General features: G+C 68.3%; 53 protein-coding genes. 26 read left to right on the top strand and 27 right to left on the bottom strand.

What is annotated here, in order from left to right; all coding sequences use genetic code 11:
- The 3 genes from AX708_RS09325 to AX708_RS09315 all read right to left on the bottom strand — a co-directional run.
- Positions 1-931, bottom strand: a 931-nt coding sequence (locus AX708_RS09325) for a hypothetical protein (RefSeq protein ID WP_156454560.1), incomplete at its 3' end; no start/stop codon positions are given.
- Positions 928-2,484 (bottom strand): 2-polyprenylphenol 6-hydroxylase, encoded by a 1,557-nt coding sequence (gene ubiB / locus AX708_RS09320; protein WP_066531549.1) that lies wholly within the window; start codon positions 2,482-2,484, stop codon positions 928-930. The genes ubiB and AX708_RS09325, both read right to left, overlap by 4 nt.
- Positions 2,485-2,488: 4 nt before the next feature.
- A complete protein-coding gene (locus tag AX708_RS09315) occupies positions 2,489-3,244 on the bottom strand; it encodes a class I SAM-dependent methyltransferase (protein WP_066531550.1) in 756 nt (251 codons plus the stop codon).
- Positions 3,245-3,315: 71 nt separating this feature from the next.
- On the opposite strand from AX708_RS09315, the gene mutM reads away from it, so the two are divergent.
- The 6 genes from mutM (at position 3,316) to AX708_RS09285 (ending at position 8,211) form a co-directional block, all read left to right on the top strand.
- On the top strand, positions 3,316-4,131 hold the full coding sequence (gene mutM / locus AX708_RS09310; protein WP_066531551.1) for a bifunctional DNA-formamidopyrimidine glycosylase/DNA-(apurinic or apyrimidinic site) lyase: 816 nt from the start codon (positions 3,316-3,318) through the stop codon (positions 4,129-4,131).
- A 152-nt stretch (positions 4,132-4,283) separates the two neighbouring features.
- Entirely contained in the window at positions 4,284-4,544 is a 261-nt protein-coding gene (gene rpsT, locus AX708_RS09305) for a 30S ribosomal protein S20 (protein ID WP_017665476.1), read from the top strand.
- A gap of 522 nt (positions 4,545-5,066) precedes the next feature.
- Complete coding sequence (gene dnaA, locus AX708_RS09300) at positions 5,067-6,470, top strand: chromosomal replication initiator protein DnaA (protein WP_066531552.1); 1,404 nt, start codon at positions 5,067-5,069, stop codon at positions 6,468-6,470.
- A gap of 110 nt (positions 6,471-6,580) precedes the next feature.
- On the top strand, positions 6,581-7,000 hold the full coding sequence (locus AX708_RS09295; protein ID WP_066531554.1) for a DUF983 domain-containing protein: 420 nt from the start codon (positions 6,581-6,583) through the stop codon (positions 6,998-7,000).
- Positions 6,997-7,761 carry a HesA/MoeB/ThiF family protein gene (locus AX708_RS09290; protein ID WP_066531555.1) on the top strand — a complete coding sequence of 255 codons (765 nt, stop codon included), beginning with the start codon at positions 6,997-6,999 and terminating at the stop codon, positions 7,759-7,761. The genes AX708_RS09295 and AX708_RS09290 overlap by 4 nt, the downstream gene beginning before the upstream one ends.
- A gap of 111 nt (positions 7,762-7,872) precedes the next feature.
- Positions 7,873-8,211: a hypothetical protein gene (locus AX708_RS09285; protein ID WP_066531557.1), complete on the top strand. Its 339-nt coding sequence runs from the start codon at positions 7,873-7,875 to the stop codon at positions 8,209-8,211.
- 9 nt (positions 8,212-8,220) lie between these two features.
- Here AX708_RS09285 and AX708_RS09280 read toward each other — a convergent pair whose 3' ends face one another.
- Positions 8,221-8,709 (bottom strand): hypothetical protein, encoded by a 489-nt coding sequence (locus AX708_RS09280; protein ID WP_066531559.1) that lies wholly within the window; start codon positions 8,707-8,709, stop codon positions 8,221-8,223.
- Complete coding sequence (locus AX708_RS09275) at positions 8,702-9,403, bottom strand: NAD-dependent deacylase (protein ID WP_066531602.1); 702 nt, start codon at positions 9,401-9,403, stop codon at positions 8,702-8,704. Before AX708_RS09275 ends, AX708_RS09280 begins: the two co-directional genes overlap by 8 nt.
- A 33-nt stretch (positions 9,404-9,436) precedes the next feature.
- Here AX708_RS09275 and dapB point away from each other — a divergent pair, with 33 nt between their 5' ends.
- Genes dapB through AX708_RS09255 form a run of 4 tightly spaced genes read left to right on the top strand, consistent with a single transcriptional unit; the run spans position 9,437 to position 11,877 of the window.
- A complete protein-coding gene (gene dapB, locus AX708_RS09270) occupies positions 9,437-10,171 on the top strand; it encodes a 4-hydroxy-tetrahydrodipicolinate reductase (protein WP_066531561.1) in 735 nt (244 codons plus the stop codon).
- The gene (locus AX708_RS09265; protein WP_066531563.1) at positions 10,168-10,683 is read left to right on the top strand and encodes a hypothetical protein; all 516 of its coding nucleotides are present in this window, start codon (positions 10,168-10,170) and stop codon (positions 10,681-10,683) included. Before dapB ends, AX708_RS09265 begins: the two co-directional genes overlap by 4 nt.
- A 26-nt stretch (positions 10,684-10,709) precedes the next feature.
- Entirely contained in the window at positions 10,710-11,381 is a 672-nt protein-coding gene (gene nth / locus AX708_RS09260; protein WP_066531566.1) for an endonuclease III, read from the top strand.
- Between the two features lie 58 nt (positions 11,382-11,439).
- A complete protein-coding gene (locus tag AX708_RS09255) occupies positions 11,440-11,877 on the top strand; it encodes a hypothetical protein (RefSeq protein ID WP_066531567.1) in 438 nt (145 codons plus the stop codon).
- Between the two features lie 27 nt (positions 11,878-11,904).
- Here the strand turns inward: AX708_RS09255 and AX708_RS09250 are convergent, their stop codons facing one another.
- The 3 genes from AX708_RS09250 to dapE all read right to left on the bottom strand — a co-directional run bounded on the left by AX708_RS09250 (position 11,905) and on the right by dapE (position 14,951).
- On the bottom strand, positions 11,905-12,387 hold the full coding sequence (locus AX708_RS09250; protein WP_156443470.1) for a hypothetical protein: 483 nt from the start codon (positions 12,385-12,387) through the stop codon (positions 11,905-11,907).
- Positions 12,388-12,455: 68 nt separating this feature from the next.
- Entirely contained in the window at positions 12,456-13,790 is a 1,335-nt protein-coding gene (locus AX708_RS09245; RefSeq protein ID WP_066531572.1) for a dicarboxylate/amino acid:cation symporter, read from the bottom strand.
- Positions 13,791-13,799: 9 nt separating this feature from the next.
- Positions 13,800-14,951, bottom strand: a complete 1,152-nt coding sequence (gene dapE, locus AX708_RS09240) for a succinyl-diaminopimelate desuccinylase (protein ID WP_066531573.1) — start codon at positions 14,949-14,951, stop codon at positions 13,800-13,802.
- Positions 14,952-14,981: 30 nt separating this feature from the next.
- Here dapE and AX708_RS09235 point away from each other — a divergent pair, with 30 nt between their 5' ends.
- Both AX708_RS09235 and AX708_RS09230 read left to right on the top strand, forming a co-directional pair.
- Complete coding sequence (locus AX708_RS09235) at positions 14,982-15,449, top strand: cupin domain-containing protein (RefSeq protein WP_066531606.1); 468 nt, start codon at positions 14,982-14,984, stop codon at positions 15,447-15,449.
- Positions 15,446-16,069, top strand: a complete 624-nt coding sequence (locus AX708_RS09230) for a LysE family translocator (RefSeq protein ID WP_066531574.1) — start codon at positions 15,446-15,448, stop codon at positions 16,067-16,069. Before AX708_RS09235 ends, AX708_RS09230 begins: the two co-directional genes overlap by 4 nt.
- Before the next feature lie 15 nt (positions 16,070-16,084).
- On the opposite strand, the gene AX708_RS09225 is transcribed toward AX708_RS09230, so the two are convergent.
- Positions 16,085-17,008 (bottom strand): S1/P1 nuclease, encoded by a 924-nt coding sequence (locus AX708_RS09225; protein ID WP_197426373.1) that lies wholly within the window; start codon positions 17,006-17,008, stop codon positions 16,085-16,087.
- The gene (locus AX708_RS09220) at positions 16,975-17,637 is read right to left on the bottom strand and encodes a glutathione S-transferase family protein (protein WP_066531578.1); all 663 of its coding nucleotides are present in this window, start codon (positions 17,635-17,637) and stop codon (positions 16,975-16,977) included. The genes AX708_RS09225 and AX708_RS09220 overlap by 34 nt, the downstream gene beginning before the upstream one ends.
- 300 nt (positions 17,638-17,937) lie before the next feature.
- On the opposite strand from AX708_RS09220, the gene AX708_RS09215 reads away from it, so the two are divergent.
- The 8 genes from AX708_RS09215 to AX708_RS09185 all read left to right on the top strand — a co-directional run bounded on the left by AX708_RS09215 (position 17,938) and on the right by AX708_RS09185 (position 29,019).
- Complete coding sequence (locus AX708_RS09215; protein ID WP_066531579.1) at positions 17,938-18,357, top strand: VOC family protein; 420 nt, start codon at positions 17,938-17,940, stop codon at positions 18,355-18,357.
- Between the two features lie 99 nt (positions 18,358-18,456).
- Positions 18,457-19,446 (top strand): DUF11 domain-containing protein, encoded by a 990-nt coding sequence (locus tag AX708_RS09210; RefSeq protein WP_066531580.1) that lies wholly within the window; start codon positions 18,457-18,459, stop codon positions 19,444-19,446.
- Positions 19,447-19,520: 74 nt separating this feature from the next.
- Positions 19,521-20,012, top strand: a complete 492-nt coding sequence (locus tag AX708_RS09205; RefSeq protein WP_066531581.1) for a hypothetical protein — start codon at positions 19,521-19,523, stop codon at positions 20,010-20,012.
- Positions 20,013-20,083: 71 nt separating this feature from the next.
- Positions 20,084-21,130, top strand: coding sequence for a DUF11 domain-containing protein (locus AX708_RS09200; protein WP_066531582.1), 1,047 nt, complete (start codon positions 20,084-20,086; stop codon positions 21,128-21,130).
- A 21-nt stretch (positions 21,131-21,151) separates the two neighbouring features.
- Complete coding sequence (locus AX708_RS21115; RefSeq protein WP_197426202.1) at positions 21,152-21,997, top strand: hypothetical protein; 846 nt, start codon at positions 21,152-21,154, stop codon at positions 21,995-21,997.
- A gap of 57 nt (positions 21,998-22,054) precedes the next feature.
- Entirely contained in the window at positions 22,055-26,329 is a 4,275-nt protein-coding gene (locus AX708_RS09195; RefSeq protein ID WP_197426203.1) for a DUF11 domain-containing protein, read from the top strand.
- Between the two features lie 47 nt (positions 26,330-26,376).
- Complete coding sequence (locus tag AX708_RS09190) at positions 26,377-28,263, top strand: CshA/CshB family fibrillar adhesin-related protein (RefSeq protein ID WP_066531583.1); 1,887 nt, start codon at positions 26,377-26,379, stop codon at positions 28,261-28,263.
- An 87-nt stretch (positions 28,264-28,350) separates the two neighbouring features.
- The gene (locus tag AX708_RS09185) at positions 28,351-29,019 is read left to right on the top strand and encodes a thermonuclease family protein (RefSeq protein ID WP_197426204.1); all 669 of its coding nucleotides are present in this window, start codon (positions 28,351-28,353) and stop codon (positions 29,017-29,019) included.
- Positions 29,020-29,023: 4 nt separating this feature from the next.
- Here AX708_RS09185 and AX708_RS09180 read toward each other — a convergent pair whose 3' ends face one another.
- From AX708_RS09180 to AX708_RS21360, 7 genes are all read right to left on the bottom strand, one after another.
- Positions 29,024-29,275, bottom strand: a complete 252-nt coding sequence (locus AX708_RS09180; protein WP_066531586.1) for a hypothetical protein — start codon at positions 29,273-29,275, stop codon at positions 29,024-29,026.
- Positions 29,276-29,285: 10 nt separating this feature from the next.
- Positions 29,286-29,966 (bottom strand): ribosome biogenesis GTP-binding protein YihA/YsxC, encoded by a 681-nt coding sequence (gene yihA, locus AX708_RS09175; protein ID WP_066531587.1) that lies wholly within the window; start codon positions 29,964-29,966, stop codon positions 29,286-29,288.
- A gap of 8 nt (positions 29,967-29,974) precedes the next feature.
- On the bottom strand, positions 29,975-31,750 hold the full coding sequence (gene yidC, locus AX708_RS09170; RefSeq protein WP_066531589.1) for a membrane protein insertase YidC: 1,776 nt from the start codon (positions 31,748-31,750) through the stop codon (positions 29,975-29,977).
- An 82-nt stretch (positions 31,751-31,832) separates the two neighbouring features.
- Positions 31,833-32,042 carry a membrane protein insertion efficiency factor YidD gene (gene yidD / locus AX708_RS09165; protein WP_066531591.1) on the bottom strand — a complete coding sequence of 70 codons (210 nt, stop codon included), beginning with the start codon at positions 32,040-32,042 and terminating at the stop codon, positions 31,833-31,835.
- Positions 32,039-32,440: a ribonuclease P protein component gene (gene rnpA, locus AX708_RS09160; protein WP_066531592.1), complete on the bottom strand. Its 402-nt coding sequence runs from the start codon at positions 32,438-32,440 to the stop codon at positions 32,039-32,041. Before rnpA ends, yidD begins: the two co-directional genes overlap by 4 nt.
- Positions 32,441-32,681: 241 nt before the next feature.
- The gene (rpmH, locus tag AX708_RS09155) at positions 32,682-32,816 is read right to left on the bottom strand and encodes a 50S ribosomal protein L34 (protein ID WP_026092078.1); all 135 of its coding nucleotides are present in this window, start codon (positions 32,814-32,816) and stop codon (positions 32,682-32,684) included.
- Positions 32,817-32,889: 73 nt separating this feature from the next.
- Positions 32,890-33,891: a hypothetical protein gene (locus tag AX708_RS21360; protein WP_067490015.1), complete on the bottom strand. Its 1,002-nt coding sequence runs from the start codon at positions 33,889-33,891 to the stop codon at positions 32,890-32,892.
- A 237-nt stretch (positions 33,892-34,128) separates the two neighbouring features.
- Here AX708_RS21360 and AX708_RS09145 point away from each other — a divergent pair, with 237 nt between their 5' ends.
- Complete coding sequence (locus AX708_RS09145; RefSeq protein ID WP_066525169.1) at positions 34,129-35,619, top strand: YifB family Mg chelatase-like AAA ATPase; 1,491 nt, start codon at positions 34,129-34,131, stop codon at positions 35,617-35,619.
- 128 nt (positions 35,620-35,747) lie between these two features.
- Complete coding sequence (locus tag AX708_RS09140; protein WP_156443248.1) at positions 35,748-36,515, top strand: hypothetical protein; 768 nt, start codon at positions 35,748-35,750, stop codon at positions 36,513-36,515.
- Here the strand turns inward: AX708_RS09140 and recQ are convergent.
- Positions 36,512-38,311, bottom strand: a complete 1,800-nt coding sequence (gene recQ / locus AX708_RS09135; RefSeq protein WP_066525166.1) for a DNA helicase RecQ — start codon at positions 38,309-38,311, stop codon at positions 36,512-36,514. The two genes, AX708_RS09140 and recQ, sit on opposite strands and share 4 nt — an antisense overlap.
- A gap of 62 nt (positions 38,312-38,373) precedes the next feature.
- On the bottom strand, positions 38,374-38,925 hold the full coding sequence (locus AX708_RS09130) for a helix-turn-helix domain-containing protein (RefSeq protein ID WP_066525163.1): 552 nt from the start codon (positions 38,923-38,925) through the stop codon (positions 38,374-38,376).
- A 206-nt stretch (positions 38,926-39,131) separates the two neighbouring features.
- On the opposite strand from AX708_RS09130, the gene AX708_RS09125 reads away from it, so the two are divergent.
- Positions 39,132-39,476 carry a hypothetical protein gene (locus AX708_RS09125; RefSeq protein WP_066525160.1) on the top strand — a complete coding sequence of 115 codons (345 nt, stop codon included), beginning with the start codon at positions 39,132-39,134 and terminating at the stop codon, positions 39,474-39,476.
- Between the two features lie 259 nt (positions 39,477-39,735).
- Here the strand turns inward: AX708_RS09125 and AX708_RS09120 are convergent, their stop codons facing one another.
- From AX708_RS09120 to galE, 3 genes are all read right to left on the bottom strand, one after another.
- Positions 39,736-40,338: an HAD family hydrolase gene (locus AX708_RS09120; RefSeq protein ID WP_066525157.1), complete on the bottom strand. Its 603-nt coding sequence runs from the start codon at positions 40,336-40,338 to the stop codon at positions 39,736-39,738.
- Positions 40,339-40,428: 90 nt separating this feature from the next.
- Complete coding sequence (gene ykgO, locus AX708_RS09115) at positions 40,429-40,554, bottom strand: type B 50S ribosomal protein L36 (protein WP_017666014.1); 126 nt, start codon at positions 40,552-40,554, stop codon at positions 40,429-40,431.
- Between the two features lie 105 nt (positions 40,555-40,659).
- Positions 40,660-41,664 (bottom strand): UDP-glucose 4-epimerase GalE, encoded by a 1,005-nt coding sequence (gene galE / locus AX708_RS09110; RefSeq protein WP_066525150.1) that lies wholly within the window; start codon positions 41,662-41,664, stop codon positions 40,660-40,662.
- A gap of 120 nt (positions 41,665-41,784) precedes the next feature.
- Between galE and AX708_RS09105 the strand changes: the two genes are divergently transcribed.
- Both AX708_RS09105 and AX708_RS09100 read left to right on the top strand, forming a co-directional pair.
- Positions 41,785-42,417 carry a hypothetical protein gene (locus AX708_RS09105; RefSeq protein ID WP_066525146.1) on the top strand — a complete coding sequence of 211 codons (633 nt, stop codon included), beginning with the start codon at positions 41,785-41,787 and terminating at the stop codon, positions 42,415-42,417.
- Positions 42,414-43,553 carry a M14-type cytosolic carboxypeptidase gene (locus AX708_RS09100; RefSeq protein WP_066525143.1) on the top strand — a complete coding sequence of 380 codons (1,140 nt, stop codon included), beginning with the start codon at positions 42,414-42,416 and terminating at the stop codon, positions 43,551-43,553. The genes AX708_RS09105 and AX708_RS09100 overlap by 4 nt, the downstream gene beginning before the upstream one ends.
- A gap of 230 nt (positions 43,554-43,783) precedes the next feature.
- On the opposite strand, the gene AX708_RS09095 is transcribed toward AX708_RS09100, so the two are convergent.
- The 3 genes from AX708_RS09095 to AX708_RS09085 are packed head-to-tail and all read right to left on the bottom strand — an operon-like array spanning position 43,784 to position 45,462.
- Complete coding sequence (locus tag AX708_RS09095; RefSeq protein WP_066525140.1) at positions 43,784-44,227, bottom strand: cytidine deaminase; 444 nt, start codon at positions 44,225-44,227, stop codon at positions 43,784-43,786.
- A complete protein-coding gene (locus AX708_RS09090; protein ID WP_066525135.1) occupies positions 44,206-44,922 on the bottom strand; it encodes a glycoside hydrolase family 25 protein in 717 nt (238 codons plus the stop codon). Before AX708_RS09090 ends, AX708_RS09095 begins: the two co-directional genes overlap by 22 nt.
- Before the next feature lie 6 nt (positions 44,923-44,928).
- Positions 44,929-45,462 carry a UPF0262 family protein gene (locus AX708_RS09085; protein ID WP_197425833.1) on the bottom strand — a complete coding sequence of 178 codons (534 nt, stop codon included), beginning with the start codon at positions 45,460-45,462 and terminating at the stop codon, positions 44,929-44,931.
- Between the two features lie 137 nt (positions 45,463-45,599).
- Here AX708_RS09085 and AX708_RS09080 point away from each other — a divergent pair, with 137 nt between their 5' ends.
- On the top strand, positions 45,600-47,120 hold the full coding sequence (locus AX708_RS09080) for a replicative DNA helicase (protein ID WP_066525132.1): 1,521 nt from the start codon (positions 45,600-45,602) through the stop codon (positions 47,118-47,120).
- 25 nt (positions 47,121-47,145) lie between these two features.
- Here the strand turns inward: AX708_RS09080 and AX708_RS09075 are convergent, their stop codons facing one another.
- Together AX708_RS09075 and AX708_RS20885 are read right to left on the bottom strand one after the other, a co-directional pair.
- Positions 47,146-48,021, bottom strand: a complete 876-nt coding sequence (locus AX708_RS09075; protein WP_082745384.1) for a serine protease — start codon at positions 48,019-48,021, stop codon at positions 47,146-47,148.
- The coding region (locus tag AX708_RS20885) for a hypothetical protein (RefSeq protein WP_197426372.1) at positions 48,021-48,204 on the bottom strand (184 nt) is incomplete at its 5' end. The genes AX708_RS20885 and AX708_RS09075, both read right to left, overlap by 1 nt.

Genomic DNA, 48,204 nt, shown 5'->3' with positions numbered 1-48,204 from the left:
CGCCCAGCCCCGCCCAGCCGACGAGCGGCAGAATCGCGAGGGGCGCGGCGAGCGCCGGCGGGAGGTGGCGCAGACCGGTCAGCTGGCCAAGGCCCGCGAGCGGGAGCCCGTATCCGCCCCGCGCGCTCCACCCTTGCGAGGCAAGGTCGCCCGGCAGTCGCGCGGCATCGACCGCCGCGGCGTGGAACACCAAGCCGAGCGCGAAGAGGGCAAGCACCGCCGCAACCGCCGCAGCCTCGCGCCAGCGCCGCTCGCCGAGCGCGAAGGCCAGCCACAGCAGCACGAAGGGCGCTGCGAGCTCGCGCACCGCCAGCGCGGCGGCGGCGGCGAGCAGCGCGCCGCCCCAGCGATCCGGGCGGTAGGCGAGCAGCGCCAAAGTGAGCAGCATGCCGGCGATGAAGTCATGGTCATAACCGGCTACGGGGACAAGCGCCGCACCCCCGCCCGCCGCCAGCAGCGCGCTGGCGATGATCCCCTCCCCGCGGGGGGCGAGCGGCTCCGCCCGCAGCCACAGCGCCGCGATTCCCCCTCCCGCCAGCGCCAGCGCCAGCCAGCGCACGCCGTCCGCTCCCAGCATCGCCTGTGCCCATGCGAGGGTCGGCAGGCGGACCGCGACAAAGGGCCATGTCGGATAGCCGCGCGCCCGCTGCTCGGCGAGGGCGGCGGCGTAGTAGCCCTCGCCTGCCGCCATGCGGGTATGGATGCGGGCATAGAGCGCCATGTCGCCCTTTCCGGGCGCAGGCCTCGCGGGCGCGGCGACGGGCTTGGTCGCAGCCTCGGCCGCAAGAGAGTCGTCAGCGGGCAGGTTGGCGGCGGCGCTCCAGATCATCGCCGCAGCGAGCAGCGCCAGCACCAGCGCCGCGGCCCAGCGGGGGAACCGCGCGAAGGGACGGTGCGGCAGCGCCAGGCGGCCGCCCTCCGCCAGCCTCATCCGATCCAGCCGGCCGCGAGCGCGCCCCATACCGCGCCCGCGCCTGCCAAGGCAGCGACCAGATAGCCGAAGCGGCTCGGCCCCTCACGGCGGTCGGTGATGAGCGGGATGACCGGCAGCGGCGGCGGCTCGGGCGCGCCGCCCTTGGGCGGGAACATCTCCTCAACGCGCCGGATCAGGCCGGGCAGGCGCAGCAGCGTTTCGGTATCCTGCTTGAGCCGGTCGGCGAGCGCGGCTTCAGGGCCCAGCTCGTCGCGGATCCACTCGCGCACATAGGGCGCGGCAGTGTCCCACATGTTGATGTCGGGGTTCAATTGGGTGGCAATGCCTTCGACCATCACCATGGTCTTCTGCAGCAGCAGCAGATGCGGCTGGGTCTGCATGTCGAAATCGCGGGTGATCGCGAAGAGCCCGTCGAGCATCTGGCCGACACTGAGCTCCTTCACCGGCTTGCCCCGCATCGGCTCGCCCACCGCCCGCAGCGCGGTCGCGAATTCGCCGACCGAGTGGTAGCTCGGCACATATTGCGCCTCGAAGTGGATCTCGGCGACGCGCTGGTAATTGCCGGTGGTCAGCCCGTAGAGAATCTCCGCCAGCCACTGCCGCGCGCGTCGGTCGATGCGGCCCATGATCCCGAAATCGATCGCGACGATGGTGCCGTCATCCTCCACGAACAGGTTGCCCTGGTGCATGTCGGCATGGAAGAAGCCCGCGCTGATCGCCTGGGTGAGGAAGCTGATGACGAGGCGCTCGGAAATCTCGGCAAGATCGTGCCCGCGCGCGCGCAATTCGTCGACGCGGCTGATCTTGATCCCGTCGATCCATTCGACCGTCATCACCCGCCCGTTGGTGCGATCCCAGTCGATGGCCGGGATGCGGTAGCCGGGTACGCCCGCCATCTGTTCGGCGAGTTCGGAGGCAGAGGCGGCCTCGCGCCGCAGGTCGAGCTCGGAATTGGTCCAGCGCTTGAAGTTGGCGATGGTGAGGCGTGGGCGCAGGCGGCTCGCCTCGCCGCCCATAGCCTCGACATGAGCGGCGGCCCATTCGTAGGTGGTGATGTCCTGCGCGAACTTCTCGCGGATGCCGGGCCGCAGCACCTTGATCGCGACCTTGCGGCCATCGGTGGTCAGCCCCTTGTGGACCTGCGCGATGCTCGCCGCGCCGACCGGCTCGGGCTCGATCTCCGCGAACAGGTTCCCGATCGGCTGGCCGAAGCTCGATTCGATCGCCGCCCTGATCTGCGCGAAGGGCACCGGAGGGAGCGAATCCTGCAAGGACAAGAGGTTGTTCGCAGCCTCCTCGCCGACAAGGTCGGGGCGCGTCGCGAGCGATTGCCCGAGCTTAATCGCGGCCGGGCCGATGGCGCGGAAGGCCCCCGCATAGTCGGGCTTGCCGCGCTTGCCGGTCAGCGTCGCCAGCCGCGCGAGCCGCACGAGGCGGCGCAGGGCAGCAGGCGCGTTGGGATCATTCTCGATCCCCACCAGCGCGCGCCTGCGGGCGAGCGTCACGCCCCAGCGCGCAAGGCGGGAAAGGTGGACGACGGAGGAGGTCACTGGCCTAGATCTTCCACCCCGAGTGGATCGCCACCAGCCCGCCCATGATCGGCTCGACCTTGGTGTTGGCGAAGCCGGCCTTGCGGATCATCTGCTCGAAGGCGGGCATGGGCGGAAACTTGCGGATCGATTCGGCAAGGTAGCGGTAGGAATCCGCGTCCCCGGCAATCGCCTGCCCCATGCGCGGCAGGAGGTGTTCGGAATAGAGATCGTAAGCCTCCTTCAGCCCCGACCATTCAACGGTCGAGAACTCGAGGCAGAAGAACCGCCCGCCCGGGCGCAGGACCCGCAGGGCTTCGGCGAGCGCCTTGTCGATGTGGGTCACGTTCCGGATACCGAAGGCGATGGTGTAGGCGTCGAAGGTGTTGCTGGCGAAGCTGACCTGCTCGGCGTTCTGGCAGGTGAAGACGAGCGCCCCGTCCTCCGCGTCAAACCCGCGCTCGAGCGCGCGTTCGGCGCCGACATCCAGCATGTCCTGATTGATGTCGGCGACCGTGATATGCGCGCCGCGCTCGGCCATGCGGAAGGCGATGTCGCCGGTGCCGCCTGCCATGTCGAGGATCTGCTCGCCCGGCTGCGGCTTCACGCGGCGCACGAACTTGTCCTTCCAGAGCCGGTGCATCCCGCCCGACATCGCATCGTTCATGATGTCGTACTTGCGTGCGACGCTGGAGAAGACCTCGCCGACCTTGCGGGTCTTTTCCTGGGGGGTGACCTGCTGGTAGCCGAAGGAGACGGTTTCGTCGGTGTTGTCGCTCATGCCCGGTTCCCTAGAGGGAATTGCCCCATAGGCAAAGGGTGATAGAGGGCAGCCTATGTGCGAAGTTTGCAATGCCTGAGTTACCCGAGGTCGAGACGACAGTCCGCGGCCTCGCCGCCTTCCTCGAAGGCGAGCGGATCACGCGCGTCCAGTTGAACCGCGCCGACCTGCGCCGCCCCTTCCCTGCCGATCTGGTGCAGGTGATGACCGGCGCGACCGTGAGCGCGCTCGGGCGGCGGGCGAAGTATGGCCTCATGCATCTCGATCGCGGCGCGACGATGATCTTCCACTTGGGCATGAGCGGGCGCTGGCGGATCGATCCCGAGACGCCCGACACCCACGATCACCTGCTGCTGGAAACGCAGAGCCACCGCTTCGCGCTGTGCGATCCCCGGCGGTTCGGCTCGGTCGATCTGGTGGGAACCGATACGCTCGACGCGTGGCCGCAATTCGCCGCGCTCGGGCCGGAACCGCTTGGCCCCGGTCTGACGGCTGCGCACCTCAAGGCGGCGTTCAGGGGCAAGACGCAGTCGGTGAAGCTGTGCCTGCTCGATCAGCGGATTGTCGCGGGCCTCGGCAACATCTACGTGTGCGAGGCGCTGTGGCGCGCGGGCATCCGGCCCACGAAACAGGCGGGCAAGGTGACGGGCCCGCAGCTTGCGCGGCTGGTGCCCGCGATCGTCGATGTGCTCGAAGCCTCGATCCGCGATGGCGGCTCCACCTTGCGCGACTATGCCCGGCCCGACGGCGAATTGGGCTATTTCGCGAGCTCCTTCGATGTCTACGGACGCGAGGGGGAAGCGTGCCGTCGCGATGACGGCGGCATCATCCAGCGGATTGCCCAAGGCGGGCGCAGCACATGGTTCTGCCCCGTCTGCCAGAGGTAAGGCGAGAATCGTTGACCTTTGGCGGCTTCGCGACTATGCGCGCTGCTTTCCGGCGGTTGGGCCCTGCGTCCGCTCGCCCCTTTTCGAGCAACCGCCAACCAATTTCCCGGTCGCGCCGAGCGGCCTGAAGCAAACGCGAGACAGACACGAATATGGCCAATACGCCGCAAGCCAAGAAGCGCATCATCCGCAATGCCAACCGTGCCGCCATCAACGGCGCGCGGGTGAGCCGCATCCGCAGCTTCATCAAGAAGGTCGAAGCGGCCTGCGAAGCGGGCGACAAGGAAGCCGCTGCTGCCGCATTGAAGGCCGCCCAGCCGGAAATGGCCCGCGGCGTCGCGCGCGGCGTGCTCCACAAGAACACCGTCGCGCGCAAGATGTCGCGCCTGACCAAGCGAGTCGCCACTCTCTGATTCGAATCGCCTGCCATTCCGTCTTCCGCGATCTACGCGGGACTACGGAATGGAGTGGTCGCTACAAACCGACGGGCCGCGCTCCATGAGCGCGGCCCGTTTCTTTTGCGACAATTGCGACAAGCTGATCCCCCGTAAACGTCAGGATTCGCCGCGATTCGCGTGTTTGCCAAGCAATTTTTCTCGATAATTCAGACACTTCAACGCAAGTCTGCGGGGTAGAGGCGAGTCAACAGGATTATTTCACTTTTTTTAAAAGTCCGCGCTTGCGCATCGGGCCGATGCGTTCTTTACATGAACTCCACCCGGCGCGGGACAGTCCGGGTGCTTTTACAAACTGGCCGACAGGGGGGTTCTGCGGAATTGCGATTCCGCGGATGGGAAAGGCAGTGCCTGTCGCAATGGGATGAAATTTGTCGGCGAGCCCGCGAGGGATTCGCAGGCCGTGTGTGAATTGGGGATGAGCTTGTGCACAGGACTGACAAGGCGCGGACGAATGGCCGCCAGGCCGATGAACATTTGATGGAAGATGCCGAAGCCGTAAATCTCGCTGCCGACTGGGCCGATATCAGTCAGGGTCTGCGCAAGGATCTGGGGCATCAGCTCCACAGCCAGTGGATCAAGCCGATTCAGCTCGGCATGCTCAACCGCGACTGCGGCACGCTTGATCTCTACCTGCCCACCGAATTCTCCGCCAACTGGGTGCGCGACCGCTTCCATGACCGGCTGCAGCTCGCCTGGAGCATCGCGCGCAGCGAAGTGCGCAAGGTCAACATCATGGTCCACCCGGGCCGTCGCCAGCTGCCCGACCTGCGCCTCGATGACGGCCGCCGCCCCGCCAATGACGGCGCGAGCGCGATCGCCATGGCTGCCGGCAGCCTCGGCGATGCGACCTTCACCTCCTCCGTGGGGCTCGATCCCTCGCTGACCTTCGGCGCCTTCGTTACGGGCGAGGCGAACATCCTCGCCTGCAACGCGGCGCAACGCATGGCGGCGCTGGAACAGCCGCAGTTCTCGCCGCTCTACCTCAAGGCGGCGACCGGTCAGGGCAAGACCCACCTCCTCCACGCGATCGGCCACGGCTATCTGCACGCCCATCCCCGCGCGCGGATCTTCTATTGCTCGGCCGAACGCTTCATGGTCGAATTCGTGCAGGCCCTGAAGTCGAGCCAGACGATCGAGTTCAAGGCGCGCCTTCGCTCCTTCGACCTGCTGCTGGTGGACGACATCCAGTTCATCATCGGCAAGGCGAGCGCGCAGGAAGAGCTGCTGTACACGATCGATGCGCTGCTGGCCGAGGGCAAGCGGCTGGTCTTCGCCGCCGACCGCGCCCCGCAGGCATTGGACGGGGTCGAACCGCGCCTCCTCTCGCGCCTGTCGATGGGCCTCGTCGCCGACATCCAGCCCGCCGATATCGAACTGAGGAAGAAAATCCTCGTCAGCAAGCTGGCGCGATTCGCCCCGCTCAGCGTGCCCGAGGACGTGGTCGATTTCCTCGCCCGCACCATCACCCGCAACGTGCGCGAGCTGGTGGGCGGCCTCAACAAGCTGATCGCCTATGCCCAGCTGACCGGGCAGGACGTGTCGCTCCAGCTGGCCGAGGAACAGCTCACCGACATCCTCAGCGCCAACCGCCGCCGGATCACTATCGACGAGATCCAGCGCACGGTCTGCCAGTTCTACCGCATCGACCGCGCGGAAATGAGCAGCAAGCGCCGCGCCCGCGCGGTGGTGCGTCCGCGGCAGGTGGCGATGTATCTCTCCAAGGTGCTCACGCCGAGGAGCTACCCCGAAATCGGGCGCAAGTTCGGCGGGCGCGACCATTCGACCGTGATCCACGCGGTGCGCCTGATCGAGGACCTGCGCCAGCGCGATGCCGACATGGACGGCGATGTGCGCAGCCTCCTGCGCCAGCTCGAAAGCTGACCGCACACGGTTAGTTCGCACATAATCCGCACAAGCTGTGCACCGCTGTTTCGACAGGCCTTTCCACAGGCCTGTCGACAGCGCGTCCACAGGCTGTAAACAGCCTGTCCATGCCGCACCAACGCCTTTCCCCCGAGCTTGTCAGCCTGCCGCAGGGGTGGATTCCGGCTCTCCTGCGCGGCGCCAAGAGCAAGTGCCCGCGCTGCGGCGAGGCCGCGCTGTTCCGCAAGTGGCTCAAGCCGGTCGATCACTGCGGGCATTGCAAACAGGACTGGTCGGTGCAGCAGGCCGATGATTTTCCGGCCTATATCGGCATCTTCATCGTCGGCCACCTGCTTGCGCCGGTGGTGATCGCGATGATCTCCGGCGGGATGTCGGCATGGCTCACGCTCGCGATCCTGCTGCCCCTCTCCATCGTCATGCTTGTCGCGATGCTACAGCCCACCAAGGGCGCGGTGATCGCTTTCCTGTGGTGGCACGGCATCGGCGCCTTCAAGCAGGAGCGCCGGAAGGACTCGTCCAAGCCATGAGCCTCAGCCCCGCCCGGCTCGAACGCTTTGCCCGCCACATTGTCCTGCCCGAAGTGGGCGGCGCGGGGCAGGTGCGGCTGGCGGCGAGCAAGGTTGCGGTGATCGGCCTCGGCGGGATAGGGTCGCCCGCCCTCCAATATCTCGCAGCGAGCGGGATCGGACGGCTCGCGCTGGTCGACGATGATGTGGTCGACGTGAGCAATCTCCAGCGCCAGACGATCTTCACCCAGCGCGACGTCGGCCACGGCAAGGCGGTCTCGGCACGGCGCTGGCTCGCCAATTTCGACGATTCGCTCAGCGTCGACGTCTCCGACGCGCGGATCACGCCGGACAATGCTGCAAGCCTCATTGCGGGCGCCGATCTGGTGCTCGACGGCACCGACAATTTCGCGACGCGGCTCGCGGTTTCGGATGCCTGCGTTGCGGCGGGAATCCCGCTGCTCTCGGCCGCCGTGGGCCGGTTTCAGGGGCAGGTCGGGGCCTTCGCCGGACACCTGCCGGGCGAGGCCTGCTACCGCTGCTTCGTGGGCGATGCCTTCGATGCCGAGGACTGCGACACCTGCGCCGACGACGGGATGCTCGGCGCGATGGCGGGGTGGGCAGGCACCTTCGCGGCGCTCCAGGCGGTCAAGGTGCTGCTGGCGGGCACGGCGCTGCTGGGCGAGCCCGGCTGGGGCCGGCTCCACATCCTCGACGGGCTCGAGCCCGGGATGCGCACCATCCGCATCGCCAAGGACCCCGCCTGCCGCGCCTGCGGCTGACCGCTCGGTCTGCCCTGCCCCCGCCACGGCGCGACACGATTTGCGCGGGGGCCACGGAACATAGCGCCGCCCCGCCCGGTCGCTCCCGTCTCACACAAGGAGGCTCGCGCGATGAACTGGGACTACAACACGATCATGCTGCTCGCGGTGTTCACGCTCGGCATGGGGCTGGTGATCGGCGTGGTCTCGTGGCTGCGCGCGAAGAACGCCCAGGACCATCACGAGGACGCCGCTGTCGCCGAGCGCCAGCGCCACGAGGGCCCGGCCGCGCCTGCCGAGGGGACGCCGGGCCATATCGACCCGACCATGACCGATCACCACCATCCCGAGCCGGCGCACGCGCCCGAGCACAGCGACAACGGCGTGCCGATCGCTCCGGCCGATGGCGGGCGCAGCTGGAGCAAGGACCGCGGCGCCAATCCGCCGACGCCGGAGCCGCCGAAGGTCTGAGGCGGGCGTTCAGCGGATGAACCGCCCCGGCTCGCGCCAGTCGGGGATACCGAGGCATGTCCAGCCCCCGGTTTCGTCCAGCCGGAAATGGACGCTCCACTCGGTGTTGAAGGCTGTGGCGGCGTAATCGAGCTGCACCGCGCCGGCCTCGGCATCGAGCGTGACGCTCCACAAATATTCGTTCTCGTCCTGGTCCGATGGGATGGCGCGCGCCGCATCGTCCATGGCGACGAGATCGGCAGAGATGCGCCGCACCAGCGGGTGCGCCGCCTCGGGCGCTCCGGATGCGCTCAAGACCACGAGGTGGAAGTCGAAGCCATCCGCACCATCGCCGAACAGGTCCCACAGGAACGCTCGCCGCTGGCCATAGCGCGCGGCACCGGGATCGCCCGGCAATACGATTTCTGGCGACCGCGAGAGGGCGGCCTCGAGAGCATCGGCGAAGAACGCCGTCGGCCGCGCCGACAGCCGGTAATCGTGGCGGCGGGCGTCAGCCACCCAGCACTTCCTCCACCCACTCCGGCACCAGCACGCTTGCCGGGCCGAGGCGGGTTTGGTGGAAGAAGCGCGAACCCTCGCTGCGTTCGAGATTAAGCTCGAGGCACCGCGCGCCGTTCGCCCTCGCCTCCTGCACGAAACCCGCCGCCGGATAGACCGCGCCGCTGGTGCCGATGCTGACGAACAGATCGCAGGTCTCGAGCGCCTGATAGATGCGGCCCATCTCGTAGGGCATCTCGCCGAACCACACGACATCGGGGCGCAGCATGGGCGCCTGGCAGACGGGGCACGGGGGGCGCTCGATCATGGTGCCGAGCCACGGCGAGCGCATTTCGCAGGCGGTGCACAGCGCGCTCTTCAGCTCGCCATGCATGTGCAGCACCCGCGCGCTGCCGCCGCGTTCGTGGAGATCGTCGACGTTTTGCGTCACCAGCAGCAGCTCGCCCGAAAACGCCCGCTCCAGCCGCGCAAGCGCCGCGTGGGCGGGATTGGGCGCAACATTCGCCAGCGCGGCACGGCGCATGTCGTAGAAATTGAGCACGAGGTTGGGGTTGCGGGCAAAGCCCTCGGGCGTGGCGACATCCTCCACCCGGTGCTGCTCCCACAGGCCGCCTGCCGAGCGGAAGGTGTCGATCCCGCTCTCGGCGGAAATGCCTGCGCCGGTGAGGATGACGATGCGTTCGACCTGTGCCATGAGGCCTTCAAGCATGAGGCATAGGGGCACGCAATGGCACAGCTCAATTTCGGGGTGATCGGGCACAAGGGCCGGATGGGACAGGCATTGGAGGCGGCGATCACCGATGCCGGGCATGCGCTGTTTGCGGGCGTCGATGCCGGCGGGAGCATCGGGCCCTTTGCCTCCCAATGCGACGTGCTGGTCGATTTCTCCGCGCCCGATGCCCTCGCGGCCAACCTCGGCGCGGCGCGCGTGGCGGGCAAGCCGATCGTGGTCGGCACCACCGGGCTGGAGGAGCCGCATTTCGTCATGCTCGCCGAGGCCGCGCGCGCCGTGCCGGTGCTGCAATCGGGCAATTTCTCGCTGGGCGTGACGCTGCTCGCGCACCTCGTCGAGGAGGCCGCCGCGCGGCTCGGGCAGGATTGGGACATCGAGGTGCTCGAGATGCACCACCGCATGAAGGTCGACGCGCCCTCTGGCACCGCCAAGCTGCTGGGCGAGGCGGCGGCCAAGGGGCGCGGGATCGTGCTCAGCGACAACATGGAGAGCGGCCGCCACGGGATGACGGGCGCGCGGGCGCCGGGCGCGATCGGGTTCGCCACGCTGCGCGGCGGCACGGTGGCAGGCGAGCATGCGGTGATCTTCGCCGGCTCCGAGGAGCGCCTGACGCTCGCGCACTCGGCGGAAAACCGCATGATCTTCGCCCGCGGCGCAGTGAAGGCGGCCGAGTGGCTCTGCGGCAAGCCCGCCGGGCGCTACACCATGAACGACGTGTTGGGACTATGACCGCAATCGATCCCGGGCAGTATCGGTGGCGAGCCGAAGGCGGGGGCGAGGACGCCGCGCGGCGCTGCCTGGCCTTTCTGGACCGGATCGGGATCGCCACCGGCCCGCTCAGCGAGGGCGAGGCGCAATTGCTTGACGGGCTGGCGATCATCGGTGGCCGCCTGCTGATCGACCCCGACGTGCCGGTGTGGCCGGGCGATCTGCTGCACGAGGCCGGGCACATCGCGGTTGCCGACCCCGGGCAGCGCCGGGCGCTCGGCCCGGTCGTGGCCGATGGCGGGGACGAGATGGCGGCGATCGCGTGGTCCTATGCCGCCGCGCGCCAATGCGGATTGCCGCTCGACCAGCTGTTCCACGAGGGCGGCTATCGCGGCGATGCGATCATGCTGCGCGAGGCCTTCGCCAGCGGGGCCAAGATCGGCTCCCCGATGCTCGGCTTCTTCGGCCTGTGCGATCCCGACGGGCAGCCGGGCGATCACCCCTTCCCCGCCATGAAGCGCTGGCTGCGCTGATCCTTCTCCTTCACGATCCCCATCCCATGAACAAAGCCCAGATCTTCGAATTCTTCCGCCGCCTCGCCGAGGACAACCCCGCGCCCCAGACCGAGCTCGAATATGGCAATGCCTATCAGCTGCTCGTGGCGGTCGCGCTGTCGGCGCAGGCGACCGATGTCGGCGTCAACAAGGCGACCCGCGCGCTGTTCCGCAAGGTGGAAACGCCACAGCAGATGCTCGAGCTGGGCGAGGAGGGGCTGAAGGAGCACATCAAGACCATCGGCCTGTTCAACTCCAAGGCGAAGAACGTCATCGCGCTCTCGCAGATCCTCGTTGACCGACATGGCGGCGAGGTTCCCGACAGCCGCGATGCGCTGGTGACGCTGCCGGGCGTGGGCCGCAAGACCGCCAACGTTGTGCTCAATTGCTGGTTCGGGCAGGAGACCTTTGCGGTCGACACCCACATCTTCCGCGTCTCGAACCGCACCGGCATGGCCAAGGGCAAGACCCCCGACCACGTCGAGGCCAAGCTCGAAAAGCGCGTGCCCCAGCCGTTCCGCCGGGATTCGCACCACTGGATGATCCTCCACGGCCGCTATGTCTGCAAGGCGCGGACGCCGGAATGCTGGCGCTGCAAGGTCGCGGACCTGTGCAGCTTCCGCAAGAAGGTGCTCGAAACCCCGAAAGGTCGCGCCGCCGCTCCCGGCCCGGATTAAGGCGCGGTTCAAGCGGAGAGGCGACAATGCCGGCATCCTTCCGGTGGAGAAAGATGCCATGACCCCCCGCTCGCAGCTTGCCTTCGCGCTTGCCCCCCTGCCGCTGACGGCCGCCCTGATGTTGGGGGCCTGCGCCGTCGATCCCGAAGCCGAGGCCGCGCGCACGCAGGCCGCACTCGATGCGGCGCCGCCTGCGAACGTCAAGGGCCCCGGACAGAGCTGCATCAATCGCGATCAGGTGCGCAACACCGTGGTGCGCTCGGACCGGGTGATCGATTTCGAGATGCAGGGCGGCAAGGTCTATCGCAGCACGCTGCCGGCGCGCTGCCCGGGCCTCGAATGGGACCGCGCGATCACCTACGAGACCTCGATCAACCAGCTGTGCACCCAGCAGATCGTCTATGCGCTCCAGACGATCGGCGGGACGCTGCAACGCGGCGCGGGGTGCTCATTGGGCGAGTTCGTGCCGATCGAGTATGTGAAGGTGAAGGAGTGAGGCGCTGAAAGTCGGTTGCTAGCTGCCTCAGTGTGACGGTCCAAAATCTGGCGAAGGCCCGTCAGCCAGATTGTATCTGTCCGCCGCTGCCGGATCGAGAACATACCGGTCCCCCTCGACAATGAGGTCGGCGGGCAAGGGAATTGTCTCCCCATTTAAGACCGGCAATTCCTTCGTTTGCGGCCATGATGCGCGGACCTCTTGCATCAGAGCTTCCCTGAAGCGGTTGGTTTGCATCATGTTTTTCTCACCCTTGAAAGTGAGCCAGATCCGGCCCGCATCGTAAGGACGGTTCATCGCCGATGCGATGAATTTTTCATCATTGGCCCCCGCCCACACGGCGGCGCGAAACGATGTGGGTGTTACCTCATTATGCAGCGCGATCTCTTCGTCAGTCGCACTGTCGACATGAAAGCCGGCGCGGGCTGCGTGTTTCTGCATGATGGCAAGCAATTGATTTCGCTCTTCCGCGCTCTCCGCCGGCACCTCATAGGCCGCGGAAGTCTTCATGACCTCGCCGCCTTTGCAGGAAGAACTTGCGGCTAGCGCCATGAACACGGCGAAAACGAACCTGAGCATCAGCCCCGGCCACCCTCCCCGAAATTGCTCGGATCGAGCTCCAGCCCCGCTCGGCCATCGGCGGCGGTGTAGGCGGGGGCGTGGGGGTGCTCCACCACCTCGGGCTCTTCCACCTCCAGCATCCCCTCACACTTGGTGATGACCGCCGTCGCCACCGCATTGCCGACCACGTTGGTCGCGGTGCGGCCCATGTCGAGGAACTGGTCGATGGCGAGGATGATCGCGACGCCCTCGACCGGCAGGCCGAACATCGCCAGCGTCCCGGTGATGACTACGAGGCTGGCGCGCGGCACGGCGGCGATGCCCTTGGAGGAAATCATCAGCGTCAGCAGGATCATGATCTGGGTGCCGATGCTGAGCTCGATCCCGTAGGCCTGCGCGATGAAGATCGTCGCGAAGCTCATGTACATCATCGACCCGTCGAGATTGAAGCTGTAGCCCAGCGGCAGCATGAAGCCCGAGATGCGGCGCGGCACGCCGAAACGGTCGAGCTGCTCGAACAGCTTGGGCAGCGCGGCCTCCGAGGAAGCGGTCGAGAAGGCGATCATCAGCGGCTGACGGATGTAGCGGATCAGCGCGAATATGCGCCCCCCGAGGAACAGCGCACCTGCGCCCAGCAGGATCGCCCAAAGCAGCACCAGCGAGAAGTAGAACTCCAACAGCAGCGTGAGGTAGGTGCCGAGGATCGCAAGGCCGCTCGCCGCGACGACGTTGGCGAGCGCGCCGAACACCGCCACCGGCGCAAAGCGCATCACGTAGCCGGTGACCTGCAGCATCATTTCCGCGAGCGCGTCCGCGCCCTTGACCAGCGGCACCCCGCGCTCGCCGATGGCCGACAAAGCGACGCCTGCGAAGATCGAGAAGACGAGGATTTGCAGGATGTTGTTGGTCGCCAGCGCGTCGATCGCGTTCTTGGGGAAGATCGAGAGGATGAACTCGGTCGCCTTCAATTCCTTGACCTCGCCGACTGCGGCTGTGGCGGCGGCGGCATCGGGGATCGGCGCACCGATGCCGGGCTGGAAGATGTTGACCAGGAGCAGGCCGAGGCCGATCGAGATCAGGCTGGCGGTGATGAACCACGTCAGCGCGCGCACGCCGATGCGGCCCAGCGCGGCGCTGTCCCCCATGTGGGCGATGCCGACGACGATGGTCGAGAGCACCAGCGGGGCGACCAGCATCTTGATAAGGTTCAGGAAGATGTCGGAGAGCAGCTTGAACCACGGCGCGATTCCGCTCTTGATCACCTCGGCCGGCAGGCTCTGGTTGAGCACCTGGCCGACGATAACGCCCAGCACCATGCCGACGAGGATGTAGAGGGTAAGTTTGCGGTCCATCGCCGGTATCTATCCTTCGGGAGTTGCGAGCGCCAGCGCGGCGGCGGCGATGCGGGCGTAGATGCGCGCCAGCACGGCGAGATCAGGGATCGCCACCGCTTCGTCGCGCTTGTGCATGGTCGCGTTGCAGAGGCCGAATTCGATCACGGGGCATACGGCGCGCAGGAAACGCGCGTCCGAGGTACCGCCGGTGGTGCTGAGTTCGGGGGCGGTACCGGTCTCGGCCTCGACCGCTTCGCTAACCAATCTGGAGAATGCGCCGGGCTCGGTCAGGAAGGGCTCGCCCGAAATGACGGGGCGCGCGCGGCCGCCGTGCTTCTCTGCGATCGCCATGACGCGTTCGGACAGGCTGTGGCCGGTGTGAAGGTCGTTGAAGCGGATCGAGATGCGCGCCTCGCCCTTCGCCGGGATCACGTTATGCGCCTTGTTGCCGACCATGATGTCGGTGATTTCGAGGTTCGAGGGCTGGAACCACTTCGTCCCTGTATCGAGCGTCAGACTATCCAATTCGGCGAGGATCGCAACCAGCTTGGGCAGCGGGTTGTCGGCCAGGTGGGGATAGGCGACGTGGCCTTGCGTGCCTTCGACGGTGATGAAGATGTTGACCGAGCCGCGCCGGCCGATCTTGACCATATCACCAAGACGGTTAACGCTGGTGGGCTCGCCGACAAGGCACAGGTCGGGCTGGATGCCCTCGGCCGCCATGTAATCGATCAGCGCGCGGGTGCCGTGGAGCGCGGGGCCTTCCTCGTCGCCGGTGATGATGAAGCTGATCGTGCCCGCTTCGGCAGGCACTTCGGCGACGGCGGCGACCATCGCGGCGATCGCGCCCTTCATGTCGACCGCGCCGCGCCCGTGGAGCAGCTCGCCGCGCACTTCCGGCGCGAAGGGGTCGGAGGCCCAGCCGTCGCCCGGCGGCACCACATCGAGGTGCCCGGCGAAGGCGAAGTGCCGCGAGCCTTCGGGCCCGTGCCGGATCGCGAAGAGGTTCTCGACCGCCGCTTCCTCGGAGCCTTCCGCCCCCTCCCCGCGGGTGAAGCGGTGGACGGCAAAGCCCAGCGGCGCCAGCATTGCCTCAAGCTCGGCGAACACCGCACCCGTGGCGGGGGTCACTGAAGGCGCCGCGATCAGGCGCTTGGCAAGGTCGGCTGTGTCGAGCATCACAGGCAGGCCTAGCAGGAGATGCCGCCGATGCCCAAGCTCGATCTTGCCGCGATTCCCCAGACCAATGCGACCGGCTATCCCGCGCCGTTCGATGCGGCGGTCGAGGGGCGCTGGTATCGCCGCCTCGCGCCGGCCAGCGGCCTCACCCGCATGGGCGCGAGCCATGTCACCCTGCTGCCGGGCGCCTTCTCCTCCCAGCGCCACTGGCACCGCGAGGAGGACGAGCTGGTGGTGATGCTCGAAGGCGAAGCGATCCTGATCGACGACCATGGCGAGACCCCGATCGGCCCGGGCGACGTGCTCGCCTTCCCCGCGGGCGAGGCCAACGGGCACTGCCTCCACAACCGCTCGGACCGGCCCTGCGTCTTCGTCGCCATCAGCGCCGGGGACAAGGCGGCGGACAGCGGCGAGTACCCCGATATCGACATGGTGTTCGACGCCGATGGCTACGCCCGCAAGGACGGCACCCGTTACGCGGCGCGCCGGACGCCGTGATCGACCCCTCGGTCAATTGGGCGGGCTTTGCGCTTGCAGTGCTGCTGATCGAACTGACCCCCGGGCCCAACATGGCGTGGCTCGTCACGCTCACGCTGTCCGAAGGGCGGCGCGCCGGGCTTGGAGCGATCGCGGGGGTGGCCGCGGGACTTGCCGCCAATGCCGCGCTCAGCGTGGTCGCGGCCAGCGCCGTCCTCTCGGCCAGAGAAGGGCTGACGCGGGGCGTCTCGGCACTGGCAGCCGCGATGATGGCGTGGCTCGCATGGGAGGCATGGCGCGAGGCCGGCGAGAGCTCGCAGGCCGTGGCGCCCAAGGCCACCACCGGCCGCCATGCGCTGGCGGGCTTCGTCATCAACTTCCTCAATCCCAAGTCCGCGCTGTTCCTCGTCACCGTGATGCCGCAATTCGTGAGCGGCGGGCGGCCGAGTCTTGCGCAAGGCCTCACCCTCGCCGCGGTCAGCGTGGGCATCGCGACGGCCGTGCACCTCGCGCTGGTGCTGCTCGCCGAGCACACCCGCGCCGCATTGATGGCCGAGGCCCGCGCCCGAATGGTGCGGCGCGCTCTGGCGCTGGCGATGCTTGGCGTTGCCGCCTGGTTCCTCGCCAAGGCGTTTGGTTAGGCCCCCACGCCCGCCCTACCCGCGCCGCCGCCGCGGTTCGTCGGGCACCAGCGGGCCGGGCTGGAATACCGCCTCGAGCAGGTCCGCGATCCTGAGCCCTGCCTGCACCACCCGCTTCCGCGCGATCGGCACGCCGCGGACGATGTCCTCCTGAGAAAGCGCCACCTTGTCGGGGAGCGGCTGGCTGCACAGGTCCTCGGTATCGAAGGCGGTGGGGTAGACGAAGCTGCGCGCGATCTCCCAGCTTTCGCGCCCCCAGTCGTCGGGCGTGCCGCCGGCCAGTTCGGCGCGCTCTTGCGCGGTGTAGCTGCGCACCACCGGATCGGCCGGATCGCTGATCGCGCGCTCGGCCAGCGCCCCGTCCCAGATCGAATGCAGGTTGAGCCCCGGCTTGATCCCGTAATCGGCCTTGCGCGCGTTGCCGCCCTGGTCCTCGTTGTCGCCCGAATGGAGCGGCATGTGCACGTCGCCCGCGAAGTGGACCATGAAGGCGAGCGCCTCCAGCCGCACGGCCGCAGGCAGGCGTTCGTCGGCGAGCACCCGCTGCGCGCGCACGATCTGCGCGGTGACGCAGTTGCCGCCCGGGCAGTTGGCTCTGGGGTCGAAGGCCTTGCAGATCGGCGCGGTGCGATAGTGCCAGGCTGCGGTATAACCCCAGCGCCAGCCTTCCGCCCGGACGCAATCGGCCCAGACCGCCGCATCCTGCAGCGTCTTCAAGGGGCAGTTGGGCGTGCCGAGGTCCTTCTCGCGCGCCAGCAGGCCCGCAACCTTGGCGCGCACTTCGGGCGAGACATTGGCGAGCGCGATGGTCGCCGTCTGGCGATGGGCATATTCGCCCCACGCCATTGCAGGGACCGGAACCAGCGCCAGCAGCAGCGCCGCACAGGCCAGCAGCTGTCGCAGCATCAGCGCACCATCTCGAACTGCTCGATCACCCATTCCTCCTGCTCCGCCGCATCGATCCATTCGCGCATCCAGTCATGCTCGAGCAGCGCCTCCATATAGGCCTGCGCAAAGCCCGGGACGCCGATCCCGTAGGTGGCAAAGCGCGTCACCACCGGAGCATAGAAGATATCGGCAGCGCCAAAGGTTCCGAACAGAAAGGGCCCCGCGTTGCCGTGGCGCGCGCGGGCTTCGGCCCACAGGGTGAGGATGCGCACGATGTCGTGCTTCGTCTGCTCGGAGACGCCGGGCAGCTCGACCCGGCGGCGGATGTTCATCGGCAGCTCGCGCCGCAGGCTGAGGTAGCCCGAGTGCATCTCGGCCACCATCGCGCGGGCCATGGCGCGCGCCGCGTCGTGCTTGGGCCAGAACCGCTCGCGCCCGACCTTGTCGGCGCAGTATTCGAGGATCGCGAGGCTGTCCCACACCACCGCATCGCCATCCCACAGGATCGGCACCTTGCCGCTCGATGGCTGGACCTCGCCCATGTCGTGCTTCAGCCGGTCCCACTCCTCGCCCATGATGGGCACGGTCAGCTCCTCGAAGGAGAGACCCGACTGCTTGACCGCGAGCCAGCCGCGCAGCGACCAGCTCGAGTAGTTCTTGTTGCCGATGATAAGTTTCATGCCGCCGCGTGCTCCACCTTGCCGCGTTTCCAACGGCCTTCCCCCTAGGCGTTCATCGGCACGCTGTCGACGCTGAACGGGGAGACACGAGAGACACTCTATATTGCAAGATTTCCTCCCCCCGAGCCAGCCTTCCACCAGCGCGGCCGCCTCGGCGCGGGTCATGGCGATATCGGCAGGGCGGAGAAAAGGGCGACGCATGGCAGCGACCGGCCTGACACGTGCCGAGCGAGTAGGAAAATCCTTTCCCCCCTGCTGGCCCGCGCGCTATCCCGCCCGCGCCAACAGGAGCCTGCACCCATGACCCTTCCCCCCTTCCACCTCGCCTTTCCGGTCGACGATCTGGCCGCCGCGCGCCGCTTTTACGGCGAGGTGATGGGCTGCGCGGAGGGTCGCTCGTCCGAGGAATGGGTCGATTTCGATTTCCATGGCCACCAGATCGTCGCCCACCTCGCCCCCGGACAGGCGGGAGACCGGGCGAGCAACCATGTCGACGGGCACGGCGTCCCCGTCCCGCACTTCGGGCTGGTGCTGACGATGGCCGACTGGGAAGCGCTCGCCGAGCGGCTGCAAGCGGGCGGCTGCAACTTCGTGATCGCGCCGACCATTCGCTTCAAGGGGCAGCCGGGCGAACAGGCCACGATGTTCCTGCGCGACCCATCGGGCAATGCCCTGGAGTTCAAGGCGTTCGCTAACCCCGCTAACCTTTTCGCTACCTGAAAGGGCTAGGTACCTATACCGAAGAGATCGCGGGAAACCCAAAAACCAACATAGGATGGCTAACGAAATACTAACCATTCCTACGTAATTCCCCTGGGCATGACCAAACATGCTCGCCTCTATGGCCCCCTCGCCTCGATCATCGCCACCGCCATTCTGGCGAGTGCCGCCACGCCTGCGCTCGCCGGCGGCGTCACCGCTGGCACGCTGATCGAAAACACCGCCACCGCCAACTTCGAAGAAGGCGGGAACCCGCGCAGCGTCGATTCGAACACGGTCACCGTGCGGGTCGACGAATTGCTCGATGTGACCGTGACCTCGCTCGACACCGGTCCCGTCACCTCGCGCCCGGGCAATGCGGTGCTGACCTTCGAAGTGACTAACCCGGGCAACGGCCCCGAGGCCTTCCGCCTCACCGCCAACCCCGCGGTGGCCGGCAATGATTTCGACGTGACCGTGCGCGGCGTGGCCATCGATAGCAACGGCAACGGCATCTATGACGACGGGATCGACCAGATCCTCACCGGCCCGCTGACCACGCCGGTGCTGGCGCCCGATGCGCGCGTGACCGTGTTCGTGCTCGTCACCGTGCCCGACAGCGCGGCGGACGGCGACACCAGCAATGTCGAGCTCACCGCCGCCGCCGTGACCGGCAGCGGCACGCCCGGCACCACCTTTGCCGGCCAGGGCCAGGGCGGCGGCGATGCGGTGGTCGGCTCGACCGGCGCGATCGACGATGCCCGCGGGCAGATCAACAGCGCGGTCGCGAGCGTCCAGCTGGTCAAGTCGGTTGCCCTGCGCGATCCTTTCGGCGGCACCAGCGCGGTGCCCGGCTCGGTTGCGACCTTCACCATCGAGGCGCGCGTCAGCGGTTCGGGCAGCGTTGCCAACCTGGTTGTCACCGACGCCATCCCGGCCGGGACGACCTACGTGCCCGGCACGCTCACGCTGGATACCGGCGCCCTGACCGACACGGCCGACGCCGATGCCGGGACCGCCTCGGACAGCGCGGGCATCAACGTCACGCTCGGGACCGTGCCGGCCGGCACCAACCGTTCGATCACCTTCAACGTCACCGTCGACCAATGATCATCGGGCCGGGCCTGACCAGCCCGGCCTGACGCAATACAATCAATAGTTTACGAGTCATCAGGGGACCAAAAATGAAGTCGATCACCAAGCTGATGCTGGCCTGTGCCGCGGCTGCGAGCCTTGCCGTGCCCGTCCTTCCGCTCTCCGCGCAGGCCGCCGCGCCCGCCGTCTCGGTCAATGGCGACATCAGGGCCGAAAAGACCGTCACCGCACCCGACGGCAAGACCCGCATCGAGCTCGTCGAGCCCGAAACCTTCCTTCCGGGCGACCGGCTGGTGTTCGGGCAGAACTACGTCAACACCAGCGCGGACGTGGTGACGAACTTCACGATCACCAACCCGCTGCCCGAAGCCGTGCGCCTCGCGCCCGACGCCGATCCGGCGCTCGAGCTGTCGGCTGACGGCGGCAAGACCTGGGGCAAGCTCGGCTCGCTCAGCGTCATCAATTCCGACGGGACCACACGTCCCGCCACCCATGCCGACGTGACCCACGTCCGCTGGGTGCTGGCCTCCATCGCTCCGGGCGCCACCGGGCGGGTCGCCTTCCCCGTAATCATCCGCTGACACGCGGGAGATAACCGCCACGCCCCGCGGGCGGCACTTTTGACGCGGGGCACACACTCGGGACCATAAACATGAAGACCACCAAGCAGCTGCTGGGTGCGGTGAGCGCGGTTGCGCTTGTCGCCATGTCCAGCACCCCTGCTCTGGCCGCAGGGACCAGAGCCGGGACCACCATCACCAACTCGGTAACCGTCAACTACAACGTCAACGGCAACGCGCAGAACGCCGTCACGGACAGCGACAGCTTCACCGTCGACCAGCGCGTCAACGTGCTTGTCACGGCCATCACCACGCCTGTTTCGGTTTCGCCGAACCAGACCAACCGCGTGCTGGCCTTCGACGTCACCAACCTCGGCAACGCTACGGCTGACCTCGTCCTCACCACCGCGCTGCGCGGCGGCACGGCGGCCAACATCAGCAACATCCGCATCTTCCGCGATACCAACGGCAACCGCACGCTCGATGCGGCCGAACTGACCGCGGGCACGATCACCTCGCTCGACGAAGTCGCAGAAGACGCGACCGTAGCGGTGCTGGTTGTTTCCGACATCGGCATCAACGCAGTGAACGGTGACACCTTCGACGTCGCCCTGACCGCTGCCGCGCACACCGGCGGCACCGCCGGCACGATCGGCGCGCGCATCGCAGCGACCTCGGGCGCGAACACCGCCGGCATCGACAACGTGCTGTTCGACGGCGCGGGCGTGTCGGATGCGGCCAACGACGGCGCGTTCTCGGCCCAGGGCCGTTACACGGTGTCGGGTGCGGTGCTGACTGTGGTCAAGCAGAGCCGCGTGGTGAGCGATCCGGTGAACGGGACCACCAACCCGAAGTTCATCCCGGGTGCGACGGTCGAATACTGCATCACCGTGGCGAACGCCGCCGGTGCCGCGACCGCGACCAACGTGGCGCTGCTCGACGATCTGCCGGCCGACGTGCAGTACAGCTCGGCCTTCGGGATCTTCATCAACGGCAACGCGACCTGCACCACCGGCACCGCCGGCGGCACCTTCGCTGCTGGCGGCGGCACGGGCGGGCGTGACCGCATCACCGGCACGCTGAGCGACGTGGCGGCGGGTCAGACCCGTTCGCTCTACTTCCGGGTCACGATCCGGTAAAATCGGTCCAGGACCAAGGTCTTGCGTGTGTTCCCCCTCTTGCGGCGTGCGGCAGCATTGCTGTGCGCAGTGCTGCTGCCGCTTGCTGCGCCGCAGGAGGGGGTTCACGCCCAGACGACGGGTGGCGCCGCCGTGCGCACCGTCATCAATATCGCCGAGGCGAGCTGGGAGACCCATGGCAACCGCCAGGAAACCGCCAGCAACCGCGTGGCTTTCGATGTTGCCACCCAGCCCCCCGCACCCCCATCGATCCGCGTCTTCCGCCGCGCGCCCGGCGGCAACGGCCCCGAACTCGTCTACCGCGCGCCCCAGTGCAGCGTCGGCGGGGTTGCCGCGGCCACGCTGCGCGCCAACGCGATTGCCAGCCTGACCCCGGGCGGCAATGCGGTCTCCACCGCCCCGACCTCCGTCGTCAATGTCCAGCAGACCGACGAGCTGCGCGGGGGCGAGCCGCTTTTCTTCGAAATTACAGCCATTTCGGCAAACCTCGATCCGACGGCGATCGACAGCCTCACAGTCGTGCTCACCACCCCGGAAGGCGACCAGGAGACCATGACGGTCTACGAGACGACCGCCGATAGCGGGCTGTTTGCCGGCGTGATCGACACCCAGCGCATCCCCCCGCCGCTGGTGCGCGAGGACTGCCGCCTCAGCGTCGGCGCGGATTCGCGCATCACCATCGCCGCGATGCGCCCGGGCAACGACACGATCCTCGTTTCGGCCGAGGTCACCGTGCTGGTCGATCCCTTCGGCGTCGTGTTCGACAGCGAAACCGGTGCGCCCGTCGATGGCGCGCGCGTCACGCTCGTCAATGCCGACACCGGCGCGCCTGCGACCGTCTTTGCCGAGGACGGCGTAACCCCTTGACCTTCCAGCGTTATCAGCGGCCAGCCGATCACCGACGGCGGCGGACGCGCGGTTCCGATGGGGCCGGGCGAGTTCTGGTTCCCGCTCACTGCGCAGGGGCGCTTCCGGCTCGTGGTCGAGCCGCCAGAGCCCTACACCGCGCCCTCGATCGCCCCGCGCGACGTGCTCGCCCGCCTGACGCGTCCCGACGGGCGCGCCTACGTCATCCGCGAAGGCTCGTTCGGCGACATCTTCGTGCTCGACAACCCCATTCCCTTCGAGGTCGACGTGCCCGTTGACGGGCCCGCCGCCGATCTCGGCCTCGTCAAGACCGCCTCGCGCACCCGCGCCGAGCCGGGCGACGTGGCGTTCTACACGCTCACCGTCAGCAATACCGATGCCGCGCGCACCCGCCGCGCGGTGAGCATCACCGACACGCCCTCGCGCTGGCTGCGGCTGCGGCCCGGATCGTTGAAAATCAACGGGGTGCGTGCGCCGGACGCGCTCACCACCTCGCCCGATGGCCGCGTGCTTTCGATCGCGCTGGGCGACATTGCGCCCGCCACATCGGTCAAGATCACCTACGCCATGTCGGTGCGCCCCGATGCGCCTCCGGGCCGCGCGGTCAACCTCGCCACCACGCGCGACGCCCTGGGCCGCGAGGTGCGCGCCGATGCGGTGCTCGATATCGAGCGCGACGGGATCGCCGACCGCATGACCATCATCGGCCGCGTCACCGAGGGCCCCTGCACCCTTGCCGACGCCGAACGCCGCGGGATTCCGGGCGTGCGGGTGATGCTCGAGGACGGCAGTTTCGCGGTCACCGATGCCGAAGGGCGTTATCACTTCGAGGGCGTCGTCCCCGGTACCCACGTGGTGCAGGTCGCGCCGATGACCCTGCCCGAGGGCGGGAAGTTCGTCGATTGCACCCGCAACACCCGCAGCGCGGGCAGCGCGATCTCGCGCTTCGCGATCGGCCAGGGCGGGAGCCTGGTGGTCGCCGATTTCCACGCCGTTCTGCCCGAAAGCGAACGCGCCAAGCTGGTGCGGGTGGTGGCCGAGCCTGCGCCGGGCGCGCCCGAAACCGGTGCCCCCGCCGCTCCCGCCGCAGACGCGGCCGAGGCACCCGCGGAAGGCGGCCCCTCGGTGACCGATTATCTCGCGCTCGGCGATGGCGAGGACGGCTTCCTCACCCCCGCCCCCGACGCCAACCCGCGCGCGCCTGCGATCAAGGTCGCGGTGCGCCACCGCGCCGGCCAGAGCGTCCAGCTGTTCGTCGACGGCAAGCCGGTCAATCCGCTCGCTTTCGAAGGCACGCAGAACCCCGAAATGGGCCTGTGGGCGGTCAGCCAGTGGCGCGGCGTGCCGCTGCTGACCGACAAGACCGTGCTCGAGGCGCGCATCCTCAATTCCTTCGGCGAGGTGTCCAAGACCTTCACCCGCGAGGTGTTCTTCACCCGCGCGCCGGCCAAGGTCGAATTCCTGCGCGAGCAGTCGAACCTCGTCGCCGACGCACGCACCCGGCCGGTGATCGCGATCCGTCTGCTCGATCGCAACAACCGCCCCTTGCGCGAAGGCATCTCGGGCAGCTTCACGCTCAACGCGCCCTACCAGAGCGCCGAGCAGATCGACCGGCAGCAGCTGAACCAGCTCACCGGCATGGCGCCGATGGCCGCGCGCTGGGTGGTCGAGGGCAACGAGGGGATCGCCCGGATCGAGCTCGCCCCCACCATGGTCAGCGGCTCGCTGCGTCTGGGCTTCACCTTCGACGATGGCGAAATCACCCGCCGCCAGGAGCTCGAGGCGTGGATCGAGCCGGGCGATGTCGAATGGACCGTAATCGGCCTTGCCGAAGGCACCGTGGGCGCGCGTTCGGTCGCCGACAACATGGAACGCGCCGGGCGCTTCGACAGCGATCTTGGCGATAACGCGCGCGTCGCGCTCTATGCCAAGGGCCGGGTGCTGGGCAAATATCTGCTCACCCTCGCCTATGACAGCGCCAAGCAGCGCGCCGACCAGCGCGCGCTGGGCGCGATCGATCCGGGCGCCTATTACACCGTCTTCGGCGATGGCTCGGCGCGCCAGTTCGATGCCGCGAGCCGCGAGAAGCTCTATGTCCGCATCGAGACCTCGGCCTTCTACGCGCTCTACGGCGACTTCCAGACCGCCTTCAACCAGACGCGCCTTGCCGCCTACAACCGCACCGCAACCGGCGTGATGGGCGAGGCGCGGGTCGGCGCGGTCAAGGCGCAGGGCTTTGCCGCGCAGATTTCGAGCCGCTTCCAGCGTCAGGAAACGCAGGGCCAGGGCATCTCCGGCCCCTACGCGCTGAACAATCGCCGCATCCTCGCCAATTCCGAGCGTGTGACGATCGAAGTGCGCGACCGTTTCCGCCCCGAACGGATCGTCTCGAGCCGCACGCTCGCGCGCTTCACGGATTACGACATCGATCTGCTCGCCGGCACGATCCGCTTCGCAGCCCCCGTGCTGAGCCGCGACGAGGACTTGAACCCGCAGTTCATCGTTATCGAATACGAAACCGATGGCACGGGCGCGGCCGAATGGAACGCGGGCGCGCGCGCCGACTGGACCAGCGAGAACGGCAAGATCCGCATCGGCGCCAGCGCGATCAGCGATGCCGGCCTCGAAGGCGCGGGCGGCACGGCGCAGCGCACCGACCTCGGCGCGGTCGATCTCCTCGCCAAGATCGGCGACAACACCGAAGTGCGCGCCGAAATCGGGGTCAGCCGCCGCGAGGGCGAGACCGCCAAGGGCTGGCTTGCCGAAGTCCAGCACCAGACCGGCAGCATCGACCTCATCGCCTATGCCCGCCAGATCGACGCCGATTACGGCATCGGCCAGCAGAACGCGGTCGAGCGCGGGCGGCGCAAGTTCGGCGTGGATGGCCGCGTGCTGATCAGCGAAGAGCTCTCCTTCATCGGCAGCCTGTGGCAGGACGACAGCCTGACCGACACCGCCCGCCGCCGCGCCGCGCAAGGCCAGTTCACGCTGACGAAGCAGAACACCAACCTGCGCCTGGGGATCGTCCACTTCACCGACCGGCTCGCCGATGGCAACACCGCCGCCTCGACCGTGCTCGAAGCGGGCGCGACGCAGCGGCTGCTGGGCAACAAGCTCGAACTCAGCGCCGGCACCGCCGTGGCGCTGGGCAAGGCCGAGAGCGTCGATCTCCCCGCCCGCCACCGCCTCGGCGCGCGCTACGAGATCATCCAGGACGTGCGCCTCGTGGCGACCTACGAGCTGTCCGACGGCGAGCGCCTGAAGGCGCGCCAGTTGCGCGGCGGGATCGAAGTCGCGCCGTGGCAGGGCGGGCAGATCACCACAACGCTCGGCGAGGAAACCATCGGCGAGAACGGCACCCGCTCCTTTGCCGCCTTCGGCCTGTCGCAGACGCTGGCGGTGACCCCGCAGCTTACCCTCGACGCCACGATCGACGGCAACCGCACGATCGGCGGCGCGCCTGCGGCCGGCAGCCTCGTCAACCCGGCCCAGCCCGCGGCCAGCGGCGGCCAGCTCACCGGCGGGCTATTGTTCGAGGACTTCACCGCCGTCACGCTGGGCGCGGCATGGCGCAAGGACCGCTGGAGCCTCACCGCGCGCGGCGAATGGCGCGACGGCGAGACCACCGACCGCAAGGGCGTGCTGTTCGGCGCGATCCGTCAGCTCGGCGAGGGCAGCCTTGTCGGTTCGGGCGTGACCTGGACCCGCTCGACCACCACCGGCGGCGCGACGGCCGAGATCGTCGATGCGAGCATCGCATTTGCCCATCGTCCCTCGGATTCGCCGCTCGCCATGCTGGGCCGGCTCGAATACCGCAGCGACGAAGTGACCGGCGCCCTCGCCGGGGGCACCAGCGTGGGCGGGACCGCGCTCACTGTCGATGGCGATGCCGTCGCCCGGCGCCTCGTCGCCAGCCTCTCAGCCAATTTCAGCCCGCGCGGGCAGGACGACGCCGGCGCGCAGGTGCGCCGCCATGAAGTCGCGCTGTTCCTCGGCGCGCGCCACACGCTCGACGAATTCGAAGGCACCGAGTTCAAGGGCACCTCGGTGCTCGTCGGCGGCGACGCGCGCATCGGCATCGGCGAACGCTTCGAACTGGGCGCCGGCGTCACCGCCCGCGCCAATCTCGACGACAACACCATCAACTATGCCTACGGCCCGACCATCGGCTTCGTGCCCGCGGATGGCATGCTGCTGACCGTCGGCTACAATATCGAAGGCTTCCGCGACGGCGATTTCGGCCCGGCGCGCAACACCGACGAGGGCGTGTTTGCCGCGGTGCGCATGAAGTTCGACGCCTCCAGCCTCGGCTTCCTCGGACTGGGACGCTGACCATGGGAGAGGCGCATCGGCCGCGGTTTGCTAACCGTCTGTTTACCATGATTTCCTATGCAGAGGGGATGTTCGGGAGGGTTTCGACATTGCGCCGCGCGCTGGCGCTTCTGGTGATGCTGTGCGCCTTTGCGTGGAGCCCGGCAGCCAGCGCGCAGGACTGCGCGCAGGCCGCAACCCAGGGCACCGCGCCCGCCAGCTGGCAGACCTATTGCTGGCTCAACATGGCCAGTTACAACGATACCACCGCGCGCAGCGCCTCGGGCCAGAACATGGCCTTCACGCTGCCGGACGGATCGGTCCTGCGCTTCAATGCGCGGGTGACGGGCACGAACCCGGCCTATGACGCCGTCGCCGCGCCTTCGTGGAGCGGTTCGGCGGTCGGCAATAGCGCCTTCATCGGCATTCCCGGCCGTCCGGTGCTCTATTCCTCGCAGGCCGGCACCAGCACGGTCGCGATCACCAACATCACCGTCACCCCTCCGGCGGGCGGCGGGGTGACGGTCTATTCCTTCGTCGTGGCCGATGCGGAATCGAGCAACGACGGCGAATCCATCCGCATGACCACCAATGGCGGCAATTGGCAGCTGCTCGATTCGGTCCCGCCGATATCGGGATCGACCATGCCGCCGATCAGCGGCGTGGGTAGCGGAACGGTCAACATCACCGGCACGGGGGGCACGGTCGGGGCCTATATCCTCGGCAGCAACAGCCCGACCAGCGTTTCGGTGCAGACCACAGCAGGCGGCCTCCAGGGCGTGATGTTCGCGATCCGCTTCGCGACGATCCGGCTTCAGGCCCAGATCCTCGGCACGCGCGTCAACAGCGCCGACCAGCTGAGCTTCCAGATCGCCTCGACCGCGACAGGGAGCACGATCAGCAGCGGGACCACCACCGGCACCGGCACCGGCCCCTTCACCACCGCGCCGCTCAGCATGGCTGCCGGCATTCCGGTCTCCCTGCGCCTTGCCATGGCATCGGGGAGCGTCAGCGCGATATCGGCCTATTCGGCCAACCTCACTTGCGTGAATACCGCAGGCACCACCCGCTCGGCTCTGCCCAACAACCTGTCGACCACCGATACCAGCATCGGCCAGCTCGAATTCGGCGAGTTTCTGGTCTGCACCTTCCAGGCCGGCGCGCAGCCGCGATTGCGGGTGCGCAAACTGCTCGGCAGCGGCGGACGGCGCTTTGCCGGGGACCAGTTCACGGTGCGGATCATGGATGGATCGACGGTGACGGCCTCGGCCACCACCACCGGCACGGGCGGGACCGTCAACACCGGTGACACCGGCCTCGTCCAGGTCGTCAACCAGACACCCTATACCTTCGACGAGGTCGCGGCGGGCACCACCATCCTCGGCAATTACACCGCGACCATGGCTTGCACCAATGCCACGAGCGGATCGACCACCGTGCTGCCCAGCGCGGTGGGCGGGACAATCACCCCGCGCCCGGGGGATGCGATCACCTGCTCGATCACCAACACCCGCCGCTCGATCGCATTGCTGGAAATCACCAAGACCAGCAGCGTGATTTCCGATCCGGTCAACGGCACCACCAACCCCAAGCTCATTCCGGGCGCGGTCGTCGAATATCAGATCACCGTGCGCAACGTTGGCGCGGGGACGGTCGACGCGAGCTCGATCGTTCTGCTCGACGTGATGCCCGCCGAAATGGCCTTCGCGGTCGGCACGCCCGTGACCTTCACCAACGGGACGACGACGAGCGGGCTCAACACCTTCAACGCCGCGACCATGGTGAGCTATTCGCAGGCCAGCGGCGGCCTCGCGCCCTACACCTACACGCCGACCGGCACCTACGACGCCAACGTGCGCGGCATCCGCATCGCGCCGACCGGCACGATGGCCGCCGCCAGCAGCGCCACCGCCCAGCCGAGTTTCACGATCAGGTTTCGTGCGCAGGTGCGCTAGGTATGCGCAGGTGCTAGTGACGAGCCGTTAACTCGGGATCGTTAGCTTCACCTCATGCACAAATGCTTGCTTCTCCTTGCCGCTGCGGTGGCCGGGCTGGCCGTGCCGCCTGCCGCCGCGAACGTCCTTGCCGGGCCTGCCGAGGTGATCGACGGCGACACCATCGACATGACCGGCACCCGCATCCGCCTCCTCGGCATCGACGCGCCCGAGAGCGCCCAGCAATGCCGGCGCGACGGGCAGGCGTGGGATTGCGGCCGCGATGCGGCGGCGGCGATGCAGGAGATCGTGGGCGCGGGGCCGCTGGAATGCACGGCGCGGGGCACCGACCGCTATGGCCGCACGCTCGCGACCTGCCGCAATGCGCTGTTCGATCTCGGCCACGAGATGGTGCGGCGCGGCCTTGCGGTGCCGTTCGGGGAGGATGCGCCTTACGAATATGGGGAGGCGCGCGATCTCGCACGGCGGCTCGGGTTCGGATTGTGGGCGGGCGAGTTCGAGGAGCCGGCGGCATGGCGCGCGGCCAATCCGCGCTCTGCCCCTGTTCCCGCGCGCGCCGAGGTGGCCGAGCGTCCCGCGCGCGAGGCCCGCTACACCAACGCACAGGGCTGCGCGATCAAGGGCAACCACAGCCGCCGCGGCGACTTCATCTACCACCTCCCCGGCCAGCGCTATTACGACGTAACTCGCCCCGAAGCCCTGTTCTGCACCGAACGCGAGGCGATTGCGGCGGGGTTCAGGCGGTCGAAGGAATGAGCCGCTAGTCCTGCCGCTGCCACATCAGCACGGCGGCTCCGGCGATCAGGCCGAGAGCCACGAGAAAGATCGTCCCGCCCTCGCGGCCGAAGGGGCCGACGATCAGCGTCTCGAGAGCGGCGTGAACCATTTGGGCCTCGAGCGCGGTGAATTCCTCGGCGCCGTAGTGGACCATCGCTGCGAGGAACCAGAACACGCCAGCACAGATGAAGGCGAGGATGATCCGGTCGAGGCGCAGGAGAAGGTCGAGCATCATGGCTCCCGGCCTACCCCATCCACCCCTCACCCAGCGCGTCGGCGACCACGGCGGCGCGCAGCCGTTCGATGCCCATGCCCTTTTCCGAGCTGGTGAGGTGGATTTCGGGGTGCGCGGCGACGTGTTTCTTGGCTTCGGCGGCGGTCTTTTCGGCCACTGCGGCAAGCTCGCTCGCCTTGATCTTGTCGGTCTTGGTGAGGACGATGCGGTAGGAGGCGGCGGCCTTGTCGAGCATGGTCATCATCTCGCGGTCGACCTCTTTCAACCCGTGCCGGCTGTCGACCAGCACCAGCGTGCGGGCGAGGACCTGCCGCCCGCGCAGGTAGGAATTGACCAGCACCTTCCACTTCTCGACCACCTTGACCGGCGCCTTGGCAAAGCCGTAGCCGGGCATGTCGACGAGGCGGAACAGCGGCAGCGCGCCTTCGTCCTCAGGGCGGCCGACGTCAAAGAAATTGAGCTCCTGCGTGCGCCCCGGCGTCACCGAGGCGCGCGCGATCGCCTTCCGCCCCGTCAGCGCGTTCAGGAGCGAGGACTTGCCCACGTTCGAGCGGCCGCAGAAGGCGATCTCGGGCACCACCGGATCGGGCAGAAATTGCAGCTGCGGGGCGGAGCGCAGGAAATCGACCGGCCCGGAAAAGAGCCGCGATGCCGCTTCCTCGCGGGCAGCCTGAAGTTCGGGATCGTCCACGCCCGAAGCTATCCCTTCGCCGCTTTCGCCGCCTTGGCCGCGGCTTCCGCATTCGCCGCCTTCAATTGCGGGTGCTTCGAATAGAGATAGCTCTGCTGCGCCAGCGTCAGGATGTTGGAGGTCACCCAGTAGAGCAGCAGGCCCGCCGCGAAGGGTGCCATCACGAACATCATGATCCACGGCATGATGGCGAACATCTGCTGCTGCACCGGATCGGTCGCTGCCGGGTTGAGCTTGAAAGTCAGCCACATGGTGATGCCGAGCAGCACCGCGAGCGGCCCGATGGCAAGGAAGCTGTACTCGGGCAGCGCGAAAGGCAGGAGGCCGAACAGGTTGAGGATGTGCGCCGGATCGGGCGAGGACAGGTCTTTGATCCACAGGATGAAGGGCTCGTGCCGCATCTCGATCGCCAGCACCAGCACCTTGTAGAGCGCGAAGAACACGGGGATCTGGATCAGCATCGGCAGACAGCCGGACAAGGGGTTCACGCCTTCGTCCTTGTAGAGCTTCATGATTTCCTGCTGCTGGCGCTGCTTGTCGTCGGCGAAGCGCTCCTGAATCTCCTTCATCTTGGGCTGCACCGCGCGCATCGCCGCCATCGAGGCAAAGCCCTTCTGGGCGATCGGGAACATCAACCCGCGGATGATGACGGTGAGCAGGATGATCGCGAGGCCGAAATTGCCGACCACGCTGTTGAGCGTGCGCAGCAGCCAAAGGATCGGCTTTTCGGCGAGCGCGAACCAGCCCCAGCTGATCGCGAGGCCGAAATTGGTGATGCCGCTCTCTTCGTAGAGATCGAGGATCTGGCTGTCCTTGGCCCCCGCATAGAGGCGCGTGTCCTGCGTCAGGCTGCCGCCGGCGGGGACGGTGGTCGCGCCGTAGAGCAGGTCCGTCCGGAACAGCTTGCCGCCGAGGCTGCGGAAGCCCGCGTCCTCGACCTTGACGTTGCCCTTGCCGTCTCCGGGCACCAACGCGGAGAGCCAGTACTGGTCGGTGAAACCCAGCCAGTCGGGCGCGCCCTTGGGGCTTTCGCCGCCGAGCTCGGCGAGCTCGTCATAGGAATGGGGATCCCACAGCGTGTCGGCGAACACACCGACCGGGCCGGAGTGCGAGGCATACTGGTCGATCGTCGCGTTGGCGCTGGTGCGCTTGATGAGCGCGAAGGGCTGGATGATCGCCCCCGCTTGCCCCGCATTGCTGACGCTCTGCGTGGCGGTGATCATGTAATCGGCATCGACCGCAAAGCGGATGCGGTAGGTGATCCCGCTGGCATCGGTGCGGGTGAGCGTAACCGGCGTCGTCGGGGTCAGCTTTGCCCCGTCGGCCTGCCACACAAGGTTCGAAGGCTGGCGCGCGCCATTGGCGATGAAGCCGAACTCGGCGAAATAGGGGACGGCGGTCCCCTCGGGCGCGAAGAGGCGGACGGGGCCCGAATCCTTCTTCACCGTCTCGCGGTAGTCCTTCAGCTCGATATCGTCGATCCGCGCGCCGACGAGGTTGATAGAGCCTTCGAGGCGCGGGGTGTCGATCGCCACGCGGTTGCCGCTGGCGAGCGCGGTCTTGAGATCGACCTTGCGCGCGGCCGGCTCGGCGCCGAGGCCGGAGGCGGCAGATGTCCCGTTCGCGCCCGGCGCGCCGGCGCCCTTGGCCGCAGCGGTCGCCGCTTTCGGGCTGGTCTGCGCCGACATCGAGGCTTCGGGGTAGAAATATCTGAGGCCCAGATCCCATCCCAGGATGAGCAGGCCCGAAAGCACGACAGCGAGCAGAAGATTGCGATTGTCCAAGTGTATGCCCCGCAAGATGCGACAGTGGGTGTATTATGGGGGTAAGGCGGTCCCGTTTCCAGACCCCCGGGGAATTCAGCCCTCAGGGAACCGGGTCATGACCGTGCCCGCCCCAGGGGTGGCAGCGCATTAGCCGCTTCGCCGCCATCCATCCACCCTTGAGTGCGCCGTATTTGTCCAGCGCCTCGATCGCGTATTGGCTGCAAGAGGGATAGTAGCGGCAGGTCGGCGGAATGAGGCGCGAGGGGCCGAGCTGCCAACCGCGCGCGATGAGGATGAGGACGCGCTTCATTTGCGGCTCCCTTTCCTTGGACGCCGCCCGCCGGAGGGATCGCCGCGCCACTCGCGGGCGCGCTCCAGCACTTGTGCGAGTTCGTCGGCCATCAGGTGAAAGTCCCGCTCGATCCCGCCCGCACGGCCGATCAGCACGTGATCGTGATCGGGCAGGCCCTGCGTCGGCAGCGCGGCGCGCAGCAGCTCGCGGAAGCGGCGCTTCATGCGATTGCGCACGACCGCGTTGCCGATCTTCTTGGTGACGGTGATCCCGAAACGGATGCCCTGCCCCTCGTTGGGCCGGGTAAGCAGCACGAATCCGGCGCGCGCGTTCCGCGTGCCCGAATTGGCGGCAAGGAAATCGGCGCGCTTGGTGAGGGTCTTCACGGGATTTGTCGCGCTTGCCGCCTGAGTCATTTGTTTACGCCCTCAAACGCCGGGCGGCGGACATCCGTCCGCCTTGGCTTCGGCCTACCGGCCGGCGCGCAGTCGCGCTTGCGAACCGCTGCGCGGTTCGAATCGTTCTTCTCAGCGATGCCGAGAAACGTCAACGGGCTCCCCAAGGGAGCCCGCAAGGCCGACCGGCCGCCCGCAGCGACGCGATCGTCAGATCGCGTGAGCGAGAATTTCGCAGCCCGGATGGGCTGCGGAACACAAATTACGCGCAGAGCTTCTTGCGGCCGCGGGCGCGGCGGGCGCGCAGGACCTTCTGGCCGCCCGGGGTGGCCTTGCGGGCGAAGAAACCGTGACGACGGGCGCGCACGAGATTGCTGGGCTGGAAGGTACGCTTCATATCATCCTCGAAAAGCTGACCGGCGAGAGGCCGGGGCCCGCGACAGGCACGAGCCGTAAACAGACCGGCGCCGTTATGGGAAAGCGGTCCCCGAGTCAAGCAGCCCTGCGCCCTGAATGGCATAGGCAAGACGCGGCGGGGCAGGCGCAGGCGTGAGCTGCGCGAAGAGCGGGGCCCGCAGGACCGCGCCCAGCATCGCGCCCGACCGCGCGATCGCGAAGCGGACGGCGCGCGCGGCGTCGGTGTCGATGCTGCGGGTGGCAGGCGCGATCCAGCGCGCCATCTCTGCCCCCTCGAGCCACAGCGCGCCCGAATGCGGCACCGAATTGGTCATGGCGTAGAAATCCCGCGCCTGTGCCTCGCTCATGCCCATCTCGGTGTAATAGTCGAGATAGAGGCGGTTTTCGGGAGCGTCTGCGGCAAAGTCGTCAGGCTCGCGCCCGCGTTCGTCGCGCCACGAATGCACAGCGAACAGCGCACCCGGATCGACCGTGCGGCGGGTGCCGGCGAGAAACAGCTCGACCGCGCCCGAGCGCGCCGAGCCGCCCGCCGGGACATGCGTGGCAAGCCCCGCGGCACGGATCGCACGGCCGAGACGCAGGTTGGCGAGATCATGCGTGGTGCCCGGCGCGTCGACGAACTCGATCACCTCGAGCCCCGGGAAGGCGGCGAGCATCGCGGCGAAGGCCTGCGGGGATGCAGCATCGGTGGGCGCGACGAGCGCGGCGTGCTTGCCGTCGATCACGCGGAAGGGCCCGAAGGCGGCGATCCCGGCGGCGCCGGCGGGCTGGCGCAGCGCTCCGGCGATGAAGCGGACCGGTTGGGCCTCTTCGATCACGGTCTCGGTGATGGTGGTCGCCCCGGCGCGGGTGACGGTGGCGACGGCGCGCTCATAAGCGGCCGGTGCAGGGGCGGCAGGGCTGTCGGCGACGCGCACCCACTCGCCGGTCGCCGGATCCCATTCCTCGACCCAGCTGACGGTCGAGACCACGCGCGCGCCCGATTGCGCCTGCGCCGCGGTGCCGGGGAGCACCAGCGCGAGGGCGGCAAGGAAAAGGGCAAAAGCGCGCTTCATACGGCAAGGTTTTGCCCGCCGCGCCCTTCCGAATTCGCGAAGATTTATCCTTTAGAAAAGCCTTCGCGTCCGTGCGGAGGGCGCGGTGCAGGCACGCTTAACCACGCGGGCGCGGTTCGAAGGGCGCGGCGCAGCTGATGGCCGACATCGCCCTTGTTCCCGCCAAGCCCCGGCCCCTCGACAAGTCCCTCGCAAGGCTGCACAATCCGTGCCTTGGGGCGGGCAAGGGGGCTATCGATGGTCGCGCTGGTGAGAACGGTTGCCTACCTCGGGCTGGAGGCGCGCGAGGTCGAGGTGCAGTGCCATGTCGGCCCGGGCCTGCCGCGCTTCAACGTGGTTGGCCTGCCCGACAAGGCGGTGAGCGAGAGCCGCGAGCGGGTGCAGGCGGCGCTGGCGGCGATGGGCCTCGCGCTGCCGCCCAAGCGGATCACGGTCAACCTCTCGCCAGCCGACCTGCCCAAGGACGGTTCGCACTACGACCTCCCCATCGCGCTGGCGCTGCTCGCCGCGATGGGCGTGACCGATGCCGAACAGCTCGGCGATTGGGTCGCGGTGGGCGAGCTGGCGCTGGATGGCCGGGTGGTCGCGAGCCCCGGCGTGCTGATCGCCGCGCTCCATGCGAGCGCCGTCGGCAGCGGCCTCATCTGCCCGCTGGAGCAAGGCCCCGAGGCGCGCTGGGCGAGCGGAGTGCCGGTGCTCGCCCCGCGCGATCTGACGAGCCTGCTGGGGCATTTGAAGGGCACGCTGGTGCTCCCCGAACCGGCGCGCGGTGCGGTCGCCGAGGCGCAGGCGGGCAATGATTTGCGGCAGGTGAAGGGCCAGGAAACCGCCAAACGCGCCTTGGAGATCGCGGCAGCAGGCGGCCACAACCTGATGATGGTCGGCCCGCCGGGATCGGGCAAGAGCCTGCTCGCCTCGTGCCTCCCCGGCATCCTTCCCCCGCTCACCCCTGCCGAGGCACTGGAAGTCTCGATGGTGCAATCGGTCGCCGGGATGCTCGAGGCAGGCCGCATCAGTCGCGCCCGCCCGTTCCGCGCCCCGCACCACTCGGCGAGCATGGCCGCGCTGACCGGCGGCGGGCTGAAGGTACGCCCGGGCGAGGTGAGCCTCGCGCACCTGGGCGTGCTGTTCCTTGACGAGCTGCCCGAGTTCCAGCGCCCGGTGCTCGATTCGCTGCGCCAGCCCCTGGAGACCGGGACGGTCGATGTCGCCCGCGCCAATGCCCACGTCACCTTCCCCGCGCGCGTCCAGCTGGTCGCCGCGATGAACCCGTGCCGCTGCGGCTATGCCGGCGATCCGGCGCGGAACTGCAACAAGTATCCGCGCTGCATCGACGACTATCAGGCGCGGCTTTCCGGCCCGCTGCTCGACCGGATCGACCTCCATGTCCATGTCGGCGCGGTGAGTGCCCTCGACATGACCCTTCCCCCGCCGGCCGAGGGCAGCGAGGCGGTCGCCGCGCGCGTTGCCGCCGCGCGCGAGCGGGCCGTGGCGCGCGGGGTGCGGTCGAACGCAGAACTCGAAGGCGAGCGCCTCGAAGCCCACGCCACGCCGGACGAGGCGGGCCGCAAGCTGCTGCTCCAGGCGGCCGAGAAACTGCGCCTCTCCGCGCGCGGCTACACGAGGATGCTGCGCGTCTCGCGCACGATTGCCGATCTTGCGCGCGCCGACACCGTGGGCCGCGTCCACATCGCCGAGGCGCTATCCTATCGGCTGATGACCCGTTAAGGAACGCGCTTCAGGGCCGCCCCTCCCCCGGCCCCGGCAAAGGCGCAGCGGCGATTTACGACGATCCTTCAGCTTTGGCGCTCGAAGAACCACGCGGTCTCGCGCGGTGGCTCGCCCAGCTGCGCGAGATGTCGCGGCGCAGGAAGCTCCAGAGCCTTGCGATCGCGCTCGTGATCGAAGGCCTGCTGATCCTGCTGCTCCTCACGCTGGGCGCCAATCTCGTTGGCGAGAAAGACGCCAAGGAGGCGATCACCACCTTCAAGGCGCAGGAATTCGCCGCCCCGCCCGCGCCCGAACCCGAGGCGGAGCCCGAAGAAGCCGCTCCCGCCGATGCGCCCGACACACCGCAGGACCCCCAGCCCGTGCCGATGTCGCCGATCCAGCCCTCGCCGCTGGTGCTGCGCCCGCAGCCCGCCCCACCTCCGCCGCCGCCCGCGCCGAGCCCGCCCGAGCCGCAACCCTCGCCCCAGCCGAGCGCGCGGCCCTCACCCAAGATCGGCGCGCGCATCCGGCCGGGAGGCGGGGGGTACGGCCCGGTCGACAGCGGCAATCCGCGCATGGCGGGCGATACCGAGCGGGTGGGGATGATGCCCAATGGCGAGCCGCTCTACGCCGCGCGCTGGTACCGCGAGCCGACCGATCAGGAGCTCGGCGGCTATCTCTCGACCGCCAATGGCCCCGGCTCTGCGCTGATCGCCTGCCGCGTGGTGCAGGGCTATTACGTCGAGGACTGCCAGTTCCTGAGCGAGAGCCCGCGCGGCTCGATGATCGGCCGCGCGGTGATGGCGGCCGCATGGCAGTTCCGCGTCCGCCCTCCGCGCCTCGGCGGGACGGAGAAGTTCGGCGAGTGGGTGCGCATCCGGATCGATTACACGGAGCGGCGGGCCAAGCCCTAACCGCTCAGGTGGTCTCTGACGACCGCAATGAAATCCGGCCCCCAGGTCTCGAGCTTCTTCGCCCCCACACCCGGGATCATGCCGAGTTCCGCCAGGGTCTCGGGGCATTGCAGCGCCATGTCGCGCAGCACCGAATCATGGAAGATGACATAGGCGGGCAGGCCATGCTCGCTCGCGAGCGCCTTCCTCTTGGCGCGCAGGGCCTCGAACAGCGGGTTGCCGACGGGGTTGGGCGCGGTATCGGCGCCGCCCCGCGCGCGGCGTTCGCGGCGCTGGCGTTTGGGGGGCGGCTCGGCGATGGTCACCCCGGCCTCGCCCTTGAGCACCGGCCGCGCCTCGGGGCCCAGCGCAAGGCCGCCGTGTTCGGTCGCGGTCAGCATCCCCCGCGCCACCAGCGCACGCGACAGCGGCCGGATCAGCCGCGCCTCCTCCCCGCCGACGATGCCGAACACCGAGAGTTGATCGTGCGCGCGCGAGACGATGCGCTCGTCGCTCTGGCCGGTCAGCACCTTCTCGATATGGCCGATGCCGAAGCTCTGGCCGGTGCGGTAGACCGCCGAGAGCAGTTTCTGCGCGAGTTCGCTCGCGTCGACCACCTGCGGCGCTTCCAGGCAATTGTCGCAATTGCCGCAAGCCTCGGGCGGGTCTTCGCCGAAATGCCGGAGCAGGATCGCGCGCCGACAGGTGGGCGCCTCGACCAGCGCGGCGAGCGCGTTGAGGCGGGCGTTCTCTGCCGGAAGGCGCACGGGCTCCACCTCGCCCAGCCATTGCCGCGCGCGGGCGAAATCGGAGACGCCCCAGAACAGATGCGCCTCGGATGGGTCGCCGTCGCGGCCTGCGCGGCCCGTTTCCTGATAATAGGCCTCGATCGACTTGGGCAGACCCGCGTGGATCACGAAGCGGACGTCGGGCTTGTCGATGCCCATGCCGAAAGCGATCGTCGCGACCATCACCATGCTTTCCGAGGCCACGAATTCCGCCTGCACCCGCGCGCGGCGCTCGGGCTCCAGACCCGCGTGGTAGAACCCCGCCTCGCGGCCCGCACGGGAGATCGCGGCGGCGAGATCCTCGGCCTGCTTGCGGCTGGGGGCGTAGACGATGCCTGCGCCGTCGAGCCGTTGCAGCAATTCGGTGATCTGGCGCGGGCCGTTGTCGCGCGGGGTGATGGCGTAGCGGATGTTGGGCCGGTCGAACCCGGCGACGACCAACCCCTCTTGCGGAATGCCGAGCTGGACGAGGATGTCGGCGCGCGTGGCCCGGTCGGCGGTGGCGGTGAGCGCGAGGCGCGGCACGTCCGGAAAGCGGTCGAGCACCGGGCGCAGCATCCGGTAGTCCGGCCGGAAATCGTGGCCCCATTCGGAAACGCAATGCGCCTCGTCGATGGCGAACAGGGAAACAGGCGCGCGTTCGAGCAGGCTCTGGAACCCCGGCGTCGAGGCGCGCTCGGGGGCGACATAGAGGAGGTCCAATTCGCCCGCGCGGAAGGCCTCGGCGGTGGCGGCGTTGTCGCTATCGGCCGAGGTCATGGATGCGGCGCGGATGCCCGCCGCCCGCGCCGAGCGGATCTGGTCGTGCATCAGCGCGATGAGCGGCGAGACGACGATCGCAGTGCCGGGGCGGGCGAGCGCCGGGATCTGGTAGCACAGGCTCTTGCCCGCGCCGGTGGGCATCAGCGCGAGCGTGTGGCGGCTCGCCATGACGCGGGCGATCACCGCCTCCTGCTGCCCGCGGAAGGCAGGGTAGCCGAAGGTGCGGTGGAGGATTTCGTGGCATTCGGGGGGCACGGCCGCGCTCATGCGCGCGGCCCTAGCCCAAGCGGCGCGCGATGGGCACCCGCCGCTTCGCGCCTATCGACGGATTAGCGCAGCACCGCTTTCTTGCTGGCGAGATCGACCACGTCGCCCTGCGCGAGGTCTGCGCCGCGAGTCGCCACCGTGCCGTCGGCGCGCTTGCCGAGGTTCTCGGGCTTCACCAGCCACAGATCGTGGTGGCCGAGAATCCGCCCGTCATGCGCGAGGATCGAGACCGGGCCGATCGGCAGCCGGTCCCGCTCGTCGACCAGCACAGGGTCCTCGACCACCCGCTCGGCCCCGTATTTCTGGCCCCACTGGCGCAGCGCGAGCATTGCAGGGAGCAGGTCGAAGCCCTTTTCGGTCAGGCGGTATTCGATCTTGCGGCGATCGTCCGCGCAGGGCTCGCGCTTCAGGATCCCGTGCTCGACCAGCTTGGCGAGGCGGTTGGAGAGGATGTTGCGGGCGATCCCGAGCTCGGTCAGGAACTCCTCGAAGTGCTTGAGACCATTGAAGCTCGCGCGCAGGATCATGAACGACCAGCGTTCGCCCATCACCTCGAGCGCCTGCGGCAACCCGCATTCGATCAGCTCGCGCAGCGGTTCTCTCAACTCACCCATATCGTCGCTTTCCTTCCCCTTCCGGGGGTTGTGTAACCGATTTTACGCGGCTCTCAAAAAAATTTCAGTTTTCAGTTGCAACTCACAACCTAATAGCTTAGGTAGCGAATAGCAACTGGTTTCGAATCGAAATGTTGCGTTGCAAAATGCGGTGACAGAGACCATGGGGCACGAGCCCCAAAACACAAAAGGCAAAGGATACCCCGATGATCAAGACCCTCTCCCCCTCGGCTACCGGCAAGCTTGCGATCCTGGCTTCGGCGCTGGTGTACACCGGCCTCAGCTTCGGCGTTGTCACCAGCGGCGCGCCCGTCAGCGCGGCGACCACCGCCTATTACACCGCCACCCTCGCGACCCCGGCGAGCGAATCGCGCTTCGTCGCGGGCGGCGTGGCCTGGACCTGCGAAGGCACCACCTGCGTTGCCGGCAAGGCGAGCGCGCGTCCCCTGCGCATCTGCCGCGGTCTGAGCCGCAAGTCGGGCGAAATCGCCAACTTCAAGGTGCTCGGCCAGCCGATGGAAGCCGAGGAACTGGCCAAGTGCAACGGCTGATCGCCGCGCGCTGACACAAAGTCCCTCTCTGTCCGGGCGTCCCCCCTCTCCAAACCGGACGGAGCTTGAGAAGCCCCGGCGCGCCCATCCCACGGCGCGGCCGGGGTTTTTTGGTGAAGGGAGAACTTGTCCGGGAGCGCTGGTTCGGTCCGCCAACGGACGGACCGCAAGGCCGACTGGCCGCCCGCAGGCGCCCGTAGCGCAGCGGAGGAACAGCGCCGAGGACGTGACCGCAGAGGCGGTCACGCAAACAAGGGCATTACAACAATCCCGCCGCCACCAGCTGCGCCTCAAGCGCCTGCGCATCGGTGAACAGATGCGCGTCCCAGCCGCGCGCGCAGGCGGCGGAGATGTTCGCGGCGTTGTCGTCGGTGAAGAACAGCTGCGCCCCGCTCCGCCCGCTGCGCTCCTCCACGATTTCGTAAATGCGCGCCTCGGGCTTCACGACCTTCTCGGTCCCCGAAACGATGATGTCGGCGAAATGGTCGAACACCGGCTGGGTCGGACGGAAAGCGGCGAAGAACTCCTCGCCGAAATTGGTCAGGCAATAGAGCGGCACGCCCGCCGCCGCGAGCCGTTCGACCAACTCGTGCGCGCCCTCGACCGGACCGGGCAGGGTTTCGTTGAAGCGCGTCCGATAGGCGCGGATGTGGGCTTCGTATTGCGGGTAGAGCGCGATCCGCTCAGGCACCATCTCGTCGAGCAGGCGGCCGCGGTCATGCTCGAAGTGCCATTCCTCGGTCACCACGTTGGCGAGGAACCACGCGAGTTCCTCAGGATCGTCGATCAGCTGCTCGAACAGCGCGGAGAGCTGCCAGTGGAACAGCACCCGCCCGACATCGAACACCACGGCCTTCCGCATCACCAGACCCCCAAACGCTTGCGGCCCGCGCTCCGGTGAGGAGGCGGGCCGCCATATCCGTCAGCCGCCCATCGGGGCAGCCGCGCCAGCTTAGCCCTGGCGGGCCTTGAAGCGGCGATCGGTCTTGTTGATCACATAGGTGCGGCCGCGGCGACGGATCACGCGGTTGTCGCGGTGACGGCCCTTCAGCGACTTGAGGCTGTTGACGATCTTCATGGCGCTTTTCCAAAAGAGAAGCGCGCCGGAAACGGTCCGACGCGCGGAAATTGAAGCGTGCCGTTAGCGATGCAGGGCGCGCAGGTCAATGCAGGACTCGCCCGATCACCCCCTGAGATCGGTCAATTTGCGCTCCCAGGCGAGCGCATGGGCGATGATTTCGTCGAGATCGGCGTGCTGCGGCTCCCATCCGAGGGTCGCCTTGAGGCGCGCGGGGTTCGAAATCAGCGAATCGGGATCGCCCGCGCGGCGCGGCTCCAGCCGCCGCTCGAGCTTGCGATTCGTCACCCGGTCGACCGCATCGAGCACCTCGGTCACCGAGAAGCCCCGGCCATAGCCGCAGTTCATGGTGAGCGAGCGCCCCGGCTCCGCGATCAGCGCCTCGAGCGTCAGCACGTGGGCCGCCGCCAGGTCGCTCACATGGATGTAGTCGCGCACGCCGGTGCCGTCGGGCGTGGCGTAATCGGTGCCGAACACGCTCACCGATTCGCGCTTGCCGAGCGCGGCTTCGATGGCGACCTTGATGAGGTGGGTCGCCCCCGCGGTCGATTGCCCGCTCCTCGCCGCCGGGTCCGCGCCCGCGACGTTGAAATAGCGCAGCACACCGTAATTGAGCGGATGCGCGGCGGCGACATCGGCGAGCATCTGCTCGGTCATCAGCTTGGACCAGCCATAGGGGTTGATCGGGCGCTGGGGGGTGTCCTCCGAAACGGCGGCGACATCGGGAATGCCGTAGGTCGCCGCGGTCGAGGAGAAGATCATGTGCGGCACGCCCGCCGCCACCGCCGCCGCGATCAGCGCACGGCTCTTGGCGGTGTTGTTGTGGTAATACTTCAAGGGATCGGCGACGCTTTCGGGCACCACGATGGAGCCGGCGAAATGCATGATCGCGCGCGTGCCCTGCTCTGTGAAGATCCGCGCCAGCAGCGCCGCATCCTCGATATCGCCCTCGTAAAGCGGCACGCCGTCAGGGATAGCGAAGCGGAAACCCGTCGTCAGGTTGTCGATCACCGCGACCGGCCAGCCCGCATCACGCAAGGCGAGCACCGCGTGGCTGCCGATATAGCCGGCCCCGCCGGTCACGAGCACAGAAGGTTTGCTGTCCGTCATATGCGCCGCCCTATCACACAAACTGTTTCAGGAAATCTCAACCTGCGACAGACACATCGTGGTCTGTGCACGTTCAGGTGCGCGGCCTATAGTCGGCGGATCACGAGAGGAACCTGCGCCATGTTGCCCTTCCGCCTGCTTGCCCCCCTTGCTGCCGCCACGCTCGCGCTCTCGGCCTGCGCGACGACGCCCTATACCGGCCCGGTCGAGGTCACCCGCTTCGTCGCGCCTTCCGCAGGCGAGCTTGGGCGCGGGACCATCGCCATAACCTTCCCCGACGAGGTCACCAACCTTGCCGCACGCGCCGCGATTGCCGAGGCTGTCAGCGCCGAACTGACCAAGACGGGCTACACCGTCGTTCCCGAAGGCGTCCCCGCCGACCAGACCGCCGCGATCCGCACCAGCCGCAAGGCGATCCTCGCGGCCCCGGTAGAGCGGCGCGGGCCGGTGAATGTGGGCGTGGGCGGCGGGACCGGCAGCTTCGGTTCGGGCGTGGGGCTCGGGGTCGGGATCAACCTCGGCGGCGGGCGCGAGGGGCCCGCGGCCACCACCACGCTCGAGCTGCGCATCAGCCGGACCGGCGGCGAAACCCTGTGGGAAGGCCGCGCCGAGATGGCGACCGGGGTGAAGTCCCCCTATGCGCAGGTGACAACCGCCGCCCGCACGCTCGCGGCCGGGTTGTTCAAGGACTTCCCCGGTGGCAATGGCGAGACCGTGACGATCGACGCCAAGAAGCTTCAAGGAACCAAATGACCTCTCTCTTCATCGACGCCGGGTTCGACAGCGGCAATATCGACGTGCTCGGCATCAGCGGGAACACCGCCCGCCTGGCCATCCGGCGCGACAACGAATCCGAGTTCTTCCAGTGGTTCCACTTCCGCGTCACCGCGCCCGCGGGCGAGGAAGTGGTGCTGAAGCTCACCGGCCTTGCCGCGAGCGCCTATCCGGGCGGCTGGCCGGACTACAATGCCTGCGTTTCCGAGGACCGCGATTACTGGGCGCGCGCCGCCTCGAGCTACGACAAGGACGAGGACGGGGGCACGCTCACCGTGCGCTACCTGCCCGCAGGCGGCGTGTTCTGGGTAGCGTACTTCGCGCCCTATTCGATGGAGCGCCACCACGACCTGATCGCCGAGGCCGCCTCCTCCGAGGGCGTCAATTACGTGCGGCTCGGCACCACGCTGGACGGCCAGCCGGTGGATTGCCTCGAAATGGGCGAGGGGCCGACGCAGGTGTGGCTCTACGCCCGCCAGCACCCGGGCGAGACGCAGGCGGAATGGTGGATGGAGGGCGCGCTCGAGTGCCTGACCGATCCCGCCGATCCGGTGGCGCGGGTGCTGCGCAAGAAGTGCCGCCTGCACATCGTGCCCAATTGCAACCCCGATGGTTCGCGCCGCGGGCACTTGCGAACCAATGCGGTTGGCACCAACCTCAACCGCGAATGGGCCGAGCCGACCCCAGAACGCTCGCCCGAAGTGCTCGCGATCCGCAGCCGCATGGACCAGACCGGCGTCGACTTCGCGATGGACGTCCATGCCGACGAGGCGATCCCGGCGGTGTTCCTTGCGGGCTTCGAAGGCATCCCCTCGTGGAAGGAAGAGCAGGGCGAGGGCTTCTACCGCTACCAGCGCATCCTCGACCGCCGCACCCCCGATTTCCAGACCAAGCTCGGCTATCCCAAGGCCTCGCCGGGCCGCGCAAACCTGACGATGAGCACCAACCAGCTCGCCGAACGCTTCGGCGCGGTCGCGATGACGCTGGAGATGCCCTACAAGGACCTCGCGGACTTCCCCGAGCCCGAACAGGGCTGGTCGCCCGAGCGCTGCAAGCTGCTGGGGCGCGAGTGCCTCGCGGCGCTGGTGGAATGGCTGGAGGGGCGGGACGCCTGATCCGCGGCGCGGCAGTAGGAACCCTGAAGGATCGGCGGAGGTCTTCCCTCTTCGGTTAGCCCCGCTTTCCTACTCGCTTCGCAGATGCCATTCCGTGCGACATGAGACTGTCCGGACGCCCTTCCCCGACCCCCGCGAACTGGCGTTGCGGTGGGAGCGGTTTTCAGCCTCTGGACAGTGTCTCATGTGTCTCCAACACGCCCCCCGCAGGCAGCGGCGTGCGGAGCCGGTCAGCCGAGGTGCGCGGGCCCAAAGGCGTGGGGCAGCAGCGCGGAGAGGGCCACGCGGCGCACGTCGTCCTTGCTCACGCACAGCACCAGCGGGTCTGTGTCGCCGAGGGCGGCGACCTCGTTGAGGACCTGACGGCAGCGGCCGCAGGGGGTGATCGGCTCGGCGTCGGCCTTGAGGCCCACCACCGCGACCGCTTGCAATCCCCCGCGCCGTCCGGCCTCGAACGCCTTGGCGACCGCGACGGTCTCGGCGCAGAGCGACAGGCCGTAGCTCGCGTTCTCGACGTTGCACCCGGTGACGACCGCGCCGTCATCGAACAGCAGCGCCGCGCCGACGGGGTAATCGGAATAGGGCGCATAGGCCCCGCGCGCCGCCGCGTAGGCCGCGTCGATCAGCGCGCGTTCCTGTTCGCCCGAAAGGCTCACTTCTGCACCACCACCCATTCGACCGGCTCCGCGCTCGCCTCGGTCACCCGCGCCGAGTTGGCGCTCCATAGCAGCCATGGCCGCCCGGCGTAATCCGGCCGCGCCCGGTCGCGGGCAAGCCACAGGTCGCGGGCGAGCGCGGTCGCGGTCTTGTGGCGGGCCTCGAAGGCGGGAGAGAGCTTGAGGATGACGGGCTTGCCCGCGTGAAGTTCGATCTGGTTGATGAGCGTCATCAGCTCGCTTTCGACCGCCGCATCGCTGACCTTGGGGTCACACGCCTCGGCCAGCCCCTCGAGCGCGATGGCGGGCGGCAGCAGGTCCGCATCGCGCGGGACCATCTGGGCGAAGACCCCGCTCTGCGCGTCGGCGCCGAGGCAGGGGTCGAAGGGCAGGACCACGCCGACCTTGAGGCCGGCCTTGCGCGCGGCGGCGAAGCGGTCGGCAAAACCGCCCGGTGCATCCGCCCCCGCCCCCGCCGCCAGCGGGAGGTAGACGAAACGCGCGCCGATCGCCTTCAGCGTCTCGAACCGGACCGGCGTGGTGCCCGCGGGGACCAGCGCGCCCTGCTCGGGGTAGAGGTCGGGATCGGGACGCCAGCTGCGCATGTCCCACCACAGCCACGCGGCAAAGGCGAGGCTGAACAGCATCAGAAGCGCCGCCAGCCGCAGCAGCCAGCGCCGCGGCGCGCGCCGTTTCCTTGCCCCTTTGGCCATGCCCCCTCAGCCCTTGATGTGCAGCACGCAGATCAGCGTGAACAGCCGGCGGGCGGTGGCGAAGTCGGTCTCGACCTTGCCCTCGAGCCGCTCGAGCAGCAGTTCGGCGGCGTTGTTGTGGATGCCGCGGCGCGCCATGTCGATCGTCTCGATCTCGGCCGGGGTCGCCTTGCGGATCGCCTGATAGTAGCTGTCGCAGATCGCGAAATATTCGCGGATCGGGCGGCGGAAGCGGGCCATGCCGATCAGCAGCGTCTCGAGCAGCTGCTCGCCGGTGTCCTTGATATCCATCGCCAGCCGCCCGTCGGTGACGGAGAGGTGCAGGTGGTACGGCCCGCTCGCCCCGCGCTCGGCCGAACGCACCGGCTTGAAGCTGTTCTCCTCGATGAGATCGTAGATCGCGACCCGCCGCTCCTGCTCGACGTCCGCGTTGCGCCACAGGATCGTCGCCTCGTCGAGCGTGACCTGGGCAATGCGCTGCGCCCCCGCAGCACCGGGCGCGGGCGAGACAGGCAGGGAATCGGGCGGCGTATCGGCCATGAGACAAGCCTCTCGCAGATGCAGGGCCCGCACTTCAAGCACTTCGACGCACTCTCCCCACTATCCACAGCGTGCGAAATAAATATTGGCGCCTTTCGCCCTTGCACGAAGCGGCGCGCGGTGCGCATCAGGGCCGGATGGCCGAACCCGAAAAAGTCACCCCGATCAAACCGCAAGACCCCGCCGGAGAGCTTCCGGTGAAGAAGCTGCCCGCCAATCTCGATGCGGAAGCCGCCTTCCTCGGCGCGGTGCTGATCGACAACCGGGTGATCGAGGAACTGCCGGTCCCGATCCGCCCCGACCACTTCTTCGAGCCGCTCCACGCCCGCATCTACGAGCGCGTACTGGCGCTGATCGAACGCAACGCCACCGCCTCGCCGGTCACGCTGCGTCCGTTCTTCGAGGCGGACGAGGCTTTGCGCGAACTGGGCGGCACGTCCTATCTCGCGCAGCTGACCGCGAGCGGCGCGGGCCTCTTGGTGCCGCGCGAACTGGCCCAGCAGATCTACGACCTTGCTCTGCTGCGCGAGCTGGTGAGCGTCGGGCGGGGCCTTGTGGAGGGCGCGCTCGACACCTCGGAAGACACCTCCCCGATGGACCGCATCGCGCAGGCCGAGGCGGATCTGTTCAAGGTCGCCGAAGGAGCCAGCACCGGCCGCGAAGCGGCGACCTTCCGCGAGGCGGCGCTGACCGCGATCAAGATGGCCGAAGCCGCGATGAACTCGGGCGGCGGGTTGTCGGGCAAGACCACCGGCCTTGCGACGATCGACCAAAAGACCAGCGGCCTCCACAATTCCGACCTCGTGATCCTTGCCGGGCGTCCGGGGATGGGCAAGACCTCGCTTGCCACCAACATCGCCTTCAACTGCGCCGAAGCCCACCTCAACTGGCAGCGCGAGGGCGGCGAGTTCAACTACGGCGCGCCGGTCGCCTTCTTCAGCCTCGAAATGAGCAGCGACCAGCTGGCGACGCGTATTCTGGCGGAGCAGGCCGAGATTTCATCGGAAGCGCTGCGCAGCGGCAAGCTCACCCGCGAGGATTTCCAGAAGCTCTCCTACGCCAGCCAGCGCCTGGCCGAGCTGCCGCTCTACATCGACGATACGCCCGCGCTCACCATCGCCGCCCTGCGCACCCGTGCGCGGCGGATGAAGCGGCGGCACGACATCGGCCTCATCATCGTCGACTACCTGCAACTGCTGCAAGGTTCGGGCCGGGCCAACGACAACCGCGTGAACGAAATCTCGGAAATCAGCCGCGGCCTCAAGACGCTGGCGAAGGAATTGCAGGTCCCGGTGATCGCGCTCTCGCAGCTTTCCCGCGCGGTCGAAAGCCGCGAGGACAAGCGCCCGCAGCTCTCCGACCTGCGCGAGTCCGGCTCGATCGAGCAGGACGCGGACATGGTGTGGTTCATCTTCCGCGGCGATTACTACCACCTGCTGGTCAAGCCCGACACGCCCGACGCCTCCTCGCCGCCCGATGTGCAGGAGAAATACCGCCTGTGGGAGGAGAAGTTCGAAGGGCTGGTGGGCCGCGCGACGCTGATCGTCGCCAAGCAGCGCCACGGCTCGACCGGCAACGTGCCGCTGCACTTCCAGAGCGACATCACCAAGTTCACCTCGCCCAATTTCAAGGACTATTCGGACTACGGGTACGAATAGCGGGCAGGCGGCAGCCTCCGGGCGATCACGGCCCCGCTTGCTGCGGCGCAAGGGCCGGAGCCGGAGCCTCCGGGCTGGCCGTGCAAGGTCGCTCCTTGGCGCGCCGGATCGCCGCGGCCATCCGCCCCTCGATGACCAGCGCGTAGGTCGTCTGACCGGTCTTCAATCCCCGCCTTTTGGGCGGCGGGGCGCGGGTCAGCATGGCGGCCAGCTTCCAGCCTGTGCCCGATGGCACCAGCACCGGACCGCCGGAATTGCCGCTCGTCGCCTGGCAATCGGTGGCGAGCACCGGGATCGCCAGACGCCGCTGGATCGTGCAGGCCGGATCGATCCACAAGGCAGGCGCTGCGGCATCGAAGCGGTCGGCCGGAAATCCGGCCACGGCCGCCGGAGCGGGCAGCGTCTTCCAGCTGCAGCATGACGCCGGGGCAGGCTCGAGCGGCGGCAGGCCCGGCGACTCGGCGAGCCTGAGCAGGGCCCAGTCGTCCGACACCGGATCGCGCCACAGGCCGCTCGGCCGCGCCTCCACCGTGGCGGCAAAGCTGCGCAGCGCGCCCTTGTCGTCGGCAAGCGACGGGAAACGCAGCCGCAGCATCACCGCCTGCTTGCCCGCTGCGAGCGCCTCGACGACGTGGCCAGCCGTCAGCGCCAGGCAGTCGGAGATGAGGATCGCCGTGCCGCCGTCAGGCACGCTCCCCGGCGCGGGCGGCCCGGCGTCGAGGAATCCGACCGCCCGCGCTGCCTGTGCCAGTGCGGCGGGCACGGCGGCATCGCCGGAGGGCACGCGCCGGTCAGTGGTCTGCGAATGCAGGCGACCGGCTGCGGCAAGGCAGCAGAGCGCGAGTGCGCCGCACAGCATCGCCGCCGGCATTACGCGCCGACGGCCGGCAGGTCCGGACATCAGCCCGGCGCCTGCCCCGGCGACTGGTAGACCATCTGCAAGCGCGCGAGCGCCGACTGGGTCGCCGCGTCGGATTCCGCCTTGGCGTCACGCTGCGCGATCAGCGCCGCCTGGTGGCCATTGGCAGGGGTGACATTGGGGCGGACGATCACGGCCTCCCACGGCTTGGGCGGCGGCGGGGGC

It is taken from the genome of Erythrobacter sp. CCH5-A1, from assembly GCF_001557115.1.
GTDB lineage: Bacteria > Pseudomonadota > Alphaproteobacteria > Sphingomonadales > Sphingomonadaceae > Erythrobacter.
The sequence above is the reverse complement of the archived record's forward strand: the minus strand, read 5'-3'. Positions and strand labels throughout refer to the sequence as shown.

Bases quoted from the DNA above. Each gene is read 5' to 3' on its own strand.
- AX708_RS09190 (WP_066531583.1), top strand. From the start codon at position 26,377: ATGATTTCCTATGCAGAGGGGATGTTCGGGAGGGTTTCGACATTGCGC.
- AX708_RS09140 (WP_156443248.1), top strand. From the start codon at position 35,748: ATGTCGCGGCGCAGGAAGCTCCAGAGCCTTGCGATCGCGCTCGTGATC.
- dapB (WP_066531561.1), top strand. From the start codon at position 9,437: ATGGCACAGCTCAATTTCGGGGTGATCGGGCACAAGGGCCGGATGGGA.
- AX708_RS09180 (WP_066531586.1), bottom strand. From the start codon at position 29,275: ATGATGCTCGACCTTCTCCTGCGCCTCGACCGGATCATCCTCGCCTTC.
- AX708_RS09295 (WP_066531554.1), top strand. From the start codon at position 6,581: ATGCCGCACCAACGCCTTTCCCCCGAGCTTGTCAGCCTGCCGCAGGGG.
- galE (WP_066525150.1), bottom strand. From the start codon at position 41,664: ATGACGGACAGCAAACCTTCTGTGCTCGTGACCGGCGGGGCCGGCTAT.
- AX708_RS09235 (WP_066531606.1), top strand. From the start codon at position 14,982: ATGCCCAAGCTCGATCTTGCCGCGATTCCCCAGACCAATGCGACCGGC.
- AX708_RS09250 (WP_156443470.1), bottom strand. From the start codon at position 12,387: ATGAAGACTTCCGCGGCCTATGAGGTGCCGGCGGAGAGCGCGGAAGAG.
- AX708_RS09220 (WP_066531578.1), bottom strand. From the start codon at position 17,637: ATGAAACTTATCATCGGCAACAAGAACTACTCGAGCTGGTCGCTGCGC.
- AX708_RS09075 (WP_082745384.1), bottom strand. From the start codon at position 48,021: ATGTCCGGACCTGCCGGCCGTCGGCGCGTAATGCCGGCGGCGATGCTG.
- AX708_RS09085 (WP_197425833.1), bottom strand. From the start codon at position 45,462: ATGGCCGATACGCCGCCCGATTCCCTGCCTGTCTCGCCCGCGCCCGGT.
- AX708_RS09255 (WP_066531567.1), top strand. From the start codon at position 11,440: ATGACCCCCCGCTCGCAGCTTGCCTTCGCGCTTGCCCCCCTGCCGCTG.
- recQ (WP_066525166.1), bottom strand. From the start codon at position 38,311: ATGAGCGCGGCCGTGCCCCCCGAATGCCACGAAATCCTCCACCGCACC.
- rnpA (WP_066531592.1), bottom strand. From the start codon at position 32,440: ATGACTCAGGCGGCAAGCGCGACAAATCCCGTGAAGACCCTCACCAAG.
- AX708_RS09145 (WP_066525169.1), top strand. From the start codon at position 34,129: ATGGTCGCGCTGGTGAGAACGGTTGCCTACCTCGGGCTGGAGGCGCGC.
- AX708_RS09265 (WP_066531563.1), top strand. From the start codon at position 10,168: ATGACCGCAATCGATCCCGGGCAGTATCGGTGGCGAGCCGAAGGCGGG.
- AX708_RS09195 (WP_197426203.1), top strand. From the start codon at position 22,055: ATGGGGCCGGGCGAGTTCTGGTTCCCGCTCACTGCGCAGGGGCGCTTC.
- AX708_RS09225 (WP_197426373.1), bottom strand. From the start codon at position 17,008: ATGGGTGATCGAGCAGTTCGAGATGGTGCGCTGATGCTGCGACAGCTG.
- AX708_RS09245 (WP_066531572.1), bottom strand. From the start codon at position 13,790: ATGGACCGCAAACTTACCCTCTACATCCTCGTCGGCATGGTGCTGGGC.
- AX708_RS09100 (WP_066525143.1), top strand. From the start codon at position 42,414: ATGACCTCTCTCTTCATCGACGCCGGGTTCGACAGCGGCAATATCGAC.
- AX708_RS09090 (WP_066525135.1), bottom strand. From the start codon at position 44,922: ATGGCCAAAGGGGCAAGGAAACGGCGCGCGCCGCGGCGCTGGCTGCTG.
- AX708_RS09290 (WP_066531555.1), top strand. From the start codon at position 6,997: ATGAGCCTCAGCCCCGCCCGGCTCGAACGCTTTGCCCGCCACATTGTC.
- mutM (WP_066531551.1), top strand. From the start codon at position 3,316: ATGCCTGAGTTACCCGAGGTCGAGACGACAGTCCGCGGCCTCGCCGCC.
- AX708_RS09275 (WP_066531602.1), bottom strand. From the start codon at position 9,403: ATGGCACAGGTCGAACGCATCGTCATCCTCACCGGCGCAGGCATTTCC.
- AX708_RS09285 (WP_066531557.1), top strand. From the start codon at position 7,873: ATGAACTGGGACTACAACACGATCATGCTGCTCGCGGTGTTCACGCTC.
- nth (WP_066531566.1), top strand. From the start codon at position 10,710: ATGAACAAAGCCCAGATCTTCGAATTCTTCCGCCGCCTCGCCGAGGAC.
- AX708_RS09080 (WP_066525132.1), top strand. From the start codon at position 45,600: ATGGCCGAACCCGAAAAAGTCACCCCGATCAAACCGCAAGACCCCGCC.
- AX708_RS09200 (WP_066531582.1), top strand. From the start codon at position 20,084: ATGAAGACCACCAAGCAGCTGCTGGGTGCGGTGAGCGCGGTTGCGCTT.
- AX708_RS09105 (WP_066525146.1), top strand. From the start codon at position 41,785: ATGTTGCCCTTCCGCCTGCTTGCCCCCCTTGCTGCCGCCACGCTCGCG.
- dnaA (WP_066531552.1), top strand. From the start codon at position 5,067: ATGGAAGATGCCGAAGCCGTAAATCTCGCTGCCGACTGGGCCGATATC.
- AX708_RS09095 (WP_066525140.1), bottom strand. From the start codon at position 44,227: ATGGGTGGTGGTGCAGAAGTGAGCCTTTCGGGCGAACAGGAACGCGCG.
- AX708_RS09210 (WP_066531580.1), top strand. From the start codon at position 18,457: ATGACCAAACATGCTCGCCTCTATGGCCCCCTCGCCTCGATCATCGCC.
- AX708_RS09120 (WP_066525157.1), bottom strand. From the start codon at position 40,338: ATGCGGAAGGCCGTGGTGTTCGATGTCGGGCGGGTGCTGTTCCACTGG.
- rpsT (WP_017665476.1), top strand. From the start codon at position 4,284: ATGGCCAATACGCCGCAAGCCAAGAAGCGCATCATCCGCAATGCCAAC.
- dapE (WP_066531573.1), bottom strand. From the start codon at position 14,951: ATGCTCGACACAGCCGACCTTGCCAAGCGCCTGATCGCGGCGCCTTCA.
- AX708_RS09130 (WP_066525163.1), bottom strand. From the start codon at position 38,925: ATGGGTGAGTTGAGAGAACCGCTGCGCGAGCTGATCGAATGCGGGTTG.
- AX708_RS09125 (WP_066525160.1), top strand. From the start codon at position 39,132: ATGATCAAGACCCTCTCCCCCTCGGCTACCGGCAAGCTTGCGATCCTG.
- AX708_RS21360 (WP_067490015.1), bottom strand. From the start codon at position 33,891: ATGAAGCGCGCTTTTGCCCTTTTCCTTGCCGCCCTCGCGCTGGTGCTC.
- rpmH (WP_026092078.1), bottom strand. From the start codon at position 32,816: ATGAAGCGTACCTTCCAGCCCAGCAATCTCGTGCGCGCCCGTCGTCAC.
- AX708_RS09215 (WP_066531579.1), top strand. From the start codon at position 17,938: ATGACCCTTCCCCCCTTCCACCTCGCCTTTCCGGTCGACGATCTGGCC.
- ykgO (WP_017666014.1), bottom strand. From the start codon at position 40,554: ATGAAGATCGTCAACAGCCTCAAGTCGCTGAAGGGCCGTCACCGCGAC.
- AX708_RS09205 (WP_066531581.1), top strand. From the start codon at position 19,521: ATGAAGTCGATCACCAAGCTGATGCTGGCCTGTGCCGCGGCTGCGAGC.
- AX708_RS09315 (WP_066531550.1), bottom strand. From the start codon at position 3,244: ATGAGCGACAACACCGACGAAACCGTCTCCTTCGGCTACCAGCAGGTC.
- yidD (WP_066531591.1), bottom strand. From the start codon at position 32,042: ATGAAGCGCGTCCTCATCCTCATCGCGCGCGGTTGGCAGCTCGGCCCC.